The following is a 57,671-nucleotide window of genomic DNA, read 5'->3' as shown; positions in this document are numbered from 1 at the left end:
GTGCGTCAACGATGTGACCTTGCGTGACCTGCAGGGCGCCGACCCAATGTGGACGCGCGCGAAAGGCTTCGACACCGCGTGCCCGCTCGGACCGTGGATCCAGACCGATCTGAATTGGAAGGACGCGAAGATCTCCTTCACACTCAACGGCAAGGACGTGCCGGAGGCCAGCGGCACGACCGCGAAGCTGGTTCACGGCATCCCTGAGCAGATCGCCGCGATTTCCAGCTTTTCCACACTGCTGCCCGGCGATGTGATCATGACTGGCACCCCGAATGCGTCCGGCAGCCTCAAACCGGGTGACGAGCCGGTCGTCCACGTGGAGGGTATCGGCAGCCTGCGCAACGTTGTCGTGCAGGGCTGACTGTCTGGTCGGTGGGTTGCTCAATCGGCAGCCGACATTGGAATGAACCTCATCTGAACTTGCCACTTACTTGCCACTTGCTGGTAAGTAAGTGGCAAGTTCAGTTTGGCAACCGGTATCCCGGTGTATCCCGGCGCATTGCGCCGGTACTTGCCGGCAATATGGCGGAATCACACGGTGAGTTCGATTTGGTTGCCTTCGAGGGCGACGATGCAGCTTTCGTAGTAGCCGTCGCCAGTGGTGCGCGGGCCGCTCAGCACCTCGTATCCATCGGCCTTGAGACGCGCGGTGAGCTCGTCCACGGCCTGTGCGCTGCCAAGGCTGAAGGCGACATGCGCGTAGCCGGTGCGTGCGAAGGGCTTCGGCCGGTCCTCCATACCGGGGCGTGTCATGATCTCAAGCCGCGTATCCCCGTCGAAACTCAGGAAGTACGAGCGGAAATCCGTGGTTGGATTATGGTATTCGTCGTTCGATGTAGCACCGAGATAGGTGATGAAGAAGTCCCTCGCAGCCTCGAGGTCGTTGACATATAGTGCCACGTGGTTGATATTCGCGATGTCTGCACTCATAAGGCCTCCTCGTTCGATTTGAGTGTTTGTGCTCGGTGTCCGTTCGTGTAGGGTGCGGCCGCTGCTACTTATGGTACGGCTCGTGGGCGTTGATCTTGAAGGCGCGGTAGACCTGCTCGAGCAGGATCACGCGCATGAGCTGATGCGGGAAAGTCATGGGGGAGAAGCTGAGCTTCCAGTCGGCGCGTGAGAGGATTTCGGGCGCCAGCCCGAGCGAGCCGCCGATGATGAACTGGATGTGGCTGGCGCCGTGCAGTGCGAGGTCGTCAAGTTTCTCGGCGAACCGCTCCGAGCCGAGCATCTGCCCGTCGATGGCGAGGGCGATCACATACGCGCCGTCCTTGATATGTTTCGCGATGCGCTCGCCTTCCTTGCGCTTGATGAGCTCGTCGGTGCCGGGCGTCGCATGTTCAGGCGTCTTCTCGTCGGCCACTTCGATGATGCTCAGCTTGCAGAAGCGCGACAGGCGTTTCGAGTATTCGTCAATCGCGTCGCGCAGATACCGTTCCTTGATGCGGCCGGGGGCGATGATATCGATGTTCATGGGGTGCGTGTCCTTCCGTCAACCAGTGCCATCGTAGCGGTGACGGGTTCCAAGATGCAGAAGCGGCCGGGTATGGATCCGCCTGTTGGCCCGAAATATCAAGGAAAATACAAAACTTGAGTCAACTAGGCTCAAGTTTGGAATAATCGACGGGGAAATCGGTTGTATACAGCAGACACAGACAACGAAGCGCCCACGGGTGAAGCCGCCCGGACGGCGCGAATGGAGGAACCATGCAAGCGCAATTCACGAATATGGCCCAAGAGGTCATCAGCGACGCCGTACAGAGCGCGTCCGCCGCTGGCAATGCGCAAGTCGAGACACTGCACGTGCTCGATGCGTTGCTTCGCCAGCAGAACGGCGTTGTACCAAGCCTGATCAAGGCCGCAGGGGGAGACATCAAAGCCATCGGCACGGCCGTGCGCAACGGGTTGGTCAACCTGCCCAGCGCCAGCGGGTCAAGCACTACGCAGGCGCAGCCCAGCCGTCAGCTCGAAGCGGTACTCGTCCAGGCCGAACAAGAGATGAAGCAACTCGGGGACGAATTCATCTCCACCGAACATCTGCTCATCGCCATTGCCGCGAGCAAGCCGAACAAATCCGCCGATATCCTCGAAGCCAACGGGGTGACCGCCGAATCGCTGCGCAAGGCGTTGCCGCAGATCCGCGGCGGCGCGCACGTGACCAGCGCGGACGCGGAAGGCAATTACAAGGCTCTCGAAAAGTATTCGACCGACCTGACCGCCGCCGCGAAGGAAGGCAAGCTCGACCCGGTGATCGGCCGCGACCAGGAGATCCGCCGTGTCATCCAGATTCTGTCCCGCCGCACCAAGAACAACCCGGTGCTGATTGGCGAGCCTGGCGTCGGCAAAACCGCCGTTGTCGAAGGCCTCGCCCAGCGTATCGTCGCCGGGGATGTGCCGAGCACGCTGCGCAACAAGAAACTCATCAGCCTCGACCTGGGTTCCATGGTCGCCGGGTCGAAATACCGCGGCGAATTCGAGGAACGCCTCAAGGCCGTGCTCAATGAGATCAAGAACGCGAACGGCCAGATCATCACCTTCATCGACGAGATTCACACCATCGTCGGAGCCGGAGCGGCAGAAGGCTCGATGGACGCGGGCAACATGCTCAAGCCGATGCTTGCGCGCGGCGAACTGCGGCTGATCGGCGCCACGACGCTTGACGAATACCGCGAGAACATCGAAAAGGACCCGGCACTCGAACGCCGCTTCCAGCAAGTGTTCGTCGGTGAACCGAGCGTCGAGGACACCATTGCGATCCTGCGCGGTATCGCGCCCAAGTACGAGGCCCACCACAAGGTGACCATCGGCGATGATGCGCTCGTGGCCGCAGCCCAGCTGTCCAACAGGTACATCAGCGGGCGTCAGCTGCCGGACAAGGCCATCGATCTGGTCGATGAGGCGGCTGCACACCTGCGTATGGAACTCGATTCCTCGCCTGAGGAAATCGATGAGCTCAAGCGCCAAGTGGACCGGCTAAAGATGGAACGCGCCTACCTGCTGGGCAACCCGAAGAACGAGAAAGCCGAGCAGAAGAAGGCGGACGCGCTCGACGAGAAGTCCCGCGAACGCCTCGCCGACCTCGACAAAGAGCTCGCCGACAAGACCGAGAAGCTCAACGGTCTCAACGCCCGTTGGAATATGGAGAAAAGCGGACACAACAAGGTCGGCGACCTGCGCAAGAAGCTCGACGAGCTGCAAGTGGAAGCCGAACGTTGCGAACGCGACGGCGACTATGCGAAGGCCTCCGAAATCAGGTACGGTGAGATTCCGCACATCCAGAAGGAAATCGCCGCCGCCGAGCAGGAGGAACGCGATGCCAAGGAAACCGGCGCCGAGGAGACCCCGATGGTCCCCGACAAGGTCGATGCGGATTCCATCGCGCAGATTGTGTCCGAATGGACCGGCATTCCTGTCGGCCGCCTGATGCAAGGCGAGAACGAGAAGCTCCTGCACATGGAGGAGTACCTCGGCAAGCGCGTCATCGGTCAGAAAGACGCCATCCGTGCGGTTTCCGACGCGGTGCGTCGTTCGCGTGCCGGCATCTCCGACCCGAACCGTCCGACCGGATCGTTCCTGTTCCTTGGCCCCACCGGCGTGGGCAAGACCGAGCTCGCCAAGGCGCTCGCCGACTTCCTGTTCGACGACGAGAAGGCCATGGTTCGCATCGATATGAGCGAGTACATGGAGAAAGCCTCCGTGTCCCGCCTGATCGGTGCCGCCCCGGGCTATGTCGGCTACGAGGAAGGCGGCCAGCTGACTGAGGCCGTGCGTCGGCGCCCCTACTCAGTGGTGCTGTTCGACGAGGTCGAGAAGGCGAATCCGGAAGTCTTTGACCTGTTGCTGCAGGTGCTGGACGATGGTCGCCTGACAGATGGCCAAGGCAGAACCGTGGACTTCAAGAACACGATTCTGATCATGACCTCGAACCTCGGTTCGCAATTCCTGGTGCAGCCTGACCTGGATGAGGAAGCCAAGCAGAAGGCCGTGATGGATGCCGTGCATGCACACTTCAAGCCGGAATTCATCAACCGCCTTGACGAGCTGGTCATCTTCCACCCGTTGACTCGTCAGGAGCTCGGCAGCATCGTCGATTTGCAGGTGCGTCAGGTGGCCGCGCGGCTTACCGAACGCCGGATTTCGCTGCAGGTCACGGATGCGGCTCGCGATTGGCTCGCCAACACCGGGTACGATCCGGCGTACGGCGCTCGCCCGCTGCGCAGGCTCGTTCAGACCGAGGTCGGCGATCAGCTGGCGCGTCTGCTGCTTGCCGGCAAGGTGCATGACGGTGACACCGTGCTCGTTGACCAGACCGGTGGCGAACATCTCGAACTCACTGACATGCCTGAGGATCCGCTGTCCGGCGTGACCGTCGAAGGTGTGCAGGAAGACAAGTGACGGTTGCTTGAACTCAAAACGGCCGCCCGCCCAAGCTTTGATGTGGCTTGGGCGGGCGGCCGTTTTTCGTGTTGCGGGGCTGTCGGCGTCAGCAGAAGAGGCTGGGACCTTACTGCTCGAGGAACAGCTCTGGCGCCTTGCTGAAGTTCGCGGCGCAATGCTCGCCGCAGAAGTAGTACGTCGTGCCGTTGTAGGTGCGGGTGATCGCCTCGTCATTCACGGCAACGCTCATGCCGCATACCGGGTCGGTCGCGGTGTTGCCGTCGCCGGGGGTCGCTTCGGCCATCTGACCCATATGATGCATGTGGCTCATGTCCATGGTGTGCTCCTTGCTCTTGGTGTTGGAATTGTTGGCATTGCTGATGTCGGGGGCGCTGGTGGCGCTGCGGCCGGCGTCCGACGGCTGATTCATCGTGGTGTGCTCGTCGATGATGATGGTGGGTGCTGCTGTCGGCGTGCCGGTGTCAGCGAGGCCGGCGGTCAGGTCGTCACCGATGCGCGCATGCCGCAACCGGTTCGCGTTGAGCACCAGGCATACGCTGGACAGTGCCATCGCAAGTCCTGCAATCATCGGGCTGAGCAGCCATCCGGTGAAGGGGTAGAGCACACCTGCCGCGATCGGGATGCCGATGACGTTGTATCCGAAGGCCCACGCATAGTTCTCACGGATATTGCGCATGGTCGCGTTCGACAGGTTGATGAGTTTCAACACGCCGCGCAAATCGCCGCTCATCAGCGTGACATCCGCCGACTGCATGGCCACATCCGTGCCGGTGCCGATGGCGATGCCAAGATCGGCCTGCGCCAAGGCAGGGGCGTCGTTGATGCCGTCGCCGACCATCGCAATCAATTCGTCGTTGCGCTTGTCGGCATCACGCTGCGCCTGCAGGCGTTCAATCCAATACGCCTTGCCGTCTGGCCGAACCTGTGCGATGACCGTATCGATGCCGACTTGCTTGGCGATTTGGCCGGCGACTTCGGCTTTGTCGCCGCTGAGCATGATGGTGCGCACACCGGCCTTGCGCAAGGCCGCAATCGCCTGCTGTGAACCGGGTTTGACGGTGTCCGACGTGTATGACGGGTGGTCCGGGTCGGCTCCTGCGTCGACGGTCCCTCGGGTGATGGTGCCGGTTTTATCGAAGACCACGGTCCTGATATTGCGAGCCTGTTCCAGCGCTTTCGCTGAGGTGACCAGTACGCCGTTCGTGGCGCCCAGCCCGGTCGCCGCGGTGACGGACAGCGGGGTGGCAAGGCCCAAAGCGCACGGGCACGCGATAATCAGCACGCTGACCGCGGTGACCAACGCGTGCGCGAGCCGTGGCTGGGGGCCGAAAGACACCCAGATCGCGAAGGTCCAGATGGCGATGATGATGATCACGGGCACGAACACCCGCGCGATGCGGTCCGCGAGCTGCTGTACCGGGGCCTTGGTGGCCTGCGCCCGGGCGACCATCGCGATGATCTGCGCGAGGATGCTGTCGCCGCCGACCTGACTGACCCGGATGACCGCGTTGCCTTTGAGCGCGATAGTCGCTCCGGTGACGGTACTGCCCGTGCTGCTGTGCACGGACGCGGATTCGCCGGTGATCATCGATTCGTCGATATCCAGCGTGCCAGCGACGACCTCGCCATCGGCGGGGATGCGCTCGCCGGCTTTGACGACCACCAGGTCGCCGACCTTCAGGTCATCGACGCCGATAGTGGTCTGGTTGTTCGGGTCGTGCCAGGCGTGTTCACCTTGGTCGAGCGTATCGGGGCTGATGGTCTGTGCGTTGCGGGGACGCAGCTTGATCAGTGATTGCACGGCTTTACCGGTACCTTCACGCGCCTTGCTTTCCAGCAGACGCCCGACAAGCACCAGGGTGATGACCACGCCGACCGATTCGAAATACGGCTCGCGCGATCCTGCCGGCAGCGCCGGTCCCGCTATGCAGACAACCAGACTGTAGAGATATGCGGCGGCCGAACCCAGTGATACGAGGGAATTCATGTCGGGAGAGCGGTGGATGAGCGCCGGCCACCCAACCTTATGGATGGGGGCGCCGCAGTAGAACATGACCGGGGTGATGAGCACCGCCTGAAGCCATGGATTGGTCAGCCACGCGGGCATGGAGACATGGCCTCCCATGTAGAGCATGGAGACGATGAACACTGGCAGGGAAAGGATGGTGCCGATGATGACCAGACGGGTGAGCTGGCGGATTTCCTTGCGGCGTTCATCGGCGGCCTTGCGCTCGTTGTCCAGCGCGTCCTTGGCGTTCGACATGGGGGCTGCGGGCTGCGCCCTGCGATGCGTGTCGGCGTGATCTTCGCGGTGGTCTTTGCTGTGGTCTTCGCCGTCATCCTCGACATGGAGCATGCCGTGGACCATATTCATGCCGCACGCGAAGGGGTAATCGCCTGGTGCGAGCGCCGGTAGCTGTACGTCGGTATGCGCGTTGCCGGGCAGCATGGCGTCAAGGCCGAGGTCGGAGAAGACGACGTGCGAGGTGCATTCGCCGGTTTCCTGGCGGTCAAAATGCAGGGTGATCGGCACGCCGGGTTTCATGGTGATCAGCGATGGCTCGTACCCGCCTTTGACGATGATATCGGCGCTTTGCATGCCTTGTTCCTGTTTGGCCGCGGTGCCTTGCCTCTGTGCGAAAAAGAACCGCAACGTCAGCCAGGTCAATATGGCGGCGAGCGCGACCGCGATGACCGCTGTGAATAGGTCGAATCCCATGTGTCCTCCTTGGTTGTCTTCATCGTCGCAGTCGGTGGTGACCGTACTGCGTGGATGGCGGTGTTTCCCGTCGGCCCGGTGTGTTTGCCGGGCGTGCCGTCCCGTGTTCCGGCGCCGGCTTTACTGCGTATCCGATGTATACCCTGATGGGGTATAATGCGCCATAGTATTCCGCCCTAGGGATAATGACATGCGCAATTGGCGACAGCAAAGGAAAACGGCAGAGATGAACGGATATGCGGAAGATAAGAAGAAGGTCCAGACGAGGATGCGCCGGATTGAGGGGCAGGTCAGGGCGATCGGCCGTATGGTCGACGACGACCGGTACTGCATTGATGTGTTGACGCAGATTGCCGCCGTCGAATCGGCGCTGAAATCGGTTGCGATGATGTTGTTGGACGACCATCTGGATCATTGCGTGCGTGAGGCAGTCGAGCAAGGCGGACAGGTGGCTGACGACAAGCTTGACGAGGTGTCGCAGGCCGTGTCGCGGCTGGTGCGGTGAGCCGGCCATGTTTCTCGGCGTTGTGTCGGTGGGGGCGTGCCGGCGGGGTGTGCGCTGCGACGCCTCCCACGTCCATACCTTGCTGTTGACTAGAACATATGTTCGAAAATGTGGTTGAGGTGTTGGCATTGGTCATCGTCGTCGCGATTCTGGGGATCGTGGCTGGTTTTGCGCTGGGCAGAAGCAGAGGGCAGCGTGACGCCCGCGGGGCCAACCGGCAAGAGTTGGATGCGGCTCGCGGCGAGGTGGAGTCCGCGCGTGTACGCATCGGCGAGCTCACGGCGCAGGTGGCGCAATTCCGGGCGCAGGCCGATGGACTGCAAGAGCAGTTGCAATTCGTGAAATCCCAGCTGTCCCAAGCCCAGCAGGCCGAGCAGATTCGCATCCAGCACGAGCGTGAGAAAGCCCAGGCTGAGGAGGAACGCAAACGGCAGGAACAAGCGAAGACCTTGAATGAACAGAGCAAGGTGTTGTCTGCTCTTGCTCCGGTGCAGAAGAATCTTGATGCCCTCCAGCAGAAAGTCGCTGATATCGAAGAAGGGCGCAAGCGTGAGATGGGTGCGCTTGGCGAACAGCTCAAGGGCTTGGGCGACCAGCAGGCGCGGCTTGACAAGGAGACCAGCTCGCTTTCGGCGGCGTTGCGGGACAACAAGGTTCGCGGAGCCTGGGGAGAGGCGCAGCTGCGCAACATTGTGGAATCCGCCGGTCTTCTCGAACATGTCGATTTCGACACGCAGGTTGTGGTCAAGGCTGGGAACGACGCTACCCAGCGCCCGGATATGGTGATCCATCTGCCGGGGAACAAGAGCATCCCGATCGACGCGAAAGTCCCTTACGCGGATTACCAGCGCGCGTGCGCGATTCCCGACACTGCATCCCCGGAGGAGCTCGCTCGGCGAGATCAACTGTTGCACGCCCATGCGAAGGCGTTGCGCGAGCATGTCAAAACCTTGGGCAACAAAGCCTACTGGAATGCGTTCGATACCGCTCCGGATTTCGTGATTGCGTTCATCCCGAACGAGTCGCTACTCCAAGCGGCGTTGCAGACGGATCCGACCTTGCTTGACGATGCGTTCGCGCAGAAAGTCGCGCTGACGTCCCCGGTCACCTTGTGGGCTGTGCTGAAGTCGGTCGCCTACGCGTGGCAACAGCAGAGTCTGACAGACGATGCCAAAGAGCTGTTCGATCTGTCCCGGGAACTGTACGAGCGTTTCTCGACGCTCGGCGACAAGGCCAACAAGCTTGGGGCGGCCATCACCAGAACGGTCGGTGCATACAACCAATTCGCCTCGTCATTGGAATCCCGCGTATTGGTGACTGCGCGAAAGCTGCAGAAAATCGACCAGAACAAAATCATCGACACTGTTGCCGCCATCGAGCCGGAGAAAGCGGACGTCCGCGAACTGACCGCACCCGAGGTCCAGCCCGACACCAGCGAGAGCTGACGGGGTCGTACGGCAGCGTAGGTACAGTAGCAGTATGACTGAGAACAGCGAGAATCAGACATTCAGGCGCACCGGATCCACAGATGCCGGCACAGTCGCCGCTGCAGGCATTGCGGCAGGCAATAGCCATGATGCGGGGGCGTTTGCCATGCTCGAGCCCCGTGAACAACTGCGGCAGGTCCTCACCCAAGCGGTCAGTGGCAAACCGTTCAGCGAACTGTACTCAGTGGTGTTTGACCATCGCACGGCCGCGACCATCGGCCACGTGCTTCTCGACGCCCTCGAAGAGCAGGGCTACGGTGTTGACGACTTCGACGCAGTTGGGGCGCTCACCGCGGCGGCTGTCCCGCTGGTATCCGCGGTTATTCTCGCTGCCGCCTCGCGCGGCGAAGACCTCGACGGCTTCGTGATGGATTTCGTGTATCCGTCCGTAAAAGGCCCGTCCATCTCCGGGAAACGGGTGATTCTGCTTGATGCCTGGCTATCCGAGAAATCTTATGTGCAGACCTCCTCGCTGGTCACCTTGCGCAACGGCAATGAGCTGAGCCTTGATTTCAGCATCGTCGAGCATGAAGGCGCGCAAGTCCTCGCCGTGGCCTCGCTGATCGGCGGAGTGGGGGACGCCGACCATGTCGCCGGCGAACGCCAGCAGATCGAGGTCATCAACCCCGTCACCGCGGAACATACCGCGTTGCCGCTGATTCAAGTGTTCGACGAACGGGAGCTGAGAGCGCGGTAAGCCCTATCGGCCGTCTCGCGCGGTCCGGTGTCAAGGCAATCAGGGCAACAACAAAGCAGGCAAAGCAGAAAAAGCAGGCAAGGCAGGCAGCAGGTGCACGAACCAAGCGAATACACCAAGCAGGTGCAGGCATCGGGGGAGCCGGAATTCCGCGAGATTGGCGTCGGCCCGTGGTCGCAGGAGCATCCAGGCGAGCCGCGCCCGGATGTGCCCGGTACGCCCGGATTCGATGCTCGTTACGACACCGAGCTCCTTGACCAGGGAGACCGCCGCAACGTGCTTGACCGGTACCGGTATTGGACTGTGGAGGCCATCAAGGCCGACCTTGACGACCGCAGCCGCTACCCCTTCGAAATCGCGGTCGAGAACTGGACGCACGACTTCAACATCGGGTCGGCGGTCCGCAGCGCCAACGCCTTTGGCGCGTCCCGTGTCCATATCGTCGGCCCGCACAAGTGGAACCGCAAAGGCGCGTTGATGACCGAGCTGTACCAACACGTCGATTATCATCCGTCAATCAAAGAACTGGCGACATCATGGCGTTTTCGCATCGCAGGCGAAATCGCCGCTGAACAGTCGCGTGCCAATGCGCGTGACATCCGCGCCTCCATCGCGCATAGAGCGTTGACATCCGTCGAACAGCGCGAACAAGCACGGTCGGCACGCCGGCTGGAGATACTGCGCCAGGCGAAAATCATCGCATTGGATATCATCCCGGGGGCCGTTCCCATCGAACGATACCGATTCCCGGAACGCTGTCTGCTGCTGTTCGGCGCGGAAGGCCCCGGCCTGTCACAGGCGGCGCTCGACGAAGCCGATGATGTGGTGTATATTTCGCAGTTCGGGTCCGTCCGTTCCATCAATGCGGGTGCGGCGGCTGCGGTCGCCATGCACAGTTGGGTCGCCCAACATGCGGTCATCGACGGCCCCGGTGCGGCCGCTGACAGCGGGTCGTCCGCGGTGATCAAGGCCTGACACCACCGGCATGACCGGCCACACCATCACCGTGCGGTTCACCAAGAGCACGCTCGCCAAGTGACAGAACCACATCGGCAGCGGCTACGCCATGCACGTCTCGTACAATGCCGTCGTCACGTCCGATGCCGCCGGCCAGGTCGACAACGAGTTCTACATGAGCACGCTGCCCGCCAAGAAGAAGTACGCGCACACGGTGCTCGCCTCGCTGACTTTCAAGAAGGTCGATGCCGCCGGCAAGCCGCTCGCCGGGGCGCGGTTCAAGATCGAATCCTCCGCTCCCGAGCAGTTCGTGCTGCCTTCCGGCTACGTCAATGGCAGTGCCAACTGCGACAAGTCCTGCGGTAATGACGAGGCGATTTCCAAGACGGACGGCACGGTGACCTTCGATGGTCTCGCCCAAGGCGTGGACACTTCGTACAAGATCACCGAGGTGTCCGCCCCAAGCGGGTATATCACCTTGAAGCTGGGCTTCATGGCCACCATCAGCAATCAGGGGGCGAAGGTTGTGTTCGACGATTCCACGACTTCGGACTTGTACGGTCTGGTCACGCCGACCTCGGTTGACACGAACGGCAGCAATGCGCTGACCGTCGAGAACGTGCGCGGCATCGCGTAGCTGCCGCTCACCGGTGGCATGGGCATCGCCTTCATGGTTGTCATCGCGGCGCTGCTCGGCACCGCGGGTGTCATCGTGGTCGTGCGTTCGCGTCGAAACGCGACCGTGTGAACGCGACCATACGCCGCTCACGAATTGAGTAATCCACGAGCTGACCTTCAAGGGCCTTGTGTTGGAACCATATCCGGGTTCCGCACAAGGCCCTTGGCGTTGGAGTTGTGCGTCGCTGCTTGTGTGAGTGGGGAGTATTCTTGCGCTTCCTGCGCATTCGGTACGTCACACTCGGCTCATATAGTGGAGGGCATGGCAACATTCACACGTGAAGAAATCGAGCATCTGGCCGATTTGGCCAGAATCGCCCTGACGGATGAGGAAATCACCCGTATGCAGAGCGAACTCAACGCCGTCGCCGACGCGATCGACGAAGTCCAGAAAGTGGCCACGGACGATGTCCCGCCGACGGCCAACCCGGTCCCGCTTGAGGCGTACCTGCGCCCCGATGTCGCCGTGACCCCGCTGACGCAGGAGGAGGCGCTCGCCGGCGCCCCCGCGACCGACCAGGGCATGTTCGTCGCCCCGCAGATCCTGGGAGAGTGATCCATGAGCAACGCCACTGAACTCGTGAAACTGTCCGCCGCACAGATGGCGGAGAAAATCCGTTCCAAAGAGGTCTCCAGCCGCGAACTGACCCAGGCGCACCTCGACGTCATCGAGGCCGCAGAGCCCACGGTCAACGCCTTCCTGCACGTCTCCGGCAAGGAGGCGCTCGCCCAGGCCGACGCCTTCGACAAGAAGCTCGCCGCGGGAGATACGGAAGGCCTGCCGGAGCTTGCCGGCGTGCCGATTGCGATCAAGGACATGATCGTCACCAAGGGCATCCCTACGACCGCCGCATCCAAGATTCTCGAAGGCTGGGTGCCGCCGTATGATGCCACGGTTATTGAGAAGATCAAGGCCGCCGGCATGCCGATTCTTGGCAAGACCAACCTTGATGAGTTCGCACAGGGCTCTTCGACCGAGCATTCCGCGTTCGGCAACACCCACAACCCGTGGGATGCGACCCGTGTCCCGGGCGGTTCCGGCGGCGGTTCCGCATCCGCGGTCGGCTCCTATGAGGCGCCGCTCGCCCTCGGCACCGATACCGGCGGTTCCATCCGTCAGCCGGGTGCGTTCACCGGAACCGTGGGTGTCAAGCCCACCTACGGCGGTGTGAGCCGCTACGGCGCCATCGCCATGGCGTCCTCGCTCGACCAGATCGGCCCGTGCGGCCGTACCGTGCTGGACACCGCGCTGCTGCACGAGGTTATCGGCGGCAATGATCGCCGTGACTCCACGTCCATCCCCGCTCCGGTCCCGCCGGTCGCAGCGGCAGCCCGCGAAGGCCTGAAGCGTGACCTGAAGGGCGTGCGCGTCGGCCTGATCAAGGAAATCGGTGGCGAAGGCTTTGAAGCCGGTGTCGCCGCCCGATTCAACGAAGCGGTCAAGCTGCTGGAATCCATGGGCGCAGAAGTCAAGGAAGTCAGCCTCCCGCATCTGCCGTACTCGCTGGGCGCGTACTACATCATCATGCCGTCTGAAGTCAGCTCCAACCTGGCCCGCTACGATGGCATGCGCTACGGCCTGCGCGTCATGCCGCCCGCCGGTGTGCCGCAGACCTCCGCCAACATGATGGCCTACACGCGTGAAGCCGGGTTCGGCGACGAGGTCAAGCGCCGTATCATCCTCGGCACGTATGCGCTGTCCGCCGGCTACTACGACGCCTGGTATGGTTCCGCGCAGAAGGTGCGCACCCTGGTGATCGACGACTTCAACAAGGCCTTCGACCAGGTTGACGTGCTCGTGTCCCCGACCGCTCCGAGCACCGCGTTCCACTTCGGCGAGAAGACCAGCGACCCGCTGTCCATGTACCTGGGCGACGTGGCGACTATCCCTGCGAACATGGCCGGTGTGCCTGCCATGTCCATCCCGTGCGGCCTGTCGGACAACGGCATGCCGGTCGGCTTCCAGTTCTTCGCGCCGCAGCGTCACGACGAGGCCATGTACAAGCCCGCCGCCGCATTGGAAGCGGCTTTGGAAGAGCAGTGGGGCGGCAATATCCTCACGAAGATGGCCACGCCGTGGCTGAACGCCTGAAACCGGAGGACGAAGACAAATGGCTGAAAAACTGATGAAATTCTCTGAAGCCGTCAAGCGGTTCGACCCGGTGATCGGCTTGGAGACCCACGTCGAGCTGTGCACGAACACCAAACTGTTCTGCCCGGCACACATTGAGTTCGGCGGCGAACCGAACACCCAGCTGACCCCGGTGAGCCTCGGCCTGCCGGGAAGCCTGCCGGTGATCAACGAGACCGCCGTCGATTTCGCCATCAAGCTGGGCCTCGCCCTGCACTGCGAAATCGCCGAATGGAGCCAGTTCGCCCGCAAGAACTACTTCTACCCGGATATGCCGCGTGACTATCAGATCTCGCAGTATGACAAGCCGACCAACGGCAACGGCTACCTGGATGTCGAGCTGGATGACGGCTCGATCTTCCGCGTGCCGATTGAGCGTGCGCACATCGAGGACGACGCCGGCAAGAACACCCACGTGGGTGGTGCCGACGGCCGTATCGAAGGCGCCGACCATTCGCTCGTCGACTACAACCGCGCCGGCGTCCCCCTTATCGAGATTGTCACCAAGCCGATCGAGGGTGCGGGCGAGCGCGCCGCGGAAATCGCAGGCGCCTACATGCGTACGCTGCGCGATATCGTGCGCGCCCTGGGTATTTCCCACGCCCGCATGGAGCAGGGCAATATGCGTGCCGACGTCAACGTGTCGCTGCGCAACAAGCCCACCGACCCGCTGGGTACGCGTTCGGAAACGAAGAACGTGAACTCCTTCCGTGGCATCGAGAAGACCATCGTCTACGAGATCCGCCGTCAGGCCGCGCTCTTGAGCGACGGCGGCGAGGTGCTGCAGGAGACCCGCCATTGGGATGAGGCTTCGCAGACCACCGCCGGCGGCCGTCTCAAGACCGACGCCGACGATTACCGCTACTTCCCGGATCCTGATTTAGTGATGCTGCACATCACCAAGGAGCATATCGAGCGCATCGCCAAGGATATGCCGGAGATGCCGCGTGAACGCCGCAACCGTTTGCAGGGCGAGTGGAAGTTCTCCGATCTCGAGATGCGTGACGTCATCAACGCCGACGCGCTCGACCTGATCGAGGACACCGTCAAGGCCGGCGCCACCGCTTCCGGTGCGAAGAAGTGGTGGCTCGGCGAGCTGTCGCGTGAGGCGAACGCCAAGGGCGTCTCGCTCGAGGAACTGCCGATCACCCCTGCCGATGTCGCCGAAGTCGAGAAGCTCATCGCTTCCGGCAAGCTCAACGACAAGCTCGCGAAGAAGACCGTCTCCGGTGTGCTCGCCGGTGAAGGCACCCCGGACGAGGTCGTCAAGAAGCACGGCTATGAGGTCGTCCAGGACACGGGCGCACTCGAAGCCGCGGTGGACAAGGCGCTCGCCGACAACCCCGACATCGTCGAGAAGCTCAAGAGCGGCAACATGAAGCCGATGGGAGCGATTATCGGTGCCGTGATGCGCGCGACCAAGGGCCAGGCTGACGCCAAGGCGGTCAGCGGATTGGTCATGAAGAAGCTGCACTGAGCGAATCGGGCAGACTGATTGCGCTGAGTGACTGCGCTCAATGAGTGCAGCCGCCCGACATCACCAACGACAGCCCCACAGAGCCAAACGCCCTGTGGGGCTGTTTCGTACCGCCAAACCCGAACCCTTCTACCGACGCCGGCAGATACGTGAGCGTCGGTAGAAAGTGGAGGATGGCGTTCTCGCGGGGCGTACCGGGACATCCCTAGGTGCGTCGAGGGGATGCCGGGGGTGTGCTGGGGCGCGCCGGGGGTACGTATTCGCAAGTTCCGTACAGGTTCGCCCGAAATCCTGCAACTTGTTACCCAACTCGGTAGAATGGGACCGTATTGGTAACGCTTATGAGGATGAAAGCGAATGTCTGAACAAACACAGTCAGTGGCGGACAGCACAGTAAACGGTACGGTCACCAGTGCTGTCAATAGTGCGGTCAGCGGCGAAGATCGCCGCGAACTGCCCGCCCGCATCACCATTCCCGAAATTCGCGGGGAGATGGTTCATCTGCGTCCAGCGAGCATCGAGGATTTGGGGCGTCTCGATCAGCTTGACGCGTTTTACAACGCATCCGGGATTACCGGCAAAGACCGCGAATCTGAACGTGCGGCAGTCAACGCGTGGGTGCGTCGTTCCGTCGCATGGGCAGAGGGCCGCGCGTCCGTGGACAGTGGGGTGGCAGACCCAGAATCGCGTCCCACCATCGCGTGGGCGATTCTGACCGACGCCGACCGTGACGGCGATGGCATTGTTGACGCAGAGGCGACGGACAACGTCATCGGCATGATTTTCCTCATCGATATCGACGGATGGTCGCGTTCCGCCAGAATCCAAGTCGTGCTTGGCAAGGATTACCGTGGCCGCGGCTATTCGCGTGACGCGATGCCTCGTGTCATGACCTTCGGCTTCGCTCCGAGGCCCGCCGGCCTTGGCATGCATCGCATCTGGGTCGCTGTGCCGGAGAAGAACACGCGTTCACTATCCGTGTACCAGTCCCTCGGCTTCATTCCCTCGGGCACGTCGCGCGACGCGCTGTGGGACGCTGAGAACAACAAGTATCAGGATTTGATCGTCATGGATATGCTAACCGACGAATACGATCCGATCCACTCGTTGGAGGTCTTCGGCATGCATGTGTTCGAAGACAATCCGGGCGTCAAAGAGGCGCTGTGCGCGCGCGAGCATTCGTTGGCGATCCGCAAGCGCGAGCATCCGGCGGATGGCGGCGACCATGCGTCACATGCGGGCGACGAGGGCGACCAGACCCGTCGCGATGGCGCCGATCAAGCCGGCAACGACACGAACGGCCGGGCGGACGGCACGATTGAAGGGACCAGCACGTCCGCAGGCGATGCCGCACCGGGCATCTCGGGAGATAACCGGTCTGCCGACGACCATTCCGGACAAGCCGACACCGCCCAAAGCCAAGCATCTGCCGGCGCCCCCGGCCATCACACGCTGGATGGCGAGGAGAACTGGCCGCACAGCTCGCATGACCGTCAGCCCTCGAAGCAGGCGTGGTGGCGCACCATCGGCCGCAGGCGCGAGCGCAGGACGGAGGAAGACGCATGAGTGCGGAAGATCTTGACAATTACGAGACCGACGCCGAACTCGCCCTGTACCGGGAGTACCGGGACGTCATCAAGCTGTTCACCTACGTCGTGGAGACGGAACGTCGTTTCTATTTGGCGAACAAAGTCGATTTCAACGTGCGTTCCGCCGGTCAGGACGTGTATTTCGACGTGCAGCTGACGGATGCGTGGGTGTGGGATGTCTACCGTTCCTCCCGTTTCGTGAAAAGCGTGCGTATCGTCACGTTCAAAGACGTGAATGTTGAGGAAGTCCAGAAGACGGATATCGATATCCCGGATTCGTTGACTTGACACGGTTTGCGAGACTCCCCGCCTTTTGGTGGCGGGGAGTGCTAGCATGACATACGGTTTATTCGTGTATTTTTTCGGCTTCGGCGTCCATGATGCGCCGAATCATGTAAAGTTTCACTGATTTGTTGTGTTGTTCAGGAGGTCATTGTGGCACAGAAGCAGTCTGTCGTGATTATCGGCGGTGGTCCCGCCGGTCTTACTGCCGCGTGGGAACTGGTGAAGAAGGGCGGCGCCGAGCAGTACGACGTGACAGTGCTCGAGGAGACCGGTGAATTCGGCGGTATTTCACGTACTGTGAAGCATAACGGCAATCGCATGGATATCGGTGGTCACCGCTTCTTCTCGAAGGATGACCGCATCATGGATTGGTGGAAGGAGGTGCTGCCGCTGCAGGGCGCACCTTCCTATGACGACAAGAAGCTCGGTCGCCATCACGATCTGGAGCCGGGCGGCCCGGATCCGGAGAAGGAAGACAAGGTGATGCTCAAGCGCCACCGCGTCTCCCGTATTTTCTGGAACCATCACTTCTTCGATTACCCGATTTCCCTGTCAGCCAATACGCTCAAGGCCATGGGCTTCAAGCTCACCATGGTTGCCGGCTTCAGCTATTTGAAGTCCGTGTTCCACAAGCTGCCGGAAACGAATCTGGAGAACTTCTACATCAACCGTTTCGGCCGCAAACTCTATTCGATGTTCTTCGAAGGTTACACGGAGAAGCTGTGGGGCCGTCACCCCAGCCAGATTTCCGCGGATTGGGGTTCGCAGCGTGTCAAGGGCCTGAGCATCATGGGCGTGCTGAAGAACGCATTCCAGAAGCTCTTGCCGAAGAAGCGCGATTCGAAAGAGGTCGAGACCTCGCTGATCGAAGAGTTCTGGTATCCGAAGTATGGTCCGGGCCAGCTGTGGGAGACGGTCGAGCATAATTGCGAGCAGGCCGGCGCCAAAGTCATCACCGGCGCCAAGGTTGTTGAAGTGCGGCAGGAAGGCGGCAAGATCGCCTCGGTCGTATACGTCGACCATGAGGGCAACCGCACCGAGCTCAAGGCTGACCAGTTCATCTCCTCCATGCCGGTCAAGGATCTTATCAACGCGGTGGACGAGTCGGACAAGCCGGCTCCGAAGGACATCACCGAGATCGCCAACGGCCTGCCGTACCGCGATTTCGTGACCGTCGGTCTCTTGGTCAAGCATCTTCGCCTGAAGAACACCACCGGCATCCCCACGCTCGGCAACCCGCCTATTGTGCCGGATTGCTGGATTTACGTGCAGGATCCGGGCTACAAGGTCGGACGCATCCAGGTGTTCAATAACTGGAGCCCGTACTTGGTCAAGGACGTCGATGACACCGTGTGGATCGGCCTTGAATACTTCTGCAAGGAAGGCGACGATTTCTGGAATATGACCGATGAGGAAGCCACCAAGTTCGCCATCGAGGAAATGACTCGCATGCGCGTTATCAACGGCCCTCAGGATGTTCTGGACTCGCATCGCGAGCGCGTCAAGAAGGCCTACCCTGCGTATTTCGACACGTACGCGCAGATGCCGGAACTCGTTGAGTACCTTGATTCCTTCGGCAATCTGTATTGCGTGGGCCGCAACGGCCAGCACCGCTACAACAACATGGACCATTCCATGGCCACGGCGATCGAGGCAGTCAACAACATCAAGACCGGCAAGACCTCGAAGAAGAACGTGTGGTCGGTGAATACCGATAAGTCCTATCACGAGCAGAAGTAGCGGCGCGTCGCGAGTGTCGCCTCAGCCCGCCCTCCCGGCATCGGGTCGGCGGGCTGTTCTGTATCGTCGGGACCGTTGGGACCGTCTGGACTGTCTGCACCGTCTGGCGGCAGAGGGCTCGTCGCGGGCGGCATGTCGCCGTGGACGGGTGTTGCGCCGGTCGCAGCTCCGTTGTACAGTAAATGAAGTTCGGTTGGGTCTGAAGACCGTGATAATCGAACGTTTCATCGCGGTTTTTCCGCATCTTGTCATACAGCTCGCCGGCGAAGCGTCGGTAGAAGCCACAGAAAGGCAACATTAGGCAATGAGCCAAAATCTTGAGGAAATGAAGCTGCCTGAGCTCAGGGAGCTTGCCAAGCAGATGGGCCTGCGCGGTACGTCGACCATGCGTAAGCCCCAGTTGCTCGCAACGTTGCAGGCGGCTCGTAGTGGAGGGCAAGCCCCGGCCGGCGTCACGGTACGCGTGCCGAAGCCGGTAAAGAAGGCCGCTTCTGCCCCGGAACAACCGCAATCACAAACGAAACCGCAGTCTGCGGCATCTGCGCCTGATTCCGCATCGGCTTCCAAGCCGGTATCCGAGCCGCAGTCCAAATCCGCCGCCGAGTCTAAGCCGGCGACCGAGTCCGCATCCGAACAACCGGAGGCCCGCGTCAATCGCAGGTCGTTGCGCGTCCCCCCGATTGCGCACACCGAAGCGATTTCCTCGATGGAAGGCGAGTTGCAGATGCCACGCGTGCATGAACGCCGCGCCCATCGTCATGTTGGGGAAGCAGCGGGATCGTCTCTGCTCGATCAGCTTGATCTAGACAGCAGCGAAGGCATGCGTACGCGTCACCGTGGCAATGAACGTGGCAATGAACGCGTTGAAATCCACCGTCGCGGAGGTCGTGCGGATTCGAGCGTGCAGGAACGCGAAGAAGAGGCAGTGCGCGATCTTGACGATATCCTTGCGAGCCTGCCTGCGCAGAAGAACGAGGAACACGCCGGTGACGACCGTGCATTCGGACGTCGTCGCGGATTGGGCCGCAATGATCGCATCGAGCGCAACGACAGAAATGATCGCAATGACCGCTCCGATCGCGGGGATCGTTCTGACCGTAATGACCGTAACGATCGTAACGACCGCAGGAGCGGCAATCGTCGTCTGCGCGGCCGTGATCTTGACGACCGCCGCGGCGAGGAGCAGAATGACGAGCTCGTCCCGGTCGCAGGTATCGTCGACGTGCTGGATTCGTACGCGTTCATCCGCACCTCCGGCTATCTGCCAGGCCCGAACGATGTGTATGTTTCGATGGGCCAGGTCAAGAAGTATGGCCTGCGCAAGGGCGATGCCGTGCAAGGCACCATCCGCACCCCGCGTGAAGGTGACCGTCGCAACCAGCGGCAGAAATTCGTGCCGCTCCAGGCAATCAGCAGCATCAATGGCATGAGCGTCGACGAGGCGGCGAACCGCCCGCAGTTCGCCAAGCTAACCCCGCTGTACCCGCAGGAGAGGCTTCGTCAGGAAACCACGCCGAATAAGCTTATCGGGCGGATCATCGACCTTGTCGCCCCCATCGGCAAGGGCCAGCGCGGTCTGATTGTCTCCCCGCCGAAGGCCGGCAAGACCATCACCTTGCAGGCAATCGCGAACGCAATCACCGTGAACAACCCGGAAGTCCATCTTATGGTCGTGCTCGTGGACGAACGTCCTGAAGAGGTTACGGATATGGAACGTACCGTGCAGGGCGAAGTCATCTCCTCGACCTTCGACCGCCCGGCGACCGACCATACGATGGTTGCCGAACTGGCGATCGAGCGTGCGAAGCGTCTGGTCGAACTCGGCCAGGACGTCGTTGTGCTGCTGGATTCCATGACCCGTCTCGCCCGTGCATACAACATCGCCGCTCCAGCGTCGGGCCGCATTCTGTCCGGCGGCGTGGACGCACAGGCGCTGTACCCGCCGAAGAAGTTCTTCGGCGCCGCACGCAACATCGAAAACGGTGGCTCGCTGACCATCATCTCGACCGCGCTGGTGGAAACCGGCTCGAAGATGGACGAGGTGATTTTCGAGGAGTTCAAGGGCACCGGCAATATGGAGCTGCGTCTGAGCCGCGATTTGGCGGACAAGCGCATGTTCCCGGCCGTGGACATCAACGCGTCCGGCACCCGCCGCGAAGAGCTCATCACTTCGCCGCAGGAACTGCCGATTATCTACCGTCTGCGCCGGCTGTTCGGCGGGCTCGAACCCGAGCAGGCGTATCAGGCGCTGGTGCCGCGTCTCAAGAAGACGCCCAGCAACCGTGACTTCCTCAAAGCGCTGGTTCAGCAGTCGGGCGTGGGTTCGTCCTCGAACTGATGCCTTGCCTGTCGCCTTAATCGGCGATAGGTGTGCCAGCACGAAAGGCTGATGTTGTTGGCCGGTGTTATGGCTGACTTTGCTGATGGCGGATCGTCCCTTGACGGTCCGCCATCAGCAAAGTGGTAATCGTCGGCTTGGCGCGCCCACCGCGCTCGGTTTCGCGTCGGCTTGGCGGCGCCTGCCGGTCCTTGGTATGACAAGGCTGATAATCTTGGACATTATGAACGATTCCGAACATGGTGATTGGCAGGATACGACCATCGATTCCCAGCAGGCGCAGGAGCATCCGGAAGTTGCGCAGGCGGTGCGCAAAATCAAGGCGTTGCGCCAGTCGATTGACAATGTGGACACGGCCATCGTCTCGCTGCTCGCGGAACGGTTCAAATTCACGTCCGAAGTGGGCGTGCTCAAGGCGCAGGCGGGATTCGCGCCGGCCGATTGGAAGCGCGAGGACGCCCAAATCAAACGGCTCCACCGGGTGGCGCAGGAAGCCGGGCTTGATCCTCAAATCGCGGAAATGTATCGGGAATTCGTGGTCACAGAAGCCAAGAAACGTCATCAGCGCATCGCCGACGCCGGAGGGGATCCCGGCGTGCTGGATGTATTCGCATGAGCGTGAGGTTCGGCACGGCCGACGAATCCGGATATGACGGAGGTATGAAGCTGAGTCGATACCACGGAACAAGGAGCAGACGACACTGATGATGGTGACCCGCGGCACAAGGCGTGGCAAGCATCCAGGAAGGATTGCAGGCAGGGTGTGCGGCATGACGGTATCATGCGCGATGACCCTCGCCATAGCAGCTGGGGGAGCGGCACCCGCGCGCGAGGCGGAATATCCCTCCGGCACCGCTGTGGCCACGAAAACGCAAGATGTGTTCGGCATTCTGCACGCGGGAACGATTTCCGGCGAACTGTATATCGCCAACGATTTCCAGATCGACCAGTCCGGCACGGCCATCGATTACGGGGTCAGCGAGGACGGCGAGCCTGTCGCGCAAACGGTGGGTGGCGAGGAACAGGCTACGGGCGCGGCGGCCAATACTCTGACCCGAGTCAGCAGTGGCCTCAAAGCGATGCCTTGGAGTGTGCATGTGCGCTACAGTCTCAACGGGCCGAATGTCGATTCGTCGGCGGTCAGCGGGGCAAACGGCCTGGTCGGCCTGCACGTGACCGTAGCCCCGAATCCGCTTGCCGACACGGATTACGCCAACACCACGATTCCTGTAATCGCGTTCACGGTACCGACCAAAGTCACGAGCGAGATCACCGGCAGCAGCGGCACGCTCGTGACCCAAAACGGCACGGATATGCTGGTCGTCGCGGTCGGCAGGCCCGCCCGTACCGCATCCTTTGACTTTTTCTTCACCGCGAAGCACTGCTCGATGAGCCCGTTGGCGGTCGCTGCGGTCGAAGCTTCCGATACCGCGGAATTCAGCCGATCCATGACCGCGCTCGCCACACGGGCCAGCAATCTGTCGGATATCGCCATCGGCGGTGGCAAACATGATACCAAGCTGCTCAACCGGCTCAAAGCGATGCGTGACGCAGAACGTGACAAGGCGAAAAGCGCTATCGCCGCTGCGGACCCGGCATACCAGCAGGCCTTCCATGATTACATGGCCGCGTATGTGACCTCGTACACCGGGCATTTGAGCGGCTCAATCGGTGACAGTACGCAGATGAGCGCGCTGCTTGGCACGGCGGGCGAATTGAACAGCGACACTCCGGTTGCGCGGGCTGTCGCCGATATCTCCAATGCGACCAATGACCGCAGTGCCGCGCGGGCACATCAGGGTGCGGCCGATGCGATTGACGACACCATCCGGCAAATCGAATTGCGCGGAACGACTGGCTTGGCGGCTGATCTCAAACGCCAGGCGGCTTCTCAGACCTCACGTGCGGCCAAGGATTTCAAGACCGGCCAGAAGATGATGCACGATGCGATGATTCCGTTTTCGATGGCCTATACCGACGCGTATACGCGGCATCTGAGCAAGATGACCGGAGGCACGGCGTCGGGTGCATCCACGTATGCGCAGCAGGCGATTGAGCAGACGAACGACGAATTCGCTTCGAACAAGAACCTCAAGGCCGACAATCAGAAAGTTCAGGCCGCGTTGGATACGATGGCGGCGGCGAAAGCTCGTGAGGGGCAGGGCAAGATGCTGCTCACGCTGGCCGCGCTGGTCGCCAAATCCGGTACTGGTGATGCGTCCGGTGCATCCAAGAGTGCGGCGGCGGATTGGAAGACGGTGTCGGCGAACGGTTTGACGGCTTATGCCTTGCAGTCGGGTGCCGGGGTGCGTGCTGACGATAAGGCTGCTGATGGTGCCGGTGCTGGAGCCGGTTCGGGAAGCGGTTCTGTTGCCGCTGGTGGTGATGGCAGTGCTGCGCCTGCTGCCCCGCTTGCATCCACGCGTTCGTTGTATGGCCTCGCAGGTCGGCAATCGCATGGTATCGAGGCGGATATGTCGGGGACGGTCAATGATGTGGTGGCCGTGGAGACTGCAGCCGAAATCATTAAGAATGCCGTGGATACGTTGGCGCCGGATGGGGCGTCTGCATCGTCTGCGTTGAAGCGGGCGATTGACGAGGCGCGTGCCGCCAAAGCCAAAGTTGTGGCTCCTGTCGACGCGCAATCTTCAGTCGGGGCTCTTGAGGCCTCACGCATCGGACGTGAAGGTGTATCGCGGGACGTCGTCACCCCGGTCAACACGCACACCGCCGGTGCCCGCTTCCTGATGGTCACCGACGAACTCTGATCCGCCAAACCCACCCTTCAGTAACCCTCACCACCCCGTGATGCTACCCAAACTGGCTACGCTGGGAGGCTTGATTGCGTAGCTAGTTTGGGTAGAAATACAAACTGGTTACGCCGGGCGGGGGCTCAGCGTAACCAGTTTGTGGGGAAGGACGTGGGAGGCGTCAGCGCTTACTTGCGCGGCTTCTTGGCGGGCGGTTCACCGAGCTCGCTGTCCTTGACGATGACGGCGACCGCGGCATCGGCTTCGTTCTTCGCGTCCTCGGCAGCGCTCTTGGCAGCCGCCGCAGCCTGCTTCACGGCCTTGATGGCGGCACCGGCACGCACCAGTGTGATATTGCCGACCACACGTCCGGCCTCGGCGATGTCGCCCAGCGTGGACTTGATGGAATCGGCCGCATCATCTACCGCGTCAAGCGTGACGGACAGAATCGGCGTCTTCATCGAGACCTTCGCCTCGGACTTGATCTTGCGCAACGCGGCAAGCGCCTCGCCGGCATAGGTGAGCACGTCCGGGGAGACCTTGAACGCGGCCTGCTCGTACGGTTCCGGCTTCGGCCATGCGGCGCGGTGCACCGAGCCCTCGCCCGCGTGCATCCAGGACCACACCTCTTCGGTCGCGTACGGCAGGTACGGGGCCAGCAGACGGGCGAAGGTGTCCAGGCCCAGACCCAGCGTGGTGCGCGCGGACTTGACTGCCGCCTCGCTCGGGGTCTTGCCCGTCGAATCGGCCGTGCCGTATGCACGGTTCTTCACCAGTTCGATGTAATCGTCGCAGAACTGCCAGAAGAAGCTTTCGATGACTTCGAGCGCCTTCGAATGCTCGTAGGAGTTCAGCGCGTTCGTTGCCTGGCGGATCACAAGCGCCATCTTGGCCATGACCGCGCGATCCAGCGGTTCGGTCACGTCGGCCGGATTCCACTGTGCGACGGCAGGGGAGCCGACATGATGGTTTTCGTCCTCGCGGCCGATGGCCAGCGCGAACTTGGTGGCGTTGAGCAGTTTGATGGCCAGACGGCGGCCAATCTTCATCTGCCCCTCGTCATACGTGGCGTCCAGGCCGAGGCGCGCGGAAGCGGCCCAGTAGCGCACGGCGTCCGCGCCGAACTGCTTGATCGGCTTGTTCGGCACGACGACGTTGCCCTTGGACTTCGACATCTTCTTGTGATCCGGGTCGAGAATCCAACCGGACAGCGTGGCGTTCGCCCACGGCAGGCAATGGTTCTCAAGATGCGCGCGGTCGATGGAGCTGAACAGCCAAGTGCGGATGATGTCCTGGCCCTGCGGACGCAGATCCATCGGGAACGTGGCCTTGAACAGTGCCTCATTCTCCTCGCCCGGCTCGGCCCAGTGGGTCACAATCTGCGGGGTCAGGGATGACGTGGCCCACGTGTCCATGATGTCCTTCTCGGCGGTGAAGCCGTTCGGCTGGTCACGCTGGGACTCGTCGTAGCCTTCCGGCACGTCGTTGGTCGGGTCGATCGGCAGCTGGTCCTCGCGCGGGGTGAGCGGATGCTCGTAATCCGGCTCGCCGTTGGCATCAAGTGGATACCACAGCGGGAACGGCACGCCGAAGAAGCGCTGGCGGGAAATCAGCCAGTCGCCGTTGAGGCCGTTGACCCAGTTGTCGTAGCGCACGTGCATGAAGTCCGGGTGGAAGTTGAGCTCGTTGCCGCGCTCGATGAGTTCGGCGTTGAGCTTCTTGTCGGTGCCGCCGTTCTTCAGGTACCACTGGCGGGAGGTGACGATTTCGAGCGGCTTATCGCCCTTCTCGTAGAAGTTCGTCATACGAGTGGTGGGCTTCGGCTCGCCGTCCATATCACCGGATTCACGCAGATGGTCGACGATGATCTTGCGGGCGGAGAACGTGGTCTTGCCCTCGGTCTCCTCGAAGATCGCACGGCCTTGCGGGTCCTCGATCCAATCCGGCACGCTCATGATGATGCGGCCGTTACGCTGGATGATCGGGCGGGTCGGCAGCTTCAGATCACGCCACCATTCGACGTCGGTCACGTCGCCGAAGGTGCAGCACATGGCGATGCCTGCGCCCTTGTCCATTTCAGCGGCCGGATGCGCGAGAATCGGCACCTTGACCTTGAACAGCGGAGAATAGACGTACTGGCCGAAATACTGCTTATAGCGATCGTCGTCCGGGTTGGCGATCAACGCGCCGCACGCGGCGAGCAGTTCCGGACGGGTGGTTTCGATGTAAATCGGGGTGCCGTCTTCGAAACGGAACGCGATCTTGTGATAGAAGCCGGGATATTCGCGGCTTTCCAGCTCAGCTTGGGCGACTGCGGTCTGGAAGGTCACGTCCCACAGGCCCGGAGCGTCCTTCTGATAGGCCTCGCCGCGGGCGAGATTGCGCAGGAAGGCTTTCTGGGCGACGCGCTGCGGATGCTCGCCGATGGTGTGGTAGGTCTGCGACCAGTCGATGGACAGGCCGAGCGACCGCCACAGCTCCTCGAACTGCTTCTCGTCCTCCTTGGTGAGGCGCTCGCACAGTTCGATGAAGTTCTTGCGGCTGACCGGCACCTGGTCCTTCGCGTTGATCTTCTTGCCGTCGGTGCCTTCGAATGGCGGCTTGAAATCAGGATCGTACTTCAGGGACGTGTCCACGCGCACGCCGTAATAGTTCTGCACGCGGCGCTCGGTAGGCAGGCCGTTGTCGTCCCAACCCATCGGATAAAAGACGTCGAAGCCCTGCATGCGCTTGAACCGGGCGATGATATCGGTATGCGTGTAGGAGAATACGTGACCGACATGCAGATGGCCGGACACGGTGGGCGGCGGGGTGTCAATCGAATAGACGGCCTTGCGGTCGCGTGTATTGCGGAATTTATAGACGCCGGATTCGTCCCACGTCTTGCGCCACTTGTCTTCGAGCCCGTCGACGCCGACCTTGTCAGGCAGCGGGGTCAGGTTCGCGGTGATGGTATTGTCCTGATCAGTCATAACCGCTAGTTTAGGGAGCGATTATGACAACAGGGGAGCGGACTTTCGGGCGGGAAGACGGGTTTCGTGCCGGTTCCGTTCAGCTCGCGTCGGTTGCGGGCAAACGGCGGCTGATAACGGGTTCCGGTTGATGGCAGATTGCGGCTGATGATGGTGGGTGTCAGTTTGTGATGGTGGGCTATGGCTAGCGACGGGTACCGACGCCGACGCTGACAACTGCCGGACGCCGGTCAGTGCTTCTCCAGCGCGAGATTCTTGAGCGGGAGGATTTCATCGGTCAGATTCACCGGATACCCGCTCAGCTTCGGGTTGACCGCGATATTGATACCCCGCTCGTACAGCCACGCCGCGGCAGCGTCCTGGCTGACCGTGCGTGCGAACGTTGCCATCTGCGTGGCGTAGTCGGCGGCGTTCGTTGATGCGACCGCCTGCTGGTATTCCTGCTGTGCCTCGCCGTTCTGGTATTGCAGGGTGTTGTCCACGCCGTTGAACAGGTCCACGTTGTCGGTGCCGTCGACCGAAACCAGCGCGATCTTGAAATCGCCGCTCTTCAACCGCTGGCTCAGCGTCGCGTCATCGACCACCTGCATATCAGGATTGATCGCCGTCAGATTCGACGTGCCCTGCTTGAGATAGTCGTTGATTTGCGCGCCGAGCGCCTGGTATTCCTGGGGTACGAGGAAGGTCAGATCGCCGAAATACCGGGTTGAATAATAGGTGAGCATCTGCGCGGCCTTCGCTTGGTCATGCGGGTAGAGCCCCGTCAGATCCTCATAGCCGGGTTCCAGCGGGCCGATCGGGCCGCCGAGCGCCTGTTTCGCGTCTGTCGCCGAGGATGCCACGGCGGCGGTGTCAATCAGATAGCGGAACGATTGGCGGGTGCGCAAATCCGACATCGGTGAGTCCGTGCCGCAATTGAAGACGAGCATCACTTTGGATGTGCTGGAACCTTGGACCGCTTTCATTCCGGTGCGTTTGCCGATATCCGTGATGCTGGTATGCTCCAGCGGCAGCGCGAGCTCTACTTCGCCTTCGGCAGCGGCTCCGAGCAGCGAGGATTCGTCGCCATAGTAGTGCAAGGTGACTTGGGCGCTCGCCGCTTTCTTACTGTCCCAATACCGATCGTTGCGTTGCAGGGTGATAGTGGAACCCTGCTCGTATGTCCGCCCGACGATGAATGGGCCGGAACCGAGTGCTTGCGTGGTGTAATCGAGATTCGCTGTGCTGTCGTAGACGATGCCGGCGCGTCCCGACAGCGCGCGCAACAATGTCGCGTCAGGCTCACGCAGCGTCAACACCACTGTATGAGCGTCGTCTGCGGACACGGAGGCGACGTACCCGAGGCGCTCGTAGCCTACGTATTTCTTGCTGATGATTTGGTTGAACGACCAGACGACATCGTCGGCGTCGAGCGTGTCACCGTTGGAAAATGTCGCGTTGCCGCGCAGATGGAGGGTCACAGTCCGCCCGTCCTTGGACGTGGACCAGCTGTTGGCGAGCGAGGGGATGAGTTTGTTGTTCTCATCGCGTCCGATAAGCGTTTCGTAGACGTTGCCGAGCAAGGCCTGTTCGACGGCGGTGCCTTGTTCGGTGCGGATATCCAATGATTTCGGGGCATCGATGAGGCCGACGTCGATGGTTGAATCAGAGCCGATCAGCCCGGCGTCGTCAAGAACCCCGCTACGTTCCGCGATGGATTTGCCGAGCATGATCAGCACGAACAGGGCGATGACGATAGCGCTGAACGCAATCCACCGTCTGAGCTCTCCCTGCTGCTTCTTCGTCATGATTCGAGTCTACCGCGAACCCCGCCGATGCGCGGCCCTGCATACCCCCTTCGATCAGACGGCGTCGGTCTTCTGGAGGTCTTTCGGTCGTCCTTGTTATGGCCGATCGCCGCTGGTGTTGTGCTTCACCCGAAGATGCCGGCGCTGGGGCAGGTGTCGTTGAGGGGGCAGGCGGCGCAGTCTGGTTTGCGTGCATGGCATGTCGCCCGGCCGTGCAGGATCAGCCGGTGCGACAGATCGGTCCACTCCTCGGGCGGGAAGCACGCGGTGATCTCGCGTTCGATATGTACCGGGTCGGGATGTGCGCTGCGCCAATCGGTACGCCAGCGTAGGCGGCCGGTCACGCGAATCACATGCGTGTCAACGGGGAAGCCCGGCACGCCGAACGCGTTGCCGAGCACCACATTCGCGGTTTTCCGCCCGACACCGGGCAGTGATGTCAGCTCGTCCATGGTGTGCGGGACGGTGTCGCCGAACCGTTCGTGCACGTCATGCGCCATCGCGACGATATTGCGGGATTTGGCGTGGTAGAAGCCCAATGGCCGGATGATATCCTCGACATCCTCCACCCGTGCGGCGGCAAGTTCGGCCGGTCCGGGGTAGCGCGAGAACAGCGCGGGTGTGACTGTATTCACCCGCTTGTCGGTGGTCTGGGCGCTCAGAATCGTCGCGGTCAGCAGCTCGAAAGGGTTCGTGAAATGCAACGCGCACGCCGGGGCGGGGAACTCCTCGCATAGGATTTGGTACTCGTCATGCATGCGCTCGATGCGGTGTCGTTTGCTTTCGCTGGCCATACCCGCATGATAAGGCACAGCGGGCATCCGTCCAACCGCGGGTTGTATGCCAATGGCGAATTGCTGATGCGGCGGACGTTGGTGAGGTGACGGTGGCGGCGTTGTATGAGGATTGGTTCGCACAACGGCGGCTTGAGTCTGCCCGAATCAGCCTGAATCGCCCGAACCAACCCAAAATCAGCCCTGGGCAGCGTTCGCGCGGGCGGCGCTGTCGTCCTTGTCATCTTCCGGCGGGTCGAAACGGTAGCCGACGTTGCGCACCGTACCGATGACATGCTCGTATTCGCCGCCGAGCTTGGCACGCAGACGTCGCACGTGAACATCCACGGTTCGCGTGCCGCCGTAGTAGTCGTACCCCCACACTTCCTGCAACAGCTGCGCGCGGGTGAACACGCGTCCGGGGTGCTGAACCAGATATTTGAGCAGTTCGAATTCTTTGTAGGCCAAATCAATCGGGTGCCCGTGCAGACTTGCCGTATATCCATTGGTGTCGACGACCAAGTCGCCGCAACGGATCAGCCCGTCGGCGTCCTGTGCCCCGACCGTATTTGACTGGACGCCCGACGGCGTGTTGCCGCGTTCTGTGACCAGCCGCAAACGACCTTCGACCTCGGCGGGGGAGGCGTTGGCAACGATGACGTCGGCGATGCCCCACTGCGAGTTGACAACCGTGAATCCGCCCTCGGTGAGAATCAGCACGATCGGCGTGGACAGGCCGGAGGCGTGAATCAGCCGGCACAGGGTCTTTGCGGTGGCGAGATCGTCCCTCGCGTCGAGGAACAAGACGGTGCTTTCCGGCATCTTCACCAGACTCGCCGCATCCATCGGCAGCACGCGCACCCTGTGAGAAAGCAGCGCGAGCGACGGCAATACGGATGCGGGGTCACTGGCAGAGGTCATCAACGTCAAATCAGTCATGTTGTAGCCCTCCGGTCGAATTACGGTTTTCACACAGTTTACAGCTGTAATGTTATGGCAATCAGGACATTCAAGGGCGGTGCTTCCATATGGCGGAGAATGGGCAAGTGCGCGGCTACAATGAGTAAGGAACTCCGTCATGACGTCACATGCCGGTAACATGCCCATAACATTGTGGACCACCCGGTTGCATGACGATGACACATGACGCCGTGCCACGGCAGGAACATCCGTCGGCGGAAGGAATAGATATGGTAGAGCAGACACAACCCGACAGCACCCTCCCGCACCGTCCGTACCGTGGCGTACTCGCCGTGCAGGTTATTGCGCTTGTGCTGCTTGTCGGCGCCAGTCTGCTCGGCCAGTTTGCCCTGTTCCTCGAAGTGCCGCTGTGCGTTGCGGCGATGGCGGCGTTCACGATTTTCTGGCCGTTCCGCGGCACTTGGACTGATCGTGTGCTTGGCGTGCTCGCAGGTCTGATTTCGCTGGTGTTTGCGCTCAACGCACTCGGCAGCGGGACACTGTACCCGTCGTTGAACGCGAATGACGCGCTGACGATTGTCGCGACTCCGCTGATTCACTGGGCGTGCGTGTATGTCATGCTGCTTGCGCTGTTCACGGTTATCGGTTTCGCCCGTCAGATGGCACGCAAAGAGCATACCGATCTGCTGCGCTCGCTGTCGCAGAGCCTGACCGGCGTGGTGGCGATGGCGAGTATGCCTGGCTGGCTGTTCGTGGTGGTCGCGGCGTCCTGCGTGTCGTTCACGGGGCCGGGAACCTGGGTTGCCATTGTGGTGAGTGTGATTGCGTTGGCGCTCATGGTGCTGATGGTGATCGCCTCGCGGTTCTGGCTCAAGGATTTTGATCCGGATCCGGCAGTACCGGCCCCGTGGGTCGGGATTGCCCTGCTGCCGGTAATGCTGCTTGGGCTGGTGGCGTTCGCCGCGACGCTGGCATTGCTGCTGTGCCAGTATGGTCCGATATTTGTGGACTGACTTTTTCGCGCTGTTCGGCTGCAGGAACCCGATGATGCGATGGGGCTTCGGGGTTCCTGCGTGTGGCGGTTGTGGCTAGCCTGAGATGGGTTCGCAATTCGCCGTTGCCGGGGTGTCGCTGGGATATCCTCGGGGGCGGATTCCCATAGTTGCAGTGCTATTTCGGGCAGGATTACGTAGATGCGGCCCTATATGCCGGAGGCTGCGCGGTCGCTGCCCCGGCGTACGGGCGATGTGATGGTTTCTTGGATATCCCGGGTGGAGTGTGCCGCAGCGTCGTGCGATTGGGGGTGTAGTTGCGGCAACCTGTGGCAGGAAGCGTGCGATCTCGGATATGCTGTGCGCGGTGTCGGTCGGGAACTCTGAGATGGTGCGCTATCGGTCGATGCCCGTTGGGAATGCCGCCGGCCGCGCCGTCCGCCCGGCCCATGCCACCGGGCGCTGCCCGCCGCTACCAGGCGATGACGCCGAGATGCTCGAGCAACACCTTGATGCCAATAAGGATGAGGATTACGCCGCCCGCAATCTGTGCTGGTTTCTGCCATCGTGCGCCGAACGCGTGTCCGATATGCAGGCCGGCGGCGGAGAACGCGCCGGTCACCACGCCGATGATCAGTACCGACCACAGGATGTTCACCTTCATGAATGCGAAACTCACCCCGATCGCGAACGCGTCGATGCTGCATGCCACGGCGAGCGGCAGCATGTGCCGCCAGTCGAACTGCGGTGTTTCGCGCGCGTTCTCGTCGTCCTCCTCGAACGCCTCGCGGACCATGTTGCCGCCAATCAGCGCGAGCAATCCGAAGATAATCCAGTGGTCCACCGCCGTCACATACCCGCTGAAGGTGTCGGCCAACAGATAGCCGAGCAGCGGGAACAGCGCCTGGAATCCGCCGAACCACAGGGCGGTTTTGAAGGCGTCCAACGGGCGTACCCGGCGCACGGTCAGGCCCTTGCCGATGGACACGGCGAACGCGTCCATCGAAACGGAAAGCGCGATGAGAAGAATACCAACCAAAGAGGTGCTTGATGTCATTGTCAGTGCATGGTTCATCCGCAGTGCGGATGGGCCTCGACGGCTAACCGCCTACGCCTTACGGTCCGACACGGCGACTGCCGGCGTAGGGCGGCTTTGAATTCCCATGAATCTGTTCGCATGTCGAAATTACCCGCCCAAGTATAGTCGCTCGCTGCTGAAAGACAAGCCGCGGATTATGCGGACTACGCCTGGCACGTGAACTACGCTGACCACTCCGACCGTGCGATTACGCTAACTGCACAGACTACGCAGCCCGTGCAACCCGCCCAAACGAAAGGAGCCGCCCCAATCGGGACGGCCCCTCGTGTCGGATATGTGCACAGCTAGGTTCGGCGGATGCCTAGGCGATCGCTATCAATCCCATAGCTTCAAGCCGAAAGCCGAACCGTACATATGCCTCACTTGGCTTCGGAAGCGGCGAGACGTTCGCGCGCGGCCTTGATCTCGGCCTCGGCCTTGTCAACGCCGGCCCAGAAATCGCCCGGCTTGACTTCCTTGCCCGGCTCCAGAGCCTTGTACTGCTCGAAGAAGTGCTTGATTTCGGCCTTGTGGTACTCGTTGACATCGTCGATGTCCTTGATGTCGTCGAAACGCACGTCGGCAGGCACGCACAGCACCTTGTCGTCGCCGCCGGCCTCGTCGACCATGTGGTACAGGCCGACAGCGCGGCACTCGACCACGCAGCCCGGGAACACGGAATTCGGGATCATCACGAGCGCGTCGAGCGGATCGCCGTCCTCGCCCAGCGTGCCGTCGATGTAGCCGTAGTCATCCGGGTAGCCCATGGCGGTGAACAGCGTACGATCCAGGAAGACGCGACCGGTCTCATGGTCCACTTCATACTTGTTCTTGGAACCGCGCGGAATCTCCACGACGACATTGAAGGTTTCTGTCATTTCGAATCTCCTTGATAGACAACAGGATTTCCGTTATTCAGGATACTCGGTACCCGGCACGTATGTCACGTGAGACGAATCGTGCCGGGTACCGAGAATCAGGATGCGGGAACTACCGCTTGATGCTCAGCACGTGCGCGACATCGGCCCACGGGGCGAGCGAGACATAGTTGTCGTTCGTCCAGGTGAAGGTGCGGCCGGTCAGCTCGTCGGCCACGGTGAACGGCTCGCCGGCGGGCAGGCCGAACGCGGCCGGGTCGAGGCGGATCATGGACTGGTGGGCGTTATGGCCGTCGAGGTTCACGACCACGATCAGCGTGTCCGGCTTGCCATCCGCCGTCAGCTCGGCGGGCGTGTGGCGGGCGAAGGCGAGGACGTTCGCATCCGAGCTGTCCAGGATTGTCAGATTGTGGTAGCTGCGGGCAGCCGGATGACGCCTGCGAATCGCGTTGAGCGAGGTAAGCAGCTTGGCGGTGCCGTACTTGTCGGCCTCGCTCCAGTCGCGCACGCGGATTTCGTATTCCTCGGGATTCTCAGGGGCCTGCGTGCCCGGCTGCTGCTTGTTTTCCACCAGTTCGTAGCCGCTGGCGATACCCCAGCTCGGCACGCCCGTCGCGGCGAGCACCGCGCGGATCGCGTAGCCGGCGATGCCGTTGTCGCGCAGATAATCGGTGAGAATGCGGTGCGTGGACGGCCAGAACGTGTCATGCTGCGTGTATGCGGTGTCGCTGTTCGCCTCGAACAGGTAGTCTTCCAGCTCGCGCTTGGTGTTGCGCCATGGGAAGTAGCAGTCCGACTGGGTGAAGCCGGCGCGGCTCAGTGCGCCCATCATCGCGGGCGCGGTGAAGGATTCCGCAAGGAACAGCACTTCCGGGTGCGCGTGCCGGGTCTGTTCGATGATTCGCTGCCACGCCTGCGCCGGCCAACGGTACGGTTCGACTGCGCGGAACGCCGTCACGCCGGCTTTCACCCACACGTCCAAGGTGTGGACGATCGCCTTGACGATACCGTCCGGATCGGCATCGAAGTCCAGCGGGACCATATCCTTGCGCTCCGACTGCGGGTCGAGCGGATCGGCCGGCGTGCCGTCGGCCTTGCGGCGCACCCACTGCGGGTGTTCGGCGATCCAGGGATTATCCGGCGATACGAACAGCGACACGTCAAGCGCTACTTCAAGGCCCAGGTCATGGGCTTTCGTGGTGAACGCGCGGACATCATCCATCGTGCCGAGCGACGGATCCACACTGTCCGCGGCGCCGTCAGCCGAGCCGACAGCGTACGGGGAACCCGGGTCGTGGACGCCAGCATGGGCGACGCCGTTGCGGCCGCGGCGCCCGGTTACACCAATCGGGCTGATCGGCGGCAGACACACCGTGTCGAACCCTTCGGCCGCGGCGCGTTCAAGGCCGGACATGGCAGTGGCGAGCGTGCCGGGGTGTGTGAAACCGGCCGCGTCGTCATCCACGGCACCTTCGGAACGGGGGAAGAAATCATACCAAGCGGTGAAACTGGACCCTGGACGTTCCACGTGAAACATCCTCGGGGCGCTTTCCGATACGCCATCGCGCAGCGGCTTGGCCTCATGCAGGGCGGTGACGTTGTCATTCGTGGCGGCGGCGAAGCGCTCGGCGACCGACAGTTTGCGGTCATCCAGCGTATCGGCGGCTTTCTTCAGCGTGCTGCGCTCGCCGGCGGTCAGGTGCGCGTCACGGGTCGAAGCCCAGCGGCGCAACAGGGTGGCGCCTGCGTCGAGCGCGTTCTCTACGTCTTTTCGGGCGTCGACGGCCTTGCGTGCCCGCTCGAACCATGCGGCGTACGGGTCGAGCCACGCCTCAATGCTGACCGTCCAATCGCCCAGCTGACGTTTGACCGCCGACCAGCCGGACTGCCACGGGCGGGCGTCGCTCGGCTCGCCGGCCTGCACGTCGACTTCCCAGCGGCTCAGGCCGGGGTTGGTGCAGATCATGGTGCGGCGCTGGGTTTCCTTGCCGCGCGGATTGCGCACGATTGCAGCGGCGGAGAGCACGAGCCCTTGTTCGGCAGCGAGTTGTGCGCTGACATGGAATTGTTCGCCAAGTTCGACGCGTGGGGTCGTTTCGCCGTGCGGGGTGGTGTCATAGATTGCGACGCGGCCGAATCCGGCGGCGGCGGTGCGTGCCGAGGTCGCCGCGGAGGTCTTGGCGGTGGCGGCTGCGGTTTTGCGTCGTGTCGTGCGCTTGCGTGTCGCGGCGGTGCGGGTGCTTGATGCTGTTTTGGTTGTTGTTGCTGTTGTGGCTGTCGTCGTTGCAGCGGTCTTTCTTGTCTTTGTATCTTCGCTCATACCGCCATTGTATGAGCGAAATCGTTACCAGTGCATGATTGACAAGCGGGGAATGTTGGAATTTCCCTGAAGTTTAGCCGTCGTTCCGTCCGCATTGCTGCTCGCCACTGAGCCCGTTCCACGCCCCCTGCTTCTGCTGACACTGAGCGTGTGGTGAGTGTCAGCAGAAGGTTGTACCGACGGTGAGCGGTATGTGAGTGTCGGCAGAAGCAGGGGTGAGGGAGGGGCTCAGTGGCTTTCCAGGGTGATTTCGCCGGCGATGGAGCGGCCCATCCATGCGGACAGCTCGGTACCGCCCAATCCTTGGGACAACAGGAAGATGATTTTCGCGTATGCGGCTTCGAGCGTCATATCGCCGGTGCCGACCGCGCCGGCTTTCGCGATGGCATCCCCGGTTTCGTATCGCCCGAGCAGCACATTCGCCTGTTCACATTGCGAGGCGACAATCACCGGGACTCCGGCGTCGAGCGTGCCCGCGATGACGTCCGCGAGCCCGGGTTCGCGGCTGGGGATGTTCCCGACGCCGTACGCGCGCAGCAATACAGCTTCAGGCCGGGGAGTAAGCATGGCGGCGAGCCGCTTCGCGCTCATGCCGGGAACCGTGTCGATAACCGCCACGTCATGCCGCGTATACGGCTTCGGGTTCGTCCAGCCCTCGCCTGGATTGTCGAAAGGCTCCCACTGCCAGGGCGTGCCCGTGCAGGCGAGCGTGCCGGTGGACGGTGAGCAGAAGCCTTCGAACGCCCAGCTCGAGGCTTTCGTCACGCGGTTGCCGGCGAACAGGTGATGCCCGAAGAACAGTGAGATGCCTTTCGCGTGGCCGCTCAACGCCGCGTTGAGCGCACCGGTCACGTTCGCAGTCGCGTCGGATTCGATTTTGCCGAGCGGATGCTGGGAACCCGTGAAAATCACCGGCTTGTCGAAACCGGTGAGCGCGTAGGACAGCGCTGCGGCGGAGTAGCTCATCGTGTCGGTGCCGTGCAGCACGACGAACGCGTCGGCCTCATCATGGTGGGCCCACAGGTCGTCGATCATCGTCTGCCAGTTGTCGGGGGTCGCGTTCGACGAGTCGATCAGCGGGTCAAGTTCGGTGAAGGTGACATCCCCATCGTGCAACTCGTCGCTTTCCCCAAGCAGGCGGCGCAGCCATCCGCGCATGTCGGCGCCGGGAACAAGCCCATGGTCGGATTCGATCATGCCGATGGTGCCGCCGGTGTACGTGATATGAATACGCATCCTGTCTCCTTGTACTTGTTGCTTGGCCGTTGTTGATTCCAGTATCGCTAGTGCCGCGAACAGCGCGGATATCGCGGATTCGCTGTGTCAGGCGGCGGCGAAATCGTCGCTGAGCTCCTCGATGGAATCCTCGTCCTCGTCATTGTCGAGAATCTCGTCCATCAGGCTGCCGTCAATCCTCCCGCGCACCGCGTACCAGCCGATGACCATCGCGACCACGACGACGGCGAACAGCGCAAGTGTCCACCTGCCGGACGCGCTCGTGAGATTCGAGATGACGACAATGGCGAAGAACGCGAGCGCCAGATAATCCGTGAACGGCGCTCCCGGCATCCGGTAGGAGGGGCGCTGCTCCTTGCCTGCCTTGACGCGCTTGAGGAACACGAGATGGGTCACCAGGATCGACGACCATGTGCCGGCAATGCCGATGCCCGCGAGATTCATGATGATGTCGAAGGCGTCGGACGGCAGCACCGCGTTGAGCACCACGCCGATCAGGCCGAGTGCCGACGTGATGATGATGCCGCCGTACGGGATATGGTTCTTGTTCATGCGGGCGGCGAATTTCGGGCCGGAACCCGCGATTGCCAACGAACGCAGCGTGCGGCCGGTCGCGTACAGACCGGCGTTGAGGGACGACAGTGCGGCGGTCAGCACCACGACTTGGATTACGTCGCCGGCGTGGGGAATGCCGATGCCGGAGAAGAAGGTGACGAATGGTGATTCGTTCGACGAATACGCGGTATACGGCAGCACGAGGGCCATGAGAATGACCGAGCCGACGTAGAAGCCGAAAATGCGCACAATCATCGAATTGATGGCCTTCGGAAGCACCTGCTGGGCTTCTTTCGCTTCGCCTGCCGCGACGCCCACCATCTCGGTGCCGCCGAACGCGAAGACCACGCCGAGTGTCAGCGCGAACACCGGGGCGATGCCTTCGGGGAAGAATCCGCCGTGGTCGGTGATGTTGTGCATGCCGGCGTGGTATTGCCCGACCGGGGCTCCGGTGATGATCGCCCAAATCGCGATGGCCATGAACGCGAGGATCGTGAACACCTTGATGGCGGCGAACCAGAATTCGGCCTCGCCGAAGGCCTTGACGCTCAGCATGTTCAGCGCGAACACCGCGGCGAGCGCGCACAGGGCAAGCACCCATTGCGGCACGGCCTTGAACGCCTGCCAGTAGTGGAAGTAGAGCGCGACCGCGGTGATATCGGCCATGACGGTAGTGGACCAGTCGAGGAAGAACAGCCAGCCGGTGATGTATGCGCCTTTCTCACCGAGGAATTCGCGTGCGTAGGACACGAACGCACCGGAGGACGGGCGGCGAATCGCCAGTTCGCCGAGCGCGCGGACCATGAGGAACGCGAAGATGCCGCACACCGCGTATGCGATGGTCAGACCGGCGCCGCCTTGAGCGAGACGTCCGCCCGCGCCGAGGAACAGGCCGGTGCCGATTGAACCGCCGATGGCGATCATCTGGATGTGGCGCGGTTTGAGGTCTTTCGCATAGCCGGCGTCGCTTTTGTCGATCGCTTGGGTGGCCGGGGCTGCCGGTGCCGATTGATTCGCAGAGGATGCGGATTCGGTCGCGGATGCAGGCGGCCTGCTGCCGGACGCGCTCTGCTCTTGGTGTTGTTGTGATGCCATCTGGGTCGGATTCCTGGTTTCTGGTGTGGTTGCTGGTTTGCCGCAGGGTTGGGCGTTTGCGGTTTTCGCGCCGGTATGGGCGGAAAGTGTGTGAAGGAATGCCTCAGATGCCACGGTACTCCTTCGCGCATGGCGTGGACGGGTGCCTTGAAATGTGCCCGACCCCCGATTACGTCAAACGTTTGCCGTCAATGATAACGCAGGCTGTACCGCTGGCGTCGTGGCGTCTTGAATCGGCCAGTTCAATCGTCGGCGCTCGCGCAGCGGGTTGGCACCGCCGCATCGGCAGCCCTATGGGCGGTCGCGTCGGGTCGTCGGTAGGTCCAAGTCCAGTGCCCCGACTCGTTGACGGATGCAACCGACAATCCAACTGCGTGGCTGAACGCCCCGTCACGCCTGCTGGCGCAACGTCTGTCGGGATTGGCGGCGATGCCTTCGGCTTATATCCGCTTTCGATACAGTGGCAATGCCCTTGGATTCGAAAGGCCTTCGAGACAATCGATAGTCGCGATGATTATTCGCCGACTCGCGAATCGGCACTGCTGCTCTGAAGGTTGTTGCCGTTGATCTCCTCGAATTCGTCGTCCTTATCGTCCTCGTCGTCTTCTTCGTCTTGAACACGCGTCGCCCGCATCGCAGCGATGGTCCACGCGCTCAGCGCGATGCCGATCAGACCGGCGATGATTTCCATGATGTTTGGGATGTTCGCGCCCGAAGTCAAGGAAACGATGCCTTGCGCGAGCGATACAATCGACAGCGACCCGAGTGCGAGCACAATCAGCGGTGCCATGGGCTGCAACGGTTGCGAGATGCGCATTGATATCCCCTCTTCGTATTGCTTCTCTTTGCTGTGTTGTCTCTTTGTCGGTTTGCCTGAGGTGTCTTCCCATGACGAGCCGGTAACATCCGTACTCGGCGGTTCGCGTTGCCGGGGTGTCGGTCTGGCGTCGTGGATGAGCGCTGACTGAATGCCTCGGACGGTGAGAATGGCCGGATACACAAAAACCGTGACTGACGAATGTCGAATCACGGTTTTCATTGATGTGGTAGCGGGGCATGGATTTGAACCATGGACCTCTGGGTTATGAGCCCAGCGAGCTACCGAGCTGCTCCACCCCGCGTCGGCTGCTTCAAGCAGCAGTCATCTACTTTATAGGACGATAGGGAATTGTCAAATCGGCGTGCCGTTCAGCCCACAGCGGATTGCGGGGAAGCTGCTGTGGCGGTGACGGTCGGGTATTTGCATGGTTGTCGGCTGGGTGGTTACCGGTTGCATGGTCGTGTGTTCGCGCGTTGGAGGCGTTGGTTGGCGTATGTCGTGGCATGCGTGGTCGGTTGGATGTTGGTGGTCTTGCGTTACTGCCGGCTGTGTTCGACGGGTTGTGTATGTCGTGGCATACGCAGGTGGCTGTATCCGGAGAGTTCCGGATGGTGACCGTGGGTCTGCCGCACGTTGCGTATGTATCGGCATGTGTATCGCCGCAGATGCCGGCTGGCTTGGGCTTTTTGCGGTGATGTTCCGCAGGTTGTGTGTGTCGTAAGATACGTGCCACGCGACTCACATGACTTGACATGGGCGGGTCGGCCATCCGCCATCGTGCAATGGTGCCAGTGTGAGGAGTGGCGTCGGCGTTGTGTGAGGATTGGCTCGCACAATGACCGATGCGGTGGTCAGGGCCGGTTAGCCGGGTGATCCTAGGGGTCGTTGTGTGAGGATTCGCTCACACGGTGGCGGGTTGGGTGGTTGGATTTGGCTGGTGTGCTTGCGTTGGGGGTCGTTATGTGAGGATGGGCTCGCACTCTGACCTGGGTACATGATCTGCCGCTGTGCAGTCAGCGGTCGTGCCTCGCCAGTCTCGTCCGCCAGTAACCGCACCTCGGCCCTACCGCACCTCGCCCACCCGCACCCCGCTCCAAACCCTGCCATCCGGTCACATTTCAGCCGACATCAAACACATATCAGGTCAACGGGGATAATGGAACCATGCCTATCAAGATTCCAAGCGGCCTGCCCGCACGTGCCATCCTCGACTCCGAGCGCATTTTCGCGCTGGAGAAACCTGAAGCTGAGCGCCAGCGTGTGCGCCCGCTGCGCCTGGTGATCTTGAATCTCATGCCGAAGAAAATCGAGACCGAAACCCAGCTGCTACGGCTGATTTCGAAGTCCCCGCTGCAGGTCGAGGTCGATTTCATGAAGACCTCAACCCACGAGTCCAAGCACGTCAGCGCCGACCATCTGGTCAAGTTCTACGAGAACCTTGATGCGTTCCGCGACAACTATTACGACGGCTTCGTCGTCACGGGTGCGCCGGTGGAACACCTGGAATTCGACCAGGTCGATTACTGGGACGAGTTCAAGGAGATTCTTGACTGGGCTGGTTCGCACGTGTTTTCGACGATGTACCTGTGCTGGGGCGCGATGGGCGCCCTGCACTACCGGTACGGCGTGTGCAAGCATCTGTTGCCGCAGAAGCTGTTCGGCGTCTATCCGCAGTATTTGCAGGACGAGTATTGCTTCTTGACCAACGGTTTCGACGAAATAGCGCTGCAACCGCATTCCCGGCTCGCCGGCGTGGACGAGGGCGATATCGCGGCGAATCCCGACCTCCAGGTGCTCACGTGGGGTCCGGAGTCCGGCCCCGGACTGATTGCGACGCGCGACTTCTCCGAGGTGTTCGCGCTCGGCCACTGGGAGTACGGCAAGATGACACTCGCCGAGGAATACGAGCGCGATATGGCCAAGGGTTTGACCAACGTGCCGTTCCCGGAGAACTATTTCCCGCACGATGACCCCAAGCTTGAGCCCTTGTTCAGCTGGCGCGCGCATGCGAACCTGCTGTGGCGCAACTGGCTGAACTGGGTCTACCAGACCACGCCGTACGACCTGCGTGAAGTCCCGCAATTGCGTGCGGAGAAGCGTTTGGGAACGGACCGTTCGATCCGTCATGCGCCGGGTGCGCCGCGGGGCGACGGGTACGCGCCGCTGGTCAAGGACGGTTATGGCCTGATTAGGGATGATTATGCTCAGGACGAACGCGTGCGTTCTGCGACATCGCCCGCTCCCGCCGGCCCGGTGGCCAATGGCGCCGATGCCTGACTGCTGACCTGTGCGCGCTGTCCGGATATCGGACAGCAACGTCCTGCGTAGCGTTCGGCAATTCGGGTCGTTTTATCTAAAAACGGTTCGAAATTGTGAAAGAATTGTTACCAAGCCGCAGGAAAACGTCGTACAATCTCCACGTAGCCGTTCGGAGTCGAAGGCAGGTGCCGGCCCCGTCGGCGCCCGACCTACTCGCCACGCCATGTGAGTTTGCGCCGAAATCTTCCGGTCACATTCGCTCAGGGCGTTGGGCTAAACTGACAGCTGTTACGAGAAGTAGGAGGCGTAGATGGTGTCACAAGTCAGCACGCAGCTCGTGCTTGCGGCCAAAGCGGGTCCTGAACTGCCTTCGGTCGACGATTTTCTTCCCGATCCGATTCTGTTCCAGGGCACGCCGTTCGCCATTAACCGCATCATTCTCATCCGAATCGTTGCCACTATCGTGCTGTTGCTGGTGATGTGCATCACGGCGAAGCGTGCCAAACTCGTTCCTGGCCGTTGGCAGGGACTGATTGAGACGCTGCTCGAATTCGTCCGCGACAACATCGTGTATCAGGTGATGGGCGAGGAGCGCGGACGCCGATATGTACCGATGATTACCACCCTGTTCTTCACGATTTTCGTGTTCAACTTGTGTGGCATCATTCCGGGCATGAACATGGCGGCGACCGCCACCGTGACCATGCCGCTGGTATTCGCACTATGGACGTTTGTCCAATACTGGATTGCCGCTTGCCGGGAGAAGGGTTTCCTTCAATATCTGCGCGGCGAGCTCATGCCTCCGGGGGTTCCGTTGCCGATTGATATCATTCTCGGCCCGATCAACCTGCTTGAGGCGCTGATTATTCGTCCGTTCTCGCTGACCGTCCGTCTGTTCGCCAATATGATCGCAGGCCACCTGCTGGTCGCGACCTGCTTGGCGTTCACACAGTTCTATCTCATCGAGGCGTCGAACTGGGCTGTCAAGCCTGTCGGCGTGCTGTGGTTGCTGGGCGGTTTCGCGTTCGTGTGCTTCGAGATGTTCGTCGCGGCGCTTCAGGCGTACGTGTTCTCGATCCTCTCGACGGTGTACATCAACCAGAGCTATCCGGAAGTCGAGTGATCGACATGCGTGGCGCGCCATACGTGTCACGTGACGGATCGCAGCGGTGCCAGATGCGACTGCCCATAGCGGCCGTGTCTGCCCGGCATCGTGATGAACGATGCGCCATAATTGAATGAAGCGAATGCACCGGTGTTGTAGAGCACCGGGCAAGACACAACCTTCGGCCCCGCGACGCGGAGCCGTATACCATGTCACATTTCGGTAAGAAAGGACAACACATGGATATCATCACTCTCGCCGAGGTCGCCGGCAACATCAGCGTTCTGGGCTATGGCGTCGCCGCCATCGGCCCTGGCATCGGCATGGGCATCCTGGTCGGCAAGGCTTTGGAGAGCACCGCTCGTCAGCCTGAGGTCGCCGGCCGTATCCAGACCCTGATGTTCATCGGTCTGGCTCTGATCGAGCTGCTCGGCCTGCTGGGCTTCGTCGCATTCGTCATGACCATGTGATTCGGCCTGATAGGACGAATCACCATCAAGTAGAAACCCGAGCAGGAAAGGAGAACACCCATGCCACTGGCAGAGAAAAACGGTATTGCACTGTTTTTGCCTGAAACGTATGACATCGTGTGGTCATTGGTCATTCTCGTTGTCATCGCGGTCTGCTTCTACAAGTACATCATGCCGAAGTTCCAAGCTGTCTTCGACGCCCGTGCGGCCAAGATCGAAGGTCGTATGGAACAGGCCGAGAAAGCGCAGAAAGACGCTGACGAGGCCAAGAAGAAGTATGAGGATCAGCTCAGTCAGGCGCGTGTCGAGGCATCCAAGATCCGCGACGACGCCCGTGCCGAAGCATCCCATATCATCGCCGATGCGCGTTCGCGCGCTGAATCCGATGCAGCCCAGATCACTGAAAACGCCCAGCGTTCGATCGAATCCCAGCAAAAGCAGGCTCTGGTGAGCTTGAAGGGTGAGGTTGGCACGCTGGCTACGGCTCTGGCAGGCAAGATTCTCGGATCCGAGTTGAGCTCGAGCGCCGCCCAGACGCAGATGCTCGACAAGATGATCGACGAGATGGATGCAGACAGCAACAAGTAAGCGAAGGAAGTGAGATTACATGCGAGGAGAGGCATCACGCATCGCAGACCGCGTCTCGCGTGACTCGCTGGCGCCGAAACTCAAGGCGACCGGTGAGGATGCCTGGCGCGTAGGCAACGAGCTGTTCGCCGTCACCGATCTGCTCGACCACAATGTCCAGGTCGAACGGGCGCTGACCGACCCCGCACGTCCCGCTGCCGACAAGACCACCATGGTGCACACGCTGCTTGAAGGCAAAGCGCATCCGATGACCGTTGAGATCCTTGACGATCTGGTGCAGCGCCGCTGGAGCAAGCCGCATGATATCGCGAACGCGGTCGAGGATTTCGGCGTGGACGCGATGATGTACTACGCGGATGCGACCGGAACCACCATGAAGGTGTCCGTCGAGCTGGCCGAGCTCCATTCGGCCTTGCTCAACATGCCGGTGGTCCGCACCCGCCTGTACGACGAGCATTCCTCGGCTGAGGCGCGCGTCGCATTGCTGCACAACGTGTTGTCCGGCAATGAGATCAGCAAAGTCACCATGCGCCTTGCCGAGCATGCCACAGCTAATCCGCGTCACCGTCGTTACCTTGCCACCATCCAGTGGCTGATCAACAAGCTGTCACGGCATATGGGCGAATCGATGGTCACCGTGACCACCGCAGCTCCGCTGTCTGGCGAGCAGATTGACCGGCTGACCAAGATTTACACCAAGCGCACCGGCCATGCCGTGCACATCAACTCGGTTGTAGATCCGACGGTGTTGGGCGGTATGCGCGTGCAAATCGGCCACGAGGTCAACGACAATACGGTGATCGCCCAGCTGAACAAGCTCAAGCGCAGCGTGCAGGTCACCGCCTGAACAGGCGTGTGACACAGACGAGTCAGTACGCGTGCAAACGCGAAAGACTTACATGAACAAGAACAATAAGGAGTGATCATGGCAGAACTTACCATTGATCCCGCCGCGGTACGCAAGGCTCTCGACGATTTCGTCGAGTCCTACAAGCCGTCTGACAACCCGACTCAGGAGGTCGGCTATGTCGCGACTTGCGGTGACGGCATTGCGCATGTGACGGGACTGCCTGGTTGCATGGCCAATGAGCTGCTGACCTTCGAGGACGGCACGCTTGGTCTGGCGTTCAACCTTGACGCCCGCGAGATCGGTGTGGTCATCCTCGGTGACTTCGCCGGCATCGAGGAGGGCCAGGAAGTCCGCCGAACCGGCGAAGTGCTGTCCGTGCCGGTCGGTGACGGATACCTCGGCCGTGTAGTCAACCCGCTGGGCCAGCCAATCGACGGCCTCGGCGAGATCAAGAGCGAAGGCCGTCGTATTCTCGAGGCGCAGGCCCCCGACGTGATGCATCGTCATCCGGTCGATGAGCCGTTGTCCACCGGCCTCAAGGCCATCGATGCGATGACCCCGATCGGTCGCGGCCAGCGCCAGCTGATCATTGGCGACCGCCAGACCGGCAAGACCGCCATCGCGATCGATACCATCATTAACCAGAAGGACAACTGGAAGTCCGGGGATCCGAAGAAGCAGGTGCGCTGCATCTACGTGGCTGTCGGCCAGAAGGGTTCCACCATCGCCTCCGTGCGTCAGAGCCTCGAAGAGGCCGGCGCTATGGAGTACACGACGATTGTGGCTTCCCCGGCATCGGATTCCGCAGGCTTCAAGTACATCGCCCCGTACACCGGTTCGGCGATTGGCCAGCACTGGATGTATCACGGCAAGCACGTGCTCATCGTGTTTGATGATCTGTCCAAGCAGGCTGAAGCCTACCGAGCGATTTCGCTGCTGCTTCGCCGCCCGCCGGGGCGCGAGGCGTACCCGGGCGATGTGTTCTACCTGCACTCCCGTCTGCTGGAACGTTGCGCCAAGCTGTCCGACGATTTGGGCGGCGGCTCGATGACCGGTCTGCCGATCGTCGAAACCAAGGCGAACGACGTGTCTGCGTATATTCCGACCAACGTGATTTCCATTACGGATGGCCAGATCTTCCTGCAGTCCGACCTGTTCAACGCAGGCCAGCGCCCGGCCGTCGACGTCGGCATTTCGGTGTCCCGCGTCGGTGGTGCGGCCCAGACCAAGGCGTTGAAGAAGGTTTCCGGCACGCTGAAGATCTCGCTCGCGCAGTACAAGTCGCTTGAATCCTTCGCGATGTTCGCCTCCGATCTGGATGCCGCATCCAAGGCGCAGCTGACCCGTGGCGCTCGTCTGACCGAGCTGCTCAAGCAGCCGCAGATGTCCCCGTACTCGATGGAGCAGGAAGTCGTCTCGATTTGGGCCGGCACGCATGGCAAGCTCGACGATCTCGAGCTCGCGGACGTGCTGCCGTTCGAAAAGGGCATGCTCGACTATGTCGCCCACAACACGGACATCCTCACGACGATTCGTGACACCGGCGATTTCACCGCCGACACGGAGAAGGCCCTAGAACAGGCCATCGAAGATTTCCGTGCCACGTATGTGACGAAGGCCGGCAAGCCGCTTATCGAGAAGAAGCCCGTTGCCAAGACCGACACCCCGGTCGAGCAGGAAAAGATCGTCGCAGGGGAGAAGTGACCCATGGGCTCGCAACTCGCATTGAAATCAAGAATCGCCTCAACCCAGTCGTTGGAGAAGATCTTCAACGCCCAGGAGATGATCGCGTCCTCGCACATCGCGAGGGCGCGTGAGGTGGCGCTGAACGCCAAGCCTTACAGCGATGCGATTTTCGATGCCGTGCAAGCGTTGGCGGAGCACACCCATATCGACCATCCAATCGTGAAGTCCGACGAGAAGAACCCGCGCGTCGCCGTGCTGGCTCTGACGTCGGACCGCGGTATGGCCGGTGCGTACACCTCGTCGATCATCAAGGAAACGGAATCCCTGCTCGCCCGCCTTATGGACAAGGGCAAGGAGCCGCAGCTGTATGTGTACGGTCGCCGCGGCGTCACCTACTACAAGTACCGCAACCGCAAGGTGGCGGCCTCGTGGGAGGGCGACAGCGATAAGCCGGGTGTGGAAGTCGCCGAGTCGATTTCCAAGACCCTGCTGGACGCGTACATGTTGCCTGCGGACAAGGGCGGCGTCTCCGAACTGTATATCGTGTTCACCGAATTCGTGAACATGGTCGTGCAGAAGGTTCGCGTCCTGCGCATGCTGCCGGTCGAAGTCGTGCCGGAAGCAAGGCAGGACTCCGGTCCGATTCCCGAGTCCACCGCGGCTCAGGCGACCCCGCTGTACACCTTCGAACCGAGTCTGGAAAAGGTGCTCAACGCGATCATGCCGAAGTACATCCAGTCACGCATCCATGAGTGCCTGCTGACTTCGGCCGCATCGGAGACGGCATCCCGCCAGAACGCCATGCACACGGCAACGGACAACGCACGCAACCTTGTCGACGAGCTGACGCGCAAGCTCAACGCCTCGCGCCAGGCATCGATCACCCAAGAACTTACCGAAATCATCGGCAGCGCCGACGCGCTGAACAAAGAGGAAGAGTAGGAACGCATATGGCTGAGAACCAGACCACAGCGGCTTCCGAAACCGACGTCGAAGCGACGAACGTCGGACGCGTGACGCGCGTCCAGGGCTCCGTCATCGACGTCGAGTTCCCGGTAGGCCACCTGCCCGACATCTACAACGCCTTGACCGTGAAGCTCAACAGTGTGGGCAACACCGAGGGCGAGACGCTTCACCAGATCACCATGGAGGTCGAACAGCACCTCGGTGATTCCACCGTGCGCGCGGTCGCGCTCAAGCCTACCGACGGCTTGGTGCGTGGCGCCGAAGTGACCGATACCGGCGGCCCGATTGAGGTTCCTGTCGGCGATGTCACCAAGGGGCACGTGTTCGATGTCTCGGGCAACATCCTCAACAAGAAGCCTGACGAGCATATCGAGGTCAAGGAACGCTGGCCCATCCACCGCAATCCGCCGGCATTCGACCAACTGGAGTCCAAGACCCAGATGTTCGAAACCGGCATCAAGGTCATCGATTTGCTGACCCCGTACGTGCAGGGCGGCAAGATCGGCCTGTTCGGCGGCGCAGGCGTCGGCAAGACGGTCCTGATCCAGGAAATGATTCAGCGCGTGGCCCAGAACCACGGCGGTGTGTCCGTGTTCGCCGGCGTAGGCGAGCGTACCCGTGAAGGCAACGACCTGATCGGCGAAATGGCGGAGGCAGGCGTGCTCAGCAAGACCGCGCTGGTCTTCGGCCAGATGGATGAGCCCCCGGGGACTCGTCTGCGTGTCCCGCTGACCGCACTGACCATGGCTGAGTACTTCCGCGACGTGCAGAACCAGGATGTGTTGCTGTTCATCGACAACATCTTCCGCTTCACCCAGGCCGGTTCCGAGGTTTCCACGCTGCTGGGCCGCATGCCTTCCGCAGTGGGTTACCAGCCGAACCTCGCCGACGAGATGGGCGCGCTCCAGGAGCGCATCACCTCGACCCGCGGCCACTCGATCACTTCGCTGCAGGCCATTTACGTGCCTGCGGATGATTACACCGATCCGGCCCCGGCAACGACCTTCGCCCACTTGGACGCAACGACCGAGCTTTCGCGTGATATCGCGGCCAAGGGCATCTACCCGGCTGTCGATCCGCTGGCTTCCACGTCGCGAATCCTCGACCCGCGCTATGTCGGCCAGGCACACTACGAGTGCGCCAACCGCGTCAAGGCGATTCTGCAGCGTAACAAGGAGCTGCAGGACATCATCGCCCTGATTGGTATCGACGAGCTCGGCGAAGAGGACAAGACCATCGTCAACCGCGCCCGCAAGATCGAGCAGTTCCTCGGCCAGAACTTCTACGTGGCTGAGAAGTTCACCGGTCGCCCGGGCTCCTACGTGCCGGCCGACGAGACTATCGAGGCCTTCACCCGCATCTGCGACGGCGTGTATGACGACGTCCCGGAGCAGGCGTTCTCCGGCATCGGCGGCATCGACGACCTCGAGAAGAAGTGGCACGACATGCAGAAGGAATACGGCGACTGATGGCGGGCGCGACCATGCAGGTGAACATCGTCGCGGCGGACCGCCCATTGTGGTCCGGCACGGCGAAGTCCGTCACCATCCCCGCCTCCGAGGGCGGGATGGGTATCCTGCCTAACCACGAGCCGGTGCTGACCGTCATCAAGGACGGCACGATCGCGGTGGTGGACCCTGATGGTGTAAGGCATTCCTTCGATGTCACCGACGGATTCATTTCCTTCGATTCGAACAAACTCACCGTTGCGGTTGAGCGCGGACATGACGTGGTCCAGACTTCCGGTTCCGCAGTCGTAGGCGACGGACAGGAAGCCTGATTAGGCTTCGTTTCGGCTTCGGGCCGGCCTTGTCACATTGGTGACGGGCCGGCCTTTTGCTTGTTGTGGACTGGGGTGTGTGGACTGGGGTTGTTGAGGATGTTGGGGTTGTTGGGGTTGCGTGGATTTGGAGTGCCGAGTGCCGCTGTCGGGGCGCGGAATCGTCACCTGGACTGACCGGGTTTGCGGCTGTGACGGCGGTGGTGCTGTTAGGCTATCGGATGTGAGAATCATTGTTGCGGATTGCAGTGCACAGTATTCGGGCCGGCTCAACGCGTCACTCCCGTTGGCCAAGCGCGTGCTGCTGGTGAAAGCGGATAACAGCGTCCTGATATTTTCAGAACTCGGATCGTACAAACCGTTGAATTGGATGGCAGCCCCGTGCACGATTCGACAGATTGACCCGCCGGACGCCGACGATGACCCTGATACGCCAGTTCCTGAGCGGGTGTTGCGCGTATGCGCCGAGAAAAGCGATGACGTGCTGGAAATCACCTTGCAGCATGTCTACGCTGACGATACCTACGATTTGGGTGAGGATCCGGGACTGGTCAAAGATGGCGTCGAGGACCATCTACAGCGGTATCTTGCCGAGCAGATCGAGCGGATCGGCGAAGGCGCCAAACTGGTCAGACGAGAGTATCCGACAGCGATCGGCCCGGTCGATATCATGGCGGTCGACGGCGATGGTACGCATGTGGCGATTGAAATCAAACGGCACGGTGGAATCGACGGAGTTGAGCAGCTGACTCGGTATTGCAAGCTGCTTAACCGTGATCCGCTCATCGCGCCCGTCCGCGGTATTTTCGCCGCGCAGACCATCACCCCGCAGGCCAGGACACTCGCCCATGAGCGTGGATTCGAGTGCATGATTCTGGATTATGACGATATGAAGGGCCAGGAGGACGGGACGTTGCGCCTCTTCTAAGCCCCCCCAATACACAAACTGGTTACGCTAAGCGCGCGCTTAGCGTAACCAGTTTGTGTATTGGAGGGTGGCGGTGACGCAAAATGGTGTCACCGCCACCGACCCCGCGGATTGCGGACAATCGCCGGGAATCCACCGACAATCAGTAGGCGTAGAGGATATCGACCACGAAATACAGCGTGGAATTGGCCGGGATGGTCACCTTTCCGGTGGTGCTGTCCGTCTGGTCAGTCGATCCGTAGCCCTGATCCGGTGGAATGACCAGCAGCACCTGCGAACCGATGCTCTGCCCGGTCAAGCCGTTCTTCCATCCGGTGATGACTTGGGAGAGCGAGAACTGCGCGGATGACCCGCGGCTCCAAGAGGAATCGAACTGGTGAAGCGTGCCGTTGCTGTCCGCGTACCAGCCAGAATACTGGGCATCCACGGTCTGAGTGGCTTTCACCGCGGCTCCATCGCCCTTGATCAGGGTCTGGGCGACCAGTTTGCCATCAGGCTTATACCCGTTGAGATCGAGCGACGGCTTGCCGTTGCTGGCGAGCGTAACCTTCGGCAAGTTAGCTGGAATGTCTGTGACGGCTTTGCCTTCCGCACGGGTCAGGGCCTTCGCGCGGGAGATGATGGTCAGCACCATGAGATACGACGTGCCGGACGAGTTCTGGTCATTGACGCCGAACGCGATGGTCGTGTTGACTTTCTGCCCTTTGAGAATATCGTAATAGGCGGTGTTCGTGGAGGATTTGTTCACGACGATCGAGCAGTCAGGCGTGTTCTTCTCCCACGTGCTCATGATCTGCGAGCCGTTCTTGGCGTTGAGCGCGATGCCCTGGGCGCACAGACGGTCGCCTTCTTTGATCGTCGCGCCGTTGCCCTGCTGAAGCACGGCGTAGGTGTTGTCCTGGACGGTCATGGGGGTGTGGAATTTCACGGTCGGCTTCTTGCCAGGATCGCCGGTCGCCGTGACTCCGGCGATTTTGTTGAGTTTTGTGCTTGAGTCGCTGGAACTTGTGGACGCCGATGAAGACGCTGAAGACGAGGAGTTGCCTGAACCGCATGCCGCGATGCCAAGGCACATGACGGCGGCGCACAGCGCGGTAACAAGGCTTGCGGCGGCGTGATGAAGTCTGGGGGAAATACGCATAATCACCACACTAGCGGCCGACCATGATATCGCTGGGCGCTTCGCTGCCTGCCGCAACCTGTGGACGGTCTGTGCGACGGTAGGGTGGAGGTATCGCGCGGAACCCGGTGAAGTGAGGTGGTGCCTGTAGAATAGTGGCGTTATGACGAAGACACATGAATCACACGAAGAGCATGCCGTATTCGAGCGGCCGTCTCATCATGCCAGAATCATGCGTGGCATCGTCGCACCGGTGTTCGGTCTACTCGCCGTCGCATGTGTGGTGTTCGGCGCGCTGAACGCAACGATTTGGCGTCCGTCAAGCGAGATCGCGGCATCGGCAAAAGTTTCCGGCAGATACGCGATGACGGATCCGGGCGTCCTGTCCATGGTTGCAGAACGCTCCACATTGGTTGTCCATGCCACCTCGTCGAAAACGCGTGTGTGCATCGCATTGTCCACACGAAAAGATGCCGCCGGATGGCTGGCTGGGAGCAAATACACGCGCATCACCGGCATGTCGGACTGGCAGACCCTGACCACGTCCACACAGAAAGCCTCGGGAAGTTCCGCCGCGCAGGACTCGGCGGTCGAATTCGAATCATCGGATATGTGGCGGTCGGTCAAATGCGGCACAGGCAATGTTTCCCTGACATCGCGCGCAACATCTTCAGACGTCATCGCGCTGATCGACACCGGCTCGAATTCCGCCCGCACCTCGGTGACTGTCCATTGGGTGCGTGCGAAGCTTCCCGATTTCGCGACACCGTTCTACTTCATCGCCGCTCTGCTCGCGTTGATGACCGTCCTGTCCGCATCCGTATTCGCGATGCCAGACACCAAGCGCCGCAAAGTTCCCGGTGAACCCAAGCCGAAAGACCCTGATGAAATCAGCTTCTCGGAGGCGCTCGCGGGGAGCTTGAGCACAATCAAACGTATGTTTGCACCTCGTAAGAGCACTAAGCCCAGGAAGCGCCATGCCCCGGGGGCGTCGGTGCAATCCGCCGTCGAATCCTCAGACCAAGAGGGGCATCAGGCAACGGACGCCTCGCCGGCTGAGGGGAGCGGGCAGGCTGCTGCCGAACCGGTGGTGGTCGATCCGGTGTCGCGCAATCTTGTGGCGGACATGCAACAGCGGATCCAACCGACTCAGACGGAGTCCGCGCCCGTCGCCTTCCAGCCGCATCAGCATTCGCGCCACGCAATGCATGACGGACAGCCGCAGCCGGTGCAGGAGCAGTCCCAAGCGGCGCATTCGTATGCTTCGTTGCATAATGACACTGTCTGGTATCCGGATGAGGACATCGATTTCGGCAGCGCTGGGCAATTTGGCCGCAACGCATCGTTCTCACAGCCGGGGGCGGAGGAACCGCAAGCATCCGCGGCGTCGCAACAGGACGGGGCAGAGAATCATGCCGCCGACGGTACTGCACCGGAGACGGACGAATCTCATCCGGCAGCACTCCGGCATGCACGTACCCATGCTCCGGCACCGGTGAACGCCGAAGCCACATCGGTCATCGATCCGAAGGAATTGCAGGCGTATTTCGCACGGTGGGCGTCGCAGCAGGAGGAAACGGATGGGGATTCCGGCGACGACGATAATGACGAAGAATCCAAGGAGTAGCATGACCTCACGTATCACCAAAGCAGTGACGGCAGTGCTCGCCGCGGCATGCCTGATGACGTTCGCCGGCTGCGAAGGGCAGGTTCCCCGGCCGGCGGCCAGCGCCGAGCATACGGACAAGCCGGATGTGAGCGAAGCCCAGGAGAAGCAGATCCGCGCGAACATCCTGAAAGTCGTGAACGCGGCGAATGAGGCGAAAAGCGTGGACGGGCTCGACGCTCGCATGTCCGGGCCCGAACTCGCCATCCGTACCAGCGAAATCACCATCGCCCAATCCACGGGGTCGTTGGACGCGAAAACCAACATCCCCTCCAAGATGACGCAGGCGGTCATTCCTACGGATTCCGGTTGGCCCCGTTCGATTTTCACCATCACAACCACCACGTCAGACCAGCAGTCCCAGCGTCTGCTTGTGATGGTTCAGGACAGTGCGCGCAGCAATTACAAACTGTGGGGCGTAGCCCGACTTTTCCAGGGGGCGAAGCTGCCGAAGTTCGCCATTCCCTCGATTGGGGCCCAGATGGGCACGGCGAAAGACACCGGTCTGGTGACAACGCCTGAAAAGGCGGTCGCCGAGTATGCTGATGTGCTCCAGAACGGTTCGGCAAGCAAATACGCTTCGCAGTTCGCCGACGATTACTTCCGTCAGGAGCTCGCCAAGCTGTCCCAGACGGTTCAGGAGGGCATGGAACGCAACGCGGGCACGCAGCAGCAGACCTTCCAAGCGGCTGCCGGCCAGATTAAGGTCATGCGCTCGAGCGACGGCGGCGATCTCGTGGTCGCGCAGATTAATTCGGAATGGACCCGTCAGGCGGGTGAGGGGCGCGAGTCCCAGCCGGCGTCGGACTCCGAGAAAGCGTTGTTCGGGAACGGCACCGCCACCAGCACGATGAAAGTCACGTATGTGAACGTTGTCGCCATGTATGTGCCGCCGGCCGGATCGCATCAGAAGATTACCGCGGTGGGCGCGGAGCGTCAGCCGGTCAAGGTGGAGGCGCTGTAACCGTATCGTCTGCCGGTTGGACTGTCTGGCGGATTGTTGGGCTGCGGCGCGGACTGCATGGCAGGTGTACCAGGATGCGGTGAAGTCACGCGTATCCCGGTGTCAGGGATAGCATGCTTCGGTAGAATGCGGGCTTTAGCTTCGCGAAGAAGGCGACGCGTACGACGTGGCGTCACGGTATCTTGAATGGTATCGAAGGATTGCCAGTCGACGCTGCCGGTCGGCGTCGCTAGGCAAAGAATCATGGAGGCGACATGGCAGACCAGAAGTTCAACCCGGGTATTTCGCTCGCCGGGGCGGTTGATCTTGAATCGATGCAGCATCAGGTGACCGCGGAACCGGGGCAGGCAGGCGGGGCTCCCTCCGCCGGGGGATATGTGATCGACGTCACCGAGAACACCTTCGAGGCGATGGTGCAGACGTCGGCGACATTCCCGATTCTCATGCTGCTGTGGACTCCCAGCGACGATCGGCTCTTTCCGATGGCCAAGGCGCTCGGCAACGCCGTCAACAAGCTCAATGGCCAGATTCAGCTCGCGCGTATCGATGTGTCGAAGGCGCAGAGCATTGCGCAGGCGTTGCAAGTGCGCGGTGTGCCTGCGCTGTTCGGGCTGATTGGAGGGCGGCCGATGCCTCTGCTGCAGGGCCTGCCCAGCGCTGAGGAACAGCAGCAGCTCGTTGACCAGGTCATACCGAAGATCATCGATGTCGCGCATCAGGCGGGTGTCACCGGCTCGGCGCCGTATTCCGGTGATCCGGATGCCGATGGCGATCAGGCGGCTGATGGACAGACCGAGACCGAGAGTGTGCCGCCGCAGCATGCCGAGGCGCACCGGCTGGCACAGGAAGGTGATTATGCCGGTGCCGCAGCGGCGTACGAGCGGGTGTTGGAATCCGACCCGCAGGATACGGTCGCTGCGCGTGAGCGGTCGAAGGCCCTGCTGCTGGCCCGTTCCGGAGCGGCTGATGTGCGCGCGGTCCGGGCCGCCGCGGCGGAGCATCCTGATGATGTCGACGCCCAGTTGGCGGTCGCTGACATCGACATGATCGGCGGACAAATTGAGGACGCCTTCGGGCGGCTGCTGGATTATCTGGCTGCCGGCCACCGCGACCAGATTGAGCCGGTACGCAAGCGTCTGCTCGAGTATTTCGCTATCCCCGAGCCGGGCGATGAGCGGCTGAAGCGCGCGCGTCGCCGGCTGGCAACGCTGATGTACTGAGTATCCGCGTGCTGCAGTGCGGGGTGCTGCGGTGCGGAGGCTGACACGTCGGTGCACTGATGAGGCGGCGAATTGATGTGTCGTAATGCCTTCGCATGAGGCGCGGAGTCCATGAGACGCGTGCGTCTGCGTATGCTGTTTGTACATATCGTTTGTGCATGTCGTCTGCACATGTCGGTATAGTGGAGGGCCGCACGGGTTTGTAGCTCAGTGGATAGAGCGTCTGTCTCCGGAACAGAAGGTCGTGGGTTCGAATCCCATCAAGCCCACAGAACAAGCCGTCGCGCCAGTGTTGCGCGGCGGCTTTACTCATTTCTGGGTTCTGGGTTATCGGCCAGAATGTGTGTCCGGTGGCGGGCAAGCCGGGATGCCGTGGCATTTGGGGCATCGTGGATTGTCCATTCCGCCAATCTGGCACATTCGAGCCGACCGTATGCCTTGGGCTGCAACGTGTCCGGGCTGATTTCGGACACATATTTTAGCCAATACCCCTCATTCATGCTTGATATATCGAGCATCGCGTAATCAAGACAGATAGGAACTCAAGCGGGCGTACGGGTGCCAGCGTTTTTGCTTGAGATGCGTTCCATCTGGTTGTGTATGCAGTGCCATACGCAACAAGACGCAACGCGCGAAAAATCGGCGGCGTCTTTTGGTATCTGCCGGCTTACGCATGTCTGGGTATACGCGGTGCCACGATACCGGTATGTGGAGGCTTCCGGGTGCATACTTCCGGCGTGCGGCGCATGTCTGGGCATACATGCGATCGGCAACGTTCTGGTCATGCGGTGGGCTCAGCTGCGTTCCCGGCAGCCGGCGAAGACATGGGGCAAGTTCACCATGCCCTACCACGCCCACGCACGGCAGGTCTGTCGATTGGACTTGCGGGAGAATTCGGCGGATGCCGGAACCTGTGTCTGAACTCCCGCGCAAGGTGCGGGAATCCAGCGCGATTCGGTTTCTTACGAGATGATCTCCCATAGGAATGGTTGGAATTCCGCGATTCTTGATAACCGGCGTTGGAGCCGATATCGGGAGAATTCGCCGGATTCGAATATTCGTGGCTGATCTCCCGCGAAAAACGGAAGTTCACCTGTCTACGGCCGGTCTGCGAGTATTTTCCCATCGGTCGCGCGGGAGAACATACGTATCCAGTCATCTACGGCGGAACGTCCCACTCCCGATTGATTACTACACGGCATGCCCGCTTTCGCGAGGGTGATGTCCCCTGGGTTCGGCTGCACTCGAACGGCCGCGTTTCACATGCGCTCGTTGTCCCCGCGTGCCGCTGGCGTTGTCCTGCGTGCCTTGGGAGTCAACTGAGATATTCCTGATGGTGAAGGCTGACTTGTCGCTGCGAGGCCGATCGGCGGGTGTGCCATGCCGCGGTCTCAATTTCTCCCGTTCTGGCTTGATTTCCGAGAGTTTTTTCGAAAAATGTCTCAATAACTCATGATGAACGCCCGTTTGGACGAGATATTGAGATTTGGCGGAGTGCGGCGGGGTGTGCCGGAGCGTGCGATGGGGGTGTGCACCGGGTTGTGTCTGGCGGGCGGCTGTATTCCGGCGGGTGTCGTGTCCGGCGTGTGGATATGCTAGGCTGGCGATTGAAGGGTTTTGGCGGCAATGGGGATTGCCGTCCGATTCGCGAATCCGAGCGCCTGCCGACATATGAGGCTTGAGGGGAGCCGAGTGCGGTTGATGCAGTTCGCGGCGGGCCATGACCGTTCATCTGGTATACGGCGGGGAGCGTGCCGGCACCGGAGAATGCAAGCCCATTGGGGGAATAGTGAAAGCGTCGGCGTTCCGGCGTTGTGCTTTCTGTTGTTTTGGGGGAATGATGAACCGACTTCGATTCGTCACGATAACAGCGGTGACGTTGGTCATCGCATTGATGACACTTGCCATCTCGCCTGGCATCGCCATGGCGGGCATAGGCTCGCAGGGCGCGGGAATATCCGGATCAGGAGGTCCGCTGCCTGACAATGACGCGTTGTTCCTATTCGATAACAAACAGTATGGTTCCACGCCGGCGCAGGGGTGGGGTGAAGCGTCAATCGACCATGCGTACCAGTCCTTGGTGCGCAGCGGGGTGCTGTCCACATGGTCAGGCAACAAGCCGAAATTCTACGGGTCATGCCGTGATGCGGTGTCGCATGCCATCGCGGATCGCAGCGATGGCGAAGCGACGCAAGCGCGTGTCGTGGGAGTCGCACTGTCATTGAAGAACAAGAGCCTGTATGGCACCAATCCACGGGATTTCCGCGCACGTTTCGATAGGAATTGGGGCAGACTCGCAGCCGACGGTTTGGGCAACGACCTCATCGGCTGGGACGGCGACTGGATTAACCGGCTGCGATACCAGTTCAACGAGCAGATTGAAACAACTGGTCGCGCGTATCCGGCTGGAGTCCAGGTGGTGTGTGTTGCGGCCAACGAATTGCAGCCGACGACACGGTACCCGCTCGCGGTCACTACGCAGCAGCAGGCTCCGGAGGGCATGAGCGTCGGCGACACAGCGCCGGTTCACGACATCATCGTCACCAATGCAGGCGGTTCGCCAGTCAACGAACAGCTGGATGCACAGATTTTCCTGAATTATGACGGGCATCCCGCTGGCATCCATGCAGCCCGCGCCATCGGCAAAACCATGCGAGTGCCGAATGCGGGAACCGGGAAGTCACCGCAGTTCGTGCCGACTGATTTCGGATGGGACGGCTGGCAGGAAGGCAATTACTGGTTCGACGTCGTCGTGCCGAAGCAAGGATGGATGGCCGCGGAGGTGAATACTGAAGACCGGCAGGCATCCGAAAGCTTCCGCGTCGGGTCGCGAGCCCCGGGTGCTCCAACCAAGAGCATCGACGACGGGGTAAGCGCCGACGGCATGA

General features: G+C 61.3%; 46 protein-coding genes and 2 tRNA genes (2 of these 48 cut by a window edge). 33 read left to right on the top strand and 15 right to left on the bottom strand.

Annotation, left to right across the window (positions count from 1 at the left end; genetic code table 11):
* On the top strand, positions 1–364 hold the end of the coding sequence (locus tag ACTQYB_RS04905; protein ID WP_033506197.1) for a fumarylacetoacetate hydrolase family protein. Its footprint begins 455 nt before the window's first position; only the last 364 of its 819 coding nucleotides appear in the window; the start codon falls outside the window, past its left edge; it ends in the stop codon at positions 362–364.
* A gap of 170 nt (positions 365–534) precedes the next feature.
* Here the strand turns inward: ACTQYB_RS04905 and ACTQYB_RS04900 are convergent, their stop codons facing one another.
* Positions 535–933, bottom strand: coding sequence for a VOC family protein (locus ACTQYB_RS04900; protein WP_273302494.1), 399 nt, complete (start codon positions 931–933; stop codon positions 535–537).
* Between the two features lie 64 nt (positions 934–997).
* Positions 998–1,477: a 23S rRNA (pseudouridine(1915)-N(3))-methyltransferase RlmH gene (gene rlmH, locus ACTQYB_RS04895; protein WP_033506154.1), complete on the bottom strand. Its 480-nt coding sequence runs from the start codon at positions 1,475–1,477 to the stop codon at positions 998–1,000.
* A gap of 233 nt (positions 1,478–1,710) precedes the next feature.
* Here rlmH and clpB point away from each other — a divergent pair, with 233 nt between their 5' ends.
* Positions 1,711–4,398 carry an ATP-dependent chaperone ClpB gene (gene clpB, locus ACTQYB_RS04890; RefSeq protein ID WP_033492701.1) on the top strand — a complete coding sequence of 896 codons (2,688 nt, stop codon included), beginning with the start codon at positions 1,711–1,713 and terminating at the stop codon, positions 4,396–4,398.
* Positions 4,399–4,507: 109 nt separating this feature from the next.
* Here the strand turns inward: clpB and ACTQYB_RS04885 are convergent, their stop codons facing one another.
* Positions 4,508–7,120, bottom strand: coding sequence for an HAD-IC family P-type ATPase (locus ACTQYB_RS04885; protein ID WP_441482049.1), 2,613 nt, complete (start codon positions 7,118–7,120; stop codon positions 4,508–4,510).
* A gap of 226 nt (positions 7,121–7,346) precedes the next feature.
* Between ACTQYB_RS04885 and ACTQYB_RS04880 the strand changes: the two genes are divergently transcribed.
* The 15 genes from ACTQYB_RS04880 (at position 7,347) to ACTQYB_RS04810 (ending at position 23,772) form a co-directional block, all read left to right on the top strand.
* Positions 7,347–7,625, top strand: a complete 279-nt coding sequence (locus tag ACTQYB_RS04880) for a metal-sensitive transcriptional regulator (RefSeq protein WP_101455277.1) — start codon at positions 7,347–7,349, stop codon at positions 7,623–7,625.
* Between the two features lie 98 nt (positions 7,626–7,723).
* On the top strand, positions 7,724–9,070 hold the full coding sequence (rmuC, locus tag ACTQYB_RS04875; protein ID WP_033506150.1) for a DNA recombination protein RmuC: 1,347 nt from the start codon (positions 7,724–7,726) through the stop codon (positions 9,068–9,070).
* Between the two features lie 34 nt (positions 9,071–9,104).
* Entirely contained in the window at positions 9,105–9,809 is a 705-nt protein-coding gene (locus ACTQYB_RS04870; RefSeq protein WP_441482048.1) for an orotate phosphoribosyltransferase, read from the top strand.
* Positions 9,810–9,902: 93 nt separating this feature from the next.
* Complete coding sequence (locus tag ACTQYB_RS04865) at positions 9,903–10,784, top strand: TrmH family RNA methyltransferase (RefSeq protein WP_441482047.1); 882 nt, start codon at positions 9,903–9,905, stop codon at positions 10,782–10,784.
* A gap of 91 nt (positions 10,785–10,875) precedes the next feature.
* A complete protein-coding gene (locus ACTQYB_RS04860) occupies positions 10,876–11,403 on the top strand; it encodes a prealbumin-like fold domain-containing protein (RefSeq protein ID WP_273302477.1) in 528 nt (175 codons plus the stop codon).
* Positions 11,404–11,514, top strand: coding sequence for an LPXTG cell wall anchor domain-containing protein (locus ACTQYB_RS04855; RefSeq protein WP_441482056.1), 111 nt, complete (start codon positions 11,404–11,406; stop codon positions 11,512–11,514).
* 192 nt (positions 11,515–11,706) lie between these two features.
* Entirely contained in the window at positions 11,707–12,000 is a 294-nt protein-coding gene (gatC, locus tag ACTQYB_RS04850; protein ID WP_026503207.1) for an Asp-tRNA(Asn)/Glu-tRNA(Gln) amidotransferase subunit GatC, read from the top strand.
* A 3-nt stretch (positions 12,001–12,003) separates the two neighbouring features.
* Positions 12,004–13,536 carry an Asp-tRNA(Asn)/Glu-tRNA(Gln) amidotransferase subunit GatA gene (gatA, locus tag ACTQYB_RS04845; RefSeq protein WP_331335396.1) on the top strand — a complete coding sequence of 511 codons (1,533 nt, stop codon included), beginning with the start codon at positions 12,004–12,006 and terminating at the stop codon, positions 13,534–13,536.
* A gap of 19 nt (positions 13,537–13,555) precedes the next feature.
* Positions 13,556–15,052, top strand: a complete 1,497-nt coding sequence (gatB, locus tag ACTQYB_RS04840; RefSeq protein WP_015451100.1) for an Asp-tRNA(Asn)/Glu-tRNA(Gln) amidotransferase subunit GatB — start codon at positions 13,556–13,558, stop codon at positions 15,050–15,052.
* Between the two features lie 492 nt (positions 15,053–15,544).
* Positions 15,545–16,618, top strand: a complete 1,074-nt coding sequence (locus ACTQYB_RS04835) for a GNAT family N-acetyltransferase (RefSeq protein WP_321046501.1) — start codon at positions 15,545–15,547, stop codon at positions 16,616–16,618.
* Positions 16,615–16,929 carry a DUF2469 domain-containing protein gene (locus ACTQYB_RS04830; RefSeq protein ID WP_015451098.1) on the top strand — a complete coding sequence of 105 codons (315 nt, stop codon included), beginning with the start codon at positions 16,615–16,617 and terminating at the stop codon, positions 16,927–16,929. Before ACTQYB_RS04835 ends, ACTQYB_RS04830 begins: the two co-directional genes overlap by 4 nt.
* A gap of 147 nt (positions 16,930–17,076) precedes the next feature.
* Positions 17,077–18,666, top strand: a complete 1,590-nt coding sequence (locus ACTQYB_RS04825; protein WP_441482046.1) for an NAD(P)/FAD-dependent oxidoreductase — start codon at positions 17,077–17,079, stop codon at positions 18,664–18,666.
* Positions 18,667–18,970: 304 nt separating this feature from the next.
* Positions 18,971–21,004, top strand: coding sequence for a transcription termination factor Rho (rho, locus tag ACTQYB_RS04820; RefSeq protein WP_441482045.1), 2,034 nt, complete (start codon positions 18,971–18,973; stop codon positions 21,002–21,004).
* 223 nt (positions 21,005–21,227) lie between these two features.
* Entirely contained in the window at positions 21,228–21,620 is a 393-nt protein-coding gene (locus tag ACTQYB_RS04815; protein ID WP_015451095.1) for a chorismate mutase, read from the top strand.
* 154 nt (positions 21,621–21,774) lie between these two features.
* Positions 21,775–23,772 carry a hypothetical protein gene (locus ACTQYB_RS04810; RefSeq protein ID WP_152570352.1) on the top strand — a complete coding sequence of 666 codons (1,998 nt, stop codon included), beginning with the start codon at positions 21,775–21,777 and terminating at the stop codon, positions 23,770–23,772.
* A gap of 170 nt (positions 23,773–23,942) precedes the next feature.
* Here ACTQYB_RS04810 and valS read toward each other — a convergent pair whose 3' ends face one another.
* The 4 genes from valS to ACTQYB_RS04790 form a co-directional block, all read right to left on the bottom strand.
* Positions 23,943–26,726, bottom strand: a complete 2,784-nt coding sequence (gene valS / locus ACTQYB_RS04805; RefSeq protein ID WP_441482044.1) for a valine--tRNA ligase — start codon at positions 26,724–26,726, stop codon at positions 23,943–23,945.
* A 230-nt stretch (positions 26,727–26,956) separates the two neighbouring features.
* Positions 26,957–28,513 carry an ABC transporter substrate-binding protein gene (locus ACTQYB_RS04800; protein ID WP_441482043.1) on the bottom strand — a complete coding sequence of 519 codons (1,557 nt, stop codon included), beginning with the start codon at positions 28,511–28,513 and terminating at the stop codon, positions 26,957–26,959.
* Positions 28,514–28,638: 125 nt separating this feature from the next.
* The gene (gene nth / locus ACTQYB_RS04795) at positions 28,639–29,307 is read right to left on the bottom strand and encodes an endonuclease III (protein WP_321046169.1); all 669 of its coding nucleotides are present in this window, start codon (positions 29,305–29,307) and stop codon (positions 28,639–28,641) included.
* Positions 29,308–29,484: 177 nt separating this feature from the next.
* Positions 29,485–30,225 carry a winged helix-turn-helix transcriptional regulator gene (locus ACTQYB_RS04790; protein ID WP_441482042.1) on the bottom strand — a complete coding sequence of 247 codons (741 nt, stop codon included), beginning with the start codon at positions 30,223–30,225 and terminating at the stop codon, positions 29,485–29,487.
* Positions 30,226–30,476: 251 nt separating this feature from the next.
* Here ACTQYB_RS04790 and ACTQYB_RS04785 point away from each other — a divergent pair, with 251 nt between their 5' ends.
* On the top strand, positions 30,477–31,220 hold the full coding sequence (locus ACTQYB_RS04785; RefSeq protein WP_441482041.1) for a hypothetical protein: 744 nt from the start codon (positions 30,477–30,479) through the stop codon (positions 31,218–31,220).
* A 451-nt stretch (positions 31,221–31,671) separates the two neighbouring features.
* Here ACTQYB_RS04785 and ACTQYB_RS04780 read toward each other — a convergent pair whose 3' ends face one another.
* The 7 genes from ACTQYB_RS04780 to ACTQYB_RS04750 all read right to left on the bottom strand — a co-directional run bounded on the left by ACTQYB_RS04780 (position 31,672) and on the right by ACTQYB_RS04750 (position 39,482).
* Positions 31,672–32,256 carry a manganese efflux pump MntP gene (locus ACTQYB_RS04780; RefSeq protein WP_033506187.1) on the bottom strand — a complete coding sequence of 195 codons (585 nt, stop codon included), beginning with the start codon at positions 32,254–32,256 and terminating at the stop codon, positions 31,672–31,674.
* 401 nt (positions 32,257–32,657) lie between these two features.
* Positions 32,658–33,155, bottom strand: a complete 498-nt coding sequence (locus ACTQYB_RS04775; protein ID WP_441482040.1) for an inorganic diphosphatase — start codon at positions 33,153–33,155, stop codon at positions 32,658–32,660.
* A 112-nt stretch (positions 33,156–33,267) separates the two neighbouring features.
* A complete protein-coding gene (locus ACTQYB_RS04770) occupies positions 33,268–35,475 on the bottom strand; it encodes a maltotransferase domain-containing protein (RefSeq protein WP_441482039.1) in 2,208 nt (735 codons plus the stop codon).
* A gap of 228 nt (positions 35,476–35,703) precedes the next feature.
* Positions 35,704–36,711 (bottom strand): asparaginase, encoded by a 1,008-nt coding sequence (locus ACTQYB_RS04765; RefSeq protein WP_321046175.1) that lies wholly within the window; start codon positions 36,709–36,711, stop codon positions 35,704–35,706.
* Positions 36,712–36,798: 87 nt separating this feature from the next.
* Entirely contained in the window at positions 36,799–38,361 is a 1,563-nt protein-coding gene (locus tag ACTQYB_RS04760) for an amino acid permease (RefSeq protein ID WP_412170514.1), read from the bottom strand.
* 514 nt (positions 38,362–38,875) lie between these two features.
* Positions 38,876–39,178 (bottom strand): hypothetical protein, encoded by a 303-nt coding sequence (locus tag ACTQYB_RS04755; protein WP_033506122.1) that lies wholly within the window; start codon positions 39,176–39,178, stop codon positions 38,876–38,878.
* A 227-nt stretch (positions 39,179–39,405) separates the two neighbouring features.
* Positions 39,406–39,482 (bottom strand) — tRNA-Met (locus ACTQYB_RS04750).
* Between the two features lie 863 nt (positions 39,483–40,345).
* Between ACTQYB_RS04750 and ACTQYB_RS04745 the strand changes: the two genes are divergently transcribed.
* The 10 genes from ACTQYB_RS04745 to nucS all read left to right on the top strand — a co-directional run bounded on the left by ACTQYB_RS04745 (position 40,346) and on the right by nucS (position 49,813).
* On the top strand, positions 40,346–41,458 hold the full coding sequence (locus ACTQYB_RS04745; protein WP_441482038.1) for a homoserine O-succinyltransferase: 1,113 nt from the start codon (positions 40,346–40,348) through the stop codon (positions 41,456–41,458).
* Between the two features lie 292 nt (positions 41,459–41,750).
* Positions 41,751–42,563, top strand: a complete 813-nt coding sequence (gene atpB, locus ACTQYB_RS04740; protein WP_026503189.1) for a F0F1 ATP synthase subunit A — start codon at positions 41,751–41,753, stop codon at positions 42,561–42,563.
* Between the two features lie 221 nt (positions 42,564–42,784).
* A complete protein-coding gene (gene atpE, locus ACTQYB_RS04735) occupies positions 42,785–43,015 on the top strand; it encodes an ATP synthase F0 subunit C (protein WP_026503188.1) in 231 nt (76 codons plus the stop codon).
* A gap of 60 nt (positions 43,016–43,075) precedes the next feature.
* Entirely contained in the window at positions 43,076–43,603 is a 528-nt protein-coding gene (locus ACTQYB_RS04730; protein ID WP_441482037.1) for a F0F1 ATP synthase subunit B, read from the top strand.
* Positions 43,604–43,622: 19 nt separating this feature from the next.
* Positions 43,623–44,450, top strand: a complete 828-nt coding sequence (locus ACTQYB_RS04725; protein ID WP_029575746.1) for a F0F1 ATP synthase subunit delta — start codon at positions 43,623–43,625, stop codon at positions 44,448–44,450.
* Positions 44,451–44,528: 78 nt separating this feature from the next.
* Entirely contained in the window at positions 44,529–46,157 is a 1,629-nt protein-coding gene (atpA, locus tag ACTQYB_RS04720) for a F0F1 ATP synthase subunit alpha (RefSeq protein ID WP_044091545.1), read from the top strand.
* 3 nt (positions 46,158–46,160) lie between these two features.
* Positions 46,161–47,081, top strand: coding sequence for a F0F1 ATP synthase subunit gamma (locus ACTQYB_RS04715; protein WP_015451076.1), 921 nt, complete (start codon positions 46,161–46,163; stop codon positions 47,079–47,081).
* A gap of 8 nt (positions 47,082–47,089) precedes the next feature.
* Positions 47,090–48,574 carry a F0F1 ATP synthase subunit beta gene (gene atpD, locus ACTQYB_RS04710; RefSeq protein WP_015451075.1) on the top strand — a complete coding sequence of 495 codons (1,485 nt, stop codon included), beginning with the start codon at positions 47,090–47,092 and terminating at the stop codon, positions 48,572–48,574.
* On the top strand, positions 48,574–48,885 hold the full coding sequence (locus tag ACTQYB_RS04705) for a F0F1 ATP synthase subunit epsilon (protein WP_029575750.1): 312 nt from the start codon (positions 48,574–48,576) through the stop codon (positions 48,883–48,885). The genes atpD and ACTQYB_RS04705 overlap by 1 nt, the downstream gene beginning before the upstream one ends.
* A 223-nt stretch (positions 48,886–49,108) precedes the next feature.
* Positions 49,109–49,813 (top strand): endonuclease NucS, encoded by a 705-nt coding sequence (nucS, locus tag ACTQYB_RS04700; RefSeq protein WP_321046181.1) that lies wholly within the window; start codon positions 49,109–49,111, stop codon positions 49,811–49,813.
* Between the two features lie 142 nt (positions 49,814–49,955).
* Here nucS and ACTQYB_RS04695 read toward each other — a convergent pair whose 3' ends face one another.
* Positions 49,956–50,954 carry an FKBP-type peptidyl-prolyl cis-trans isomerase gene (locus ACTQYB_RS04695; RefSeq protein WP_441482036.1) on the bottom strand — a complete coding sequence of 333 codons (999 nt, stop codon included), beginning with the start codon at positions 50,952–50,954 and terminating at the stop codon, positions 49,956–49,958.
* Between the two features lie 142 nt (positions 50,955–51,096).
* Here ACTQYB_RS04695 and ACTQYB_RS04690 point away from each other — a divergent pair, with 142 nt between their 5' ends.
* From ACTQYB_RS04690 to ACTQYB_RS04670, 5 genes are all read left to right on the top strand, one after another.
* Positions 51,097–52,560 carry a hypothetical protein gene (locus ACTQYB_RS04690; RefSeq protein ID WP_441482035.1) on the top strand — a complete coding sequence of 488 codons (1,464 nt, stop codon included), beginning with the start codon at positions 51,097–51,099 and terminating at the stop codon, positions 52,558–52,560.
* 1 nt (position 52,561) lies between these two features.
* Positions 52,562–53,563, top strand: coding sequence for a hypothetical protein (locus ACTQYB_RS04685; protein ID WP_441482034.1), 1,002 nt, complete (start codon positions 52,562–52,564; stop codon positions 53,561–53,563).
* Positions 53,564–53,817: 254 nt separating this feature from the next.
* Positions 53,818–54,783, top strand: coding sequence for a tetratricopeptide repeat protein (locus tag ACTQYB_RS04680; RefSeq protein ID WP_412170509.1), 966 nt, complete (start codon positions 53,818–53,820; stop codon positions 54,781–54,783).
* A gap of 196 nt (positions 54,784–54,979) precedes the next feature.
* Positions 54,980–55,052, top strand: a tRNA-Arg gene (locus ACTQYB_RS04675).
* Positions 55,053–56,623: 1,571 nt separating this feature from the next.
* Positions 56,624–57,671: the beginning of an LPXTG cell wall anchor domain-containing protein gene (locus tag ACTQYB_RS04670; RefSeq protein ID WP_441495908.1), read on the top strand. The gene runs 3,110 nt beyond the window's last position; the window shows 1,048 of its 4,158 coding nt (coding positions 1–1,048); its start codon is at positions 56,624–56,626; its stop codon lies off the right edge, out of view.

This window comes from Bifidobacterium sp. LCP19S3_E9 (genome assembly GCF_052121135.1).
Classification (GTDB): Bacteria; Actinomycetota; Actinomycetes; order Actinomycetales; family Bifidobacteriaceae; genus Bifidobacterium; species Bifidobacterium thermacidophilum.
The sequence above is the reverse complement of the archived record's forward strand: the minus strand, read 5'-3'. Positions and strand labels throughout refer to the sequence as shown.

Bases quoted from the DNA above. Each gene is read 5' to 3' on its own strand.
- clpB (WP_033492701.1), top strand. From the start codon at position 1,711: ATGCAAGCGCAATTCACGAATATGGCCCAAGAGGTCATCAGCGACGCC.
- ACTQYB_RS04780 (WP_033506187.1), bottom strand. From the start codon at position 32,256: ATGACATCAAGCACCTCTTTGGTTGGTATTCTTCTCATCGCGCTTTCC.
- ACTQYB_RS04870 (WP_441482048.1), top strand. From the start codon at position 9,105: ATGACTGAGAACAGCGAGAATCAGACATTCAGGCGCACCGGATCCACA.
- ACTQYB_RS04765 (WP_321046175.1), bottom strand. From the start codon at position 36,711: ATGCGTATTCATATCACGTACACCGGCGGCACCATCGGCATGATCGAA.
- ACTQYB_RS04745 (WP_441482038.1), top strand. From the start codon at position 40,346: ATGCCTATCAAGATTCCAAGCGGCCTGCCCGCACGTGCCATCCTCGAC.
- gatA (WP_331335396.1), top strand. From the start codon at position 12,004: ATGAGCAACGCCACTGAACTCGTGAAACTGTCCGCCGCACAGATGGCG.
- ACTQYB_RS04695 (WP_441482036.1), bottom strand. From the start codon at position 50,954: ATGCGTATTTCCCCCAGACTTCATCACGCCGCCGCAAGCCTTGTTACC.
- ACTQYB_RS04770 (WP_441482039.1), bottom strand. From the start codon at position 35,475: ATGAGCGAAGATACAAAGACAAGAAAGACCGCTGCAACGACGACAGCC.
- ACTQYB_RS04860 (WP_273302477.1), top strand. From the start codon at position 10,876: ATGCACGTCTCGTACAATGCCGTCGTCACGTCCGATGCCGCCGGCCAG.
- atpA (WP_044091545.1), top strand. From the start codon at position 44,529: ATGGCAGAACTTACCATTGATCCCGCCGCGGTACGCAAGGCTCTCGAC.
- ACTQYB_RS04705 (WP_029575750.1), top strand. From the start codon at position 48,574: ATGGCGGGCGCGACCATGCAGGTGAACATCGTCGCGGCGGACCGCCCA.
- rlmH (WP_033506154.1), bottom strand. From the start codon at position 1,477: ATGAACATCGATATCATCGCCCCCGGCCGCATCAAGGAACGGTATCTG.
- ACTQYB_RS04725 (WP_029575746.1), top strand. From the start codon at position 43,623: ATGCGAGGAGAGGCATCACGCATCGCAGACCGCGTCTCGCGTGACTCG.
- ACTQYB_RS04830 (WP_015451098.1), top strand. From the start codon at position 16,615: ATGAGTGCGGAAGATCTTGACAATTACGAGACCGACGCCGAACTCGCC.
- ACTQYB_RS04885 (WP_441482049.1), bottom strand. From the start codon at position 7,120: ATGGGATTCGACCTATTCACAGCGGTCATCGCGGTCGCGCTCGCCGCC.
- ACTQYB_RS04815 (WP_015451095.1), top strand. From the start codon at position 21,228: ATGAACGATTCCGAACATGGTGATTGGCAGGATACGACCATCGATTCC.
- ACTQYB_RS04785 (WP_441482041.1), top strand. From the start codon at position 30,477: ATGGTAGAGCAGACACAACCCGACAGCACCCTCCCGCACCGTCCGTAC.
- ACTQYB_RS04810 (WP_152570352.1), top strand. From the start codon at position 21,775: ATGACGGTATCATGCGCGATGACCCTCGCCATAGCAGCTGGGGGAGCG.
- ACTQYB_RS04685 (WP_441482034.1), top strand. From the start codon at position 52,562: ATGACCTCACGTATCACCAAAGCAGTGACGGCAGTGCTCGCCGCGGCA.
- ACTQYB_RS04790 (WP_441482042.1), bottom strand. From the start codon at position 30,225: ATGACTGATTTGACGTTGATGACCTCTGCCAGTGACCCCGCATCCGTA.
- ACTQYB_RS04690 (WP_441482035.1), top strand. From the start codon at position 51,097: ATGACGAAGACACATGAATCACACGAAGAGCATGCCGTATTCGAGCGG.
- gatC (WP_026503207.1), top strand. From the start codon at position 11,707: ATGGCAACATTCACACGTGAAGAAATCGAGCATCTGGCCGATTTGGCC.
- rmuC (WP_033506150.1), top strand. From the start codon at position 7,724: ATGTTCGAAAATGTGGTTGAGGTGTTGGCATTGGTCATCGTCGTCGCG.
- ACTQYB_RS04760 (WP_412170514.1), bottom strand. From the start codon at position 38,361: ATGGCATCACAACAACACCAAGAGCAGAGCGCGTCCGGCAGCAGGCCG.
- atpD (WP_015451075.1), top strand. From the start codon at position 47,090: ATGGCTGAGAACCAGACCACAGCGGCTTCCGAAACCGACGTCGAAGCG.
- ACTQYB_RS04800 (WP_441482043.1), bottom strand. From the start codon at position 28,513: ATGACGAAGAAGCAGCAGGGAGAGCTCAGACGGTGGATTGCGTTCAGC.
- ACTQYB_RS04680 (WP_412170509.1), top strand. From the start codon at position 53,818: ATGGCAGACCAGAAGTTCAACCCGGGTATTTCGCTCGCCGGGGCGGTT.
- ACTQYB_RS04730 (WP_441482037.1), top strand. From the start codon at position 43,076: ATGCCACTGGCAGAGAAAAACGGTATTGCACTGTTTTTGCCTGAAACG.
- valS (WP_441482044.1), bottom strand. From the start codon at position 26,726: ATGACTGATCAGGACAATACCATCACCGCGAACCTGACCCCGCTGCCT.
- ACTQYB_RS04835 (WP_321046501.1), top strand. From the start codon at position 15,545: ATGGTTCATCTGCGTCCAGCGAGCATCGAGGATTTGGGGCGTCTCGAT.
- ACTQYB_RS04715 (WP_015451076.1), top strand. From the start codon at position 46,161: ATGGGCTCGCAACTCGCATTGAAATCAAGAATCGCCTCAACCCAGTCG.
- ACTQYB_RS04755 (WP_033506122.1), bottom strand. From the start codon at position 39,178: ATGCGCATCTCGCAACCGTTGCAGCCCATGGCACCGCTGATTGTGCTC.
- atpB (WP_026503189.1), top strand. From the start codon at position 41,751: ATGGTGTCACAAGTCAGCACGCAGCTCGTGCTTGCGGCCAAAGCGGGT.
- ACTQYB_RS04880 (WP_101455277.1), top strand. From the start codon at position 7,347: ATGAACGGATATGCGGAAGATAAGAAGAAGGTCCAGACGAGGATGCGC.
- nth (WP_321046169.1), bottom strand. From the start codon at position 29,307: ATGGCCAGCGAAAGCAAACGACACCGCATCGAGCGCATGCATGACGAG.
- rho (WP_441482045.1), top strand. From the start codon at position 18,971: ATGAGCCAAAATCTTGAGGAAATGAAGCTGCCTGAGCTCAGGGAGCTT.
- gatB (WP_015451100.1), top strand. From the start codon at position 13,556: ATGGCTGAAAAACTGATGAAATTCTCTGAAGCCGTCAAGCGGTTCGAC.
- ACTQYB_RS04900 (WP_273302494.1), bottom strand. From the start codon at position 933: ATGAGTGCAGACATCGCGAATATCAACCACGTGGCACTATATGTCAAC.
- atpE (WP_026503188.1), top strand. From the start codon at position 42,785: ATGGATATCATCACTCTCGCCGAGGTCGCCGGCAACATCAGCGTTCTG.
- ACTQYB_RS04775 (WP_441482040.1), bottom strand. From the start codon at position 33,155: ATGACAGAAACCTTCAATGTCGTCGTGGAGATTCCGCGCGGTTCCAAG.